Consider the following 57,548-nt stretch of genomic DNA (forward strand, 5'->3'; position numbering starts at 1 on the left):
TGGCCGGAATCGTTGGAAGCGCAACCGTCGACACCCAGGCCCACCGAGACGCCGCTGTCGAGCATCTTGCGTATCGGCGCAATGCCCGACGCCAGCCGCATATTCGAACATGGGCAGTGCGCGATGCCGGTGCCGGTGCGGCCGAACATGTAGATGCCGTCGTCGTCCAGTTGCACGCAGTGCGCGTGCCAGACGTCGTGCCCCACCCAGCCGCAATCCTCGGCGTATTCGGCGGGCGTCATATTGAATTTTTCGCGGCTGTAGGCGATGTCGTTCGCGTTTTCAGCCAGGTGCGTGTGCAGCGACACGCCGAAGCTGCGCGCCATCGTCGCGGCCTCTTTCATCAGGTCGCGCGAGACCGAGAACGGCGAGCATGGCGCCACCACGATGCGCTGCATCGCGTAGCGGCCGGCATCGTGATAGGCTTCGATCAGGCGCTGCGTATCCTTGAGGATCGCGCCCTCCTCCTCCACCACGCGGTCCGGCGGCAGGCCGCCTTTGGACTGGCCCACGCTCATCGAGCCGCGTGCGGCGTGGAAGCGCATGCCGATCTTGCCGGCCGCCTCGATGCTGTCATCGAGCTTGCAGCCGTTGGGGTAGATGTACAGGTGGTCGCTGCTGGTCGTGCAGCCGGACATGATCAGTTCCGACATCGCCGCCAGCGTCGACACGTTGACCATCTCCGGCGTCAGGTTGGCCCAGATCGGATAGAGGTTGGTCAGCCAGTTAAACAGCTCGCCGTTCTGAGCGGCGGGAATCACGCGCGTCAGGCTTTGGTACATATGGTGGTGGGTGTTGACCAGGCCGGGCATCACCACATGGTTGGCCGCGTCGATAATCTCGTCGGCCTGCTGCGGCAGGTCGGCGCTGCGGCCGACTTGTTCGATTACGTTGTCCCGGATGTAGACGGCGCCGTCGGCGATTTCACGGCGCTCGTCATCCATCGTTACCAGCACGCGCGCATTTTTGATCAGTAGGGTTTTAGTCATAATTTCTATGATGGTTAAACACTGCGGAAACAATGCGCGGGCACTGCGGAAACAGTCAGGTTGATATCGAGCGTATTTTAAGCTGCTTCACGCTCGGAGGTTAAAAAAGCTTGCGGTACTTCCTCTTCTTCATCGTCGTCGGTCAATTCTACCGGACGTTCAGGCAACACCAGGTTCAGGGCCACCGCGACCAGCGCGCCAACCGTGATTCCCGAGCCGAAGACTTCCTTGACGAAGGCCGGCAGCTTGGACAGCAGTTCCGGCCGCACCGTCACCGCCAGGCCGCAGCCGATGGCCACCGCCATGATTACGCCGTTACGCTTGGTATGCTCCACGTGGCTCAGCAACTGCACGCCGGCCGAGATGATCATTGCGAACATCATCAAGCCAGCGCCGCCCAGCACCGGTTGCGGAATCGTCACCACCACCGCGCCCAGCACCGGGAACAGGCCGGCCAGCAGCAGCATCACGCCGGTCAGCGCCACCACATGGCGGCTGGCTACGCCGGTCAGCGACACCACGCCGACGTTCTGCGCAAAGGTCGATACCGGAGGGCTGGACATCAGCGCGGCGAAGGCCGAACCGACGCCGTCGCACAGGATGCCGCGCGCCAGCGTCTTGCCGCGCATCTTGGTGTTGGTGGCGGCGCCCAGCGCCATGAAGGTGCCGGTGGTTTCCACCATCGTCACCAGATAGGCGATCGCCATGGCGACGATGCCGGCCACCGGGAAGGTCATGCCGTAGTGGAGCGGCTGCGGCAGCGCGAAGATCGGCGCATTCTGCACCTGCGTAAAGTCGATCATGCCCAGCGAAACGCACAGCAGGTAGCCGATGAACATGCCGATCACCACGGCGGCGGCGGATACAATCCCCTTGCCGAATTGGACCAGCATGATGACCGTGGCCAGCACGAATGCCGCGATGCCCAGGTTGAGCGGCGCGCCGTAGACCGCGCCCGGTGCAAAGCCGCCCGCAGCCCAGTCCACCGCCACCGGCACCAGCGACAGGCCGATCATCGTCACCACCACGCCGGTGACGGCGTGCGGGAACAGCTTGCGGATCTTCGGCATGAAGCAGCTGCCGACGATCATCACCAGCGAGGCGGCCAGCGACGAACCGAGTATCGCCGGAACGCCGTGTTCAAGACCGATGCTGATGGCCGCGCCGACGAAGGCGAAGCTGGTGCCCATCACGCAAGGAAGCCTGATGCCGACTGGGCCTACGCCTTTGCATTGAATGATGGTGACGATGCCGGAGCCGAGCAAGGCGGCGTTGATCAGGGTGATGATCTGGTCGGCCGGCAGTTTGAGCGCGGCGCCCACCACCAGCGGCACGGCGATGATGCCGCCCAAAGCGGCAAGCATGTGCTGGGCCGCCAGCAGTATGGTCGTGAATAGGGGTGGTCGATCCTCGACCTGAAATAACAAGTGATTCATAAACGCGTCTCCGTCTGTCTTTTTTATTGGGCGTTACTTTGCAACTACTACCCACACGGGCTGCCCTTAACCGTGCGTAGAAATGATGCCTAGCAACGCAACAGCTCGTGACCGACGCGTTTAATTGATAACGATATTGCGCTTCGTCGGATACATTGTCAACGAATTTTGTATACAATTTTTCTATCGAAGTGCGCCATCTTCACGTAGCGTGGCAATCGCCAGATCGAGGAAGGCGCGCAGCTTGCGGGACGAATGCCGGCCTTCGTGGTGCACCACGCTGACCGGCACCGCCGCGGCTTCGTAGGGGGACAGGATCGCGCTCAAACGGCCATCTGCCAGGTAGGGCGCGGCCATATAGGACAGCACGCGGGTGATGCCGAAGCCGTCCAGCGCCGCGCGCAAGGCGGCGTCGTTGCTGGTGCTGCTCAGGCGCGGATGTACCTTTACCGATAGCGGTTTGCCATCGTACTCAAAGCGCCAGTCATTGGTCGCCGTGACGGCGGTGGCGGCGATCAGGTCATGTCCGGCCAGCTCCTGCGGCGTAGCGGGAACGCCACGCCCGGCCAGGTAGGCCGGCGCCGCACACACCACCTGCCTTACCTGTCCCACGCGCACCGCCTGGTAGCTGGAGTCGGGCAAGGCGCCGATGCGGATCGCCGCGTCCACGCCCTCGTCCATCATGTTGACCACGCGGTCGAGGAAGCGGCATTCGACATCGGTTTCAGGGTAGCGTCGCAGGTATTCAGTGACTATGGGCGTGACGTACATCGCGCCGAACATCACCGAGGCCGTGATCACCAGCCGACCGCGCGGCGCACCGTGCGCGCCGGCGGCCGAGGTTTCGGTTTCCGCCACGTCGGCCAAAATGCGGCGGCAATCGGCGGCATAGCGCGCGCCGGTTTCGGTCAGCCGCACCACCCGCGTGGTGCGCAGCAGCAGGCGCACGCCCATGCCCTCCTCCAGCTCCGTGACGGCGCGCGTGACCACCGGCGGCGAGATCTTCAGCTTGCGGGCGGCGGCGGCAAAGCCGCCCTCATCGACGACTGCCACAAAGATCGTCATGGCGGAGAGCTTGTCCATATTATTCCTGAATTAGAAATAGTTTATTGTTAATTTAACGGATTCTCATTATCCCGCACATCGATGAAACTACAAGTGTTCGCTGAACAAACAACCTAACCCTAAGGAATTGACCATGAACCGTATCGCCACCATCGAAACCGCCACCGCCAATGCTGAGCAAAAAGCCCTGCTGGACGCCATCCAGGGCCAGCTCGGCATGGTGCCCAACTTCCTGAAAGTGTTCGCCAACTCGCCGGTCGCACTGCGCGCCTTCCTCGGCCTGCACGGCGTGGCCAATGGCGGCACGCTCGACGCGTTGACCCGCGAACGCATCGCCCTGGCGCTGGCGCAGCAGAACAACTGCGAATACTGCGTCTCCGCCCACACCGCGATCGGCCGCAAGACCGGCTTAAGCGGCGAAGAAATGAACGCCGCCCGCAGCGGCACCAGCGCGGACGCGCAAGCCGCCGTCGCCGTGCAGTTCGTGCAAAGCCTGATGGAGAACAGGGGCGCGGTCAGCGCCATCGAGCTGGCGGCGATCCGCAGCGCGGGCTATAGCGAGTCGGACATCGTCGAGATCATCACCCACGTCGGCATGAACTTCCTGACCAACATCCTGGGCAAAGCCAGTCGCGTGGAGATCGACTTTCCGAAAGTCGACCTGAAGATCGCAGCCTGATTTCACACTGATCGAGGAGCACATCGTGGGTCGCGCCTATTCCGATATCACCTTCACGCCGGCGGTGCGTGAGGTTCAAAGCAGCATGGGGAGCCGCGCCCGCTATGCGTTTCTCGACCAGATGGAAGACCGGCAGGACAGCCTGGGCGAAAGGGAAATCGCCCTCATCGAGGAGATGGATCATTTTTACCAGGCCACCGTCAGCGAGACCGGCTGGCCTTATGTGCAGCATCGCGGCGGACCGAAAGGCTTCCTGCGGGTGCTCGACGCGAAAACCCTGGCGTTCGCGGATTTCCGGGGCAATCTGCAGTACCTCAGCGTCGGCAACCTGAAAGTGGATGACCGCATCTCGATGATACTGATGGACTATGCGAGGCAGGTGCGGATGAAAATCGTCGGCCGCACACGCATCGTGGAAGCCGCAGACGATCCGGCGTTGATGGAGCTGCTTCATATGCCGGGTTACAAGGCGCGCATCGAGCGCGCCTTCATCATCACCGTGGAAGGCTACGACTGGAACTGTCCGCAGCACATCACACCGCGCTACACGGAGCAGGAAGTCACCGATATGACAGCGCCCCTGCTCGCCCAGCTCAAACAGCTGAGGGAGCAGTTGGCAAAGCTCGCGGGGCCAAACGGCGGCGCTTGACGCGCAACCCGTTACGGCGCGGCGAACAGATAAGCGCAGCCCCTGTCTGCGGGATCGTGCTGCATGATGCGGTCATACAGGCCGGTGTTGCCAGACAATGTGCGGTCCATATCCTCAGGCAGCAGCAGGCCTGCTGCGATCTGGCGTTCCGCTGCGGCGCGCACTGCGGCGACAAAATCATCACGACTTGGATAGCGCGCCTCCAGGCTCGGACGTGGATCGCCGCTGGCGGCCCGCTCGGCCTCGGTGCGGGCGAACGGAACGAAGCTGCCGTCGAAACGCGACGTCGCCCAGGCGAAGCCGGTCTCCGGTGCGCGCAAGTTCCAGCCGGTGTGCGTGCCGAGCGGCGCCTGCACCTCAACCAGTCTCACGCCGCCCTTGTCGTTGCCATCCGCGTCCGGCACTGGCACACGGGTTTCATACTCGTCGCCGAGTTTGGGCGGAACCTTGTCCGTTATGCCCTGCTTCGCGAACCTTCTGCCGAAGTCCAGGCGCGGCTCGCGCAGATTCTGTTCCGGCGGCGTGAGTCCGAAGCCAGCCGGGAAAATGGCGCGGTAATCCGCCACCGTGGTCAGCGTGCGATCCGCCAATTGCGGATAAGCGCTGGCCGGAGGTTGCTTGCCTTTGCCGGTCCAGTCATCCAGCGCCAGGATCAAGGCGCGCATCGGCAGGTAGTGGTCGCTGGTCGATACGCAGGCAGTGAACGGCGCCCGCGTGCGCGAGCGGCCCACGTAATGCTGCGCCCCCATGAAGCCGTAGATGCGCACGTTGTCCGCCGGCGCCACGTCCTGCATGCCGTCCGGCGTGGTGGCGACCAGCGAAGCGCCACGGTTCCAGAACTCCGTCGAAGTGTTCGAGACGATGAGTTTGGGCAGCCGGCCCTGTTTGTCGCGTGCGTGATCGAGATAGGATGCGGTCTGGCCGCTGACTGGGTCGCGCGACGGCGCGGTGGTGAACGGGAAAGCGTCTGCCGGATAGTCGTGCTCCTCCAGCATCGACGGATGGCGTGTGGGCTGCGCGAAGCGGCTGTTGAAGCCCGCCGAGCCGCCGGCGCCCGGCACATGGAGATAGGCGCCGCTGAACGCCAGTTGGCCGGATTCGTCCACGTTCAAGCCGTCGTGCAGCATGCGGCCGATCACGCGGCCGGACTGGCTGATGCCGAATATCAGCACGGTCTTCGGCACGGGCGCGCCTTCGAATGGCCGGTCGCGGAAGTAAGCCAGCAGATCGCGGATGCCGGCCAGGCCCGCGCCGGTCACGTATGGGTCTTTCGCCACGTAGGTCAGCTCGTAGATCGTATCCGGCTTGAAGCCGTCGTCCAGCTGCACGCGGCCAGGGCCGCCCGCTTGCTCCGGCGCGACGAAATGCCAGCTGCTGCGCGGGACGGGGCGGCGCTTGTCGCCGGGACGCGCGCGTACGGTCAACTGGGCACGCGGATCGTTGGGCGTGGCCGGTTCGTAGGTCAGGCCGCGCATGCCGGCGTAAGTGGCAACGTCCACCGGCGCGTTGACGGTGAACTCGTTCTGCACCCTGCCCTTGATCCCTTTGGCGACGGGCGGCGCAAACACCAGCGGCCGCGCGCCGGGCGCAGGCGGCGCCACGTCCCAGGTCCACGCGGAAAACAGCATCGAGAAACCGTGGCGCATCAGGAAGCCGTCGCCGGCGTCGGCGGCGGTAGACGGATCGTTGTTGGCCGGGCTGCGGCCATTGACCTGGCCCAGCATGGCAATGCCGCCCCGGTTGTTGACGTCGTAAATCAGGCTGGATGCCTGGCCACCCGCTGGCCGCAGCAAGACGAACTCGCTGGAGAAAAGCACACGTCCACGCGCATCACGCGGCGCGCGTTTCAAATCGACGATGGCGGCGTTGGCGGGCGCTTTCGGGTCCAGCGCAAAATAGGCGACGCCGCGTATCTTTTCATAGGCGCCGGCTTCGCCGTAAGTCACTCCGGGCGCAAACGCGGTGCGCTCCTTGATTTCGATCCGCTCGACGGCCGCCAGCGCCGACGCCGACATGCTCGCCATCGCCAGCAACGCCAGCTTCCGCTTGATCAGCATACGTCCACCCATTGCCCTTGTGTGATCGTCACCAGCATGTCCGGCGCCATCCGCACTACGCTGTTGACCGAACCCGCGGCAGGCAGCACTTCGTCGAAATTGCGCAGCGATTCGTCGACATACACCGGCAGCGCCTGCGCCAGGCCGAAGGGGCACACGCCGCCGACCGGATGGCCGGTGGTCTCGACCACCTCCTCGGCCGGCAGCATCTTGCCCTTGCCGAACGTTTCACGGAATTTGCGATTGTCGATGCGCGCGACGCCGCTGGCGACCAGCAGGATCACGCGGCCATCGCGGACGCGGAACGCCAGCGTCTTCGCGATGCGCCCCGGCTCGACGCCATGTGCCTCGGCCGCCAGCGCCACGGTGGCGGTGCTGACCTCCAGCTCCACGATGGGAAGATGAAGATCTCGGGCGATGAAAAACTCACGAACGGATTGAAGGCTCATAGATGTGTGCAGGTCAGGTTGGAGTATCGACTTCGTCCCAGTCGCGGTCTTCGAAATGCACCAGCCAGTTCAGGGCATGGTGGCGCTCTTGCAGAACGCCGTCGTTCAGTCCTGCGGGAGCGGCGGTCTTCTTCAATATCGCCTGGCGCGTGGCCCAGTGCAAGCGGTACTGAAGATCCAGCGCATCCAGGATCTCCGCCGCCGGACGCATGGCCAGCTGCTTGCGCAAGCCTTCGGTGCCGCGTTCGATGACGGTACGCGAGATCGCGGCCACGTCGCAGATCGCATCGGCGAACGGCAGCGCCTCCTGCATGCCAAGCACCCATTGCAGCACAAGGATGGCTTCATACCGCCACAGGAACTGGGTGGTTTCCTGCTCGGTGGGCGTCTCCTGGGCGAGGAAAGCCCGTTCCGCGTCGGTCAGGCCGGCGAAGGCAGGTGGAAAGCGTTTCTTCAGATCGTCGACAGCGATGGCGCGGCCGCCAGCCAGCGACTCCGCGCGGATCGCGACCACGAACAACGCCAGCATCCTGCGCAGCACATCCTCCGGCGTGCGCAAGCGCAGCTCAGGTTCAGACACCAGCGGCGGCAATGTCGCCGGCACAGCGATCTTGCGGACGGCGAGCAGCTCGTCCGAGCGCGCCTTGCGCTGCCAGGCCTGCGGCGGGTACGGAACCACGGCTTGCGGATCGCCGTCGTCGCCGGCCGCAGGCAGCAGGATGCGCCCTTGCGGATCGCGCACGCTGCCGTCGGCCATGAAGACGACGGCGTTGGCCGCTTCCGCCCAGGCGACGAAGCTCTCCATTACGCCGGCCTCGATGGACAGGCTGACGTGCTGGCGCACGCGCTGCACATGACGGATCACGTGGTAGCGGACCTGCGTCATCCGGCCTTCGCCGGCTTGCGCCAGGTGATTCATGAAGCCGTTGAGATGGGGCTGTAATTCGGGATCGGACAAGTCGCGCCGGGCATTGAGCACATGCGGGAAGCCAGGTTTGGGAACCTCGGCAACCGTGCAGTAGGCGTTGATCAGAATGTGCTGACTGGTGTCTTTGGGGGAGAACAGCTGTTTGATTCGGTTTAACATAATTTGCTGGACAGTTTGGGCTGTCCAGCAGTGTAGCAGAGCCGCGCGCCGTTCTAGTTACTCAACAACAGGTTGAGGATCACGCCGGTGGCGATGGCGACCAGCACGTAGTCGCCGCCGGTCTGCACCCAGTGGTAGCCGCGTGGCGGAGCACTCAGGCGATGGCCGCGCCAGTCGTCGACCACGTATTGACGGCCGCGATACTCAGGTGGCAGGCGGCCGCCCTTGCGCAGATCGTGACGCGGGCCGGCGCCGCGGTCGTGGTCCCGGTCATCGTCATGATGGTAATCGGAGCGGTCGTTGCGGCGTTCGTCGCTGCGATCGTAGCGGTGATCGTCGCGATCCTCGTATTGGCTGTGGCCAGGACCGCCACGGCGGCCGTTGTCGTGCCGGTCCTGCGCGGATGCGGGGACGATGCCGGCAACGCTGGCGGCCAGTACGGCCACCACTATCATGTTCTTGTTCATTTCAGCTCCTTGGGGTTCGCTGCGGATGAGTCAAGGTACGCCGCCCGCCCACAAGGTTCTGTACGCTGGCGTACATAGCGTATCACATGGGCGCCGCCGGGATGTCGTATTCGATCAGCGTTTCGTCGTCCCAGTTGGTGTCGGCCAAGGGCGGCGAGAACACATTTTTCTTACTACCGATGAACGGCAGCGATTGACGCCGGTCTCCAGAGATCAAGGTCACGCCGGTCGCGTTCAACGGCGCCTGGTAGTTCAGATGCAAGCTCTTGATGTGACAAGGGCCGCCGGCCAGCGCGAGTCCATTACGAATCACGAAGGATATGTCTTCCCTGTTGACGGCCCAGGCGATTTCGCACTCCATGCGCAGGTCGCCCAGGCGGCGCGCGTTGGCTGGAACGCCGGGCGTGTGGATATCTCCGCGCCAGCGCACCACGCTTTTCTTCTTGTTGGTGACGAGATCGGCCTTGTCATCAATCGCCGCCTGAATACGCGGCAGGACAAAGGTGCCATCCGCCGCGATGGGGATGTTTTCCGACGTATTGTCGCCAGCGATGCGCAGCGTGATGCCGGCCACCGATCCACCAGCGGTAGCGGACACCAGCTGGAATCTGATCGGCGCAGCCGGTGCGTATTTGCGATGTTCTTCGAAGGCATCCACGCCTTTCAGCATCACCTTGTAGGATTTCAGTTCGGGATTCTTCACGCCGCCCACTTCAACCACTTGCGGCGTCTCGGCATCGGGCGCTTCCTGCGCGCCGGCGCAGGCGCAGGCCAGCAACAGGCTTAAACAAAGTAATTCGTGTTTCATAAATCCTGATTAACGCATGTCAAGCACTCGGGCCCGACGAGGTGGAGGGAATGCCAGATCCAACGCGGCCAGATCCTGCGGGTTTAGTTTGATATCTGCTGCGGCGCGGTTGGCGCGCACGTGTGTCGGGTCGGTGGCCTTGGGAATGGCGATCACGCCGTCCTGATGCAGCACCCACGCCAGCGCGATCTGCGCCGGCGTCACGCCGTAGGCATCCGCGACGGCGCGCAGGCCGGGGTTGTCCAGCAGCGCGGCCTGTTCGCGGCCGTGCGATTCCAGCGGCGAGTAGGCCATCAGCGGCATGCCCTGCTGGCGGCACCACGGCAGCAGATCGAATTCGATGCCGCGCTTGCACAGGTTGTACAACACCTGGTCGGTGGCGACGGCGCCGCAACCGACGGCGTCCTGCATGCTTTCGAGGTCGAAGTTGCTGACGCCGTAGGACTTGATTTTGCCGGTCATCTTGAGCGCCTCGAAGCCGGCGACGGTTTCGTCCAGCGAGTAGTGGCCCTGCCAGTGCAGCAGGTAGAGATCGATGCAGTCGACCTTCAGGCGGCGCAGGCTGCGCTCGCATGCGGCCTGCGTGCCTTCAAAGCTGGCGTTGTGCGGATAGACTTTGCTGACCAGGTAGACCTCGTCGCGACGGCCGGCGATGGCGGCGCCCACCACTTCCTCGGCACCGCCCTCGCCGTACATCTCGGCGGTGTCGATCAGCGTCATGCCAAGGTCCAGGCCCAATTGGAGGGCGCGGACTTCGTCGTTCTTGCGGGCGAACTCCTCACCCATATTCCACGTGCCCTGCCCCAGCACCGGCACGATGGCTCCCGATGGAAAGCGCGCGGTTTTCATCAATGTCCACCGCCGAGGTAGGCCGCGATCACTTTCGGATCGGTTTTCAGGCTCTCCGCCGGGCCGTGGACAGAGATCGTGCCATTTTCCAGCACATAGCCGTAATCGGCCACGTTCAGCGCGGCGGCGGCGAACTGCTCGACCAGCAGCATCGTCACGCCTTCGGATTTCAGGCGCTGGATGATGCGGAACACTTCCTCGACCAGGATCGGCGCCAGGCCCATCGATGGTTCGTCGAGCAGGATCACTTCCGGATTGAGCATGACGGCGCGCGCCATCGCCAGCATCTGCTGCTCGCCACCGGACAGCGTGCCGGCCAGTTGGTGCTGACGCTCCTTCAGGCGCGGGAACAGCTCCAGCGCCTTTTCCAGGTCATGCTTGATGTCGCCCTTGGGCCGCGCGCGCGTGAAGCGCGGGAAGGCGCCCAGCAGCAGGTTGTCCGTGACCGTCATCGAGGCGAACACGCGCCGCCCTTCCGGCGAATGCGCCAGGCCGGCGCGCGCGATCATGTGCGAATCGGCGCCGGTGATGTCCTTGCCGCCCAGCGTGACCTTGCCGCCCTTGGGCTTGATCATGCCGGAGATGGCGCGCATGGTGGTGGTCTTGCCGGCGCCGTTGGAGCCGATCAGCGTGACCAGCTTGCCCTTCGGGACCTCCAGCGAGATGCCGTGCAGGACTTCGACTTTGCCGTACGACGCTTGCAGATTGGTGATCGATAGCATGTGCTGTCCTCGTTAATGCGCCGCAGGCGCTTTGGTGCCACCGTGTTCTTCGCCGCTGCCGCCCAGGTAGGCTTCGATCACCTTGGGATCGCTCTGCACTGCGGCCGGTTTGCCTTCAGCGATCTTCTGGCCGAAGTCCAGCACCGTCACCGTGTCGGACAAGGCCATCACCACGTCCATGTGGTGCTCGATCAGGATGATGGTGATGCCGTGGTCGCGGATCTTGCGGATGATCGCCATCAGCTCCTTGATGTCGGGCGCGGTCAGGCCGGCCGCCGGTTCATCGAGCAACAGCAGGCGCGGACTGAGGCCCAGCGCGCGGCCTATCTCCAGCAGGCGCTGTTTGCCGTACGGGAGATTGCGCGCTTCCTCGTCGGCCATGGCGGTCAGGCCGACGAACTCCAGGATGCTGGCGGCCCGCTCGCGCGCGGCGCGCTCTTCACGCTTGTAGCGCGGCGTTTGCAGCATCACATCCAGCACATTGGATTCGAAGGTGTTGTGCAGGCCGACCAGCACGTTCTCGGTCGCCGTCATCTCGCCGAACAGCTGCACGTTCTGGAAGGTGCGCGCCACGCCGCCCAGAGCGATTTCGGACGGCGTGCGGCCGGAGATCACCGCGCCGGCAAACGACACCTTGCCGGCGGTGGGTTTGTAGATCCCGGTCAGCACGTTCATCATGGTGCTCTTGCCGGAGCCGTTAGGGCCGATCAAACCGTGCACCGATCCCTGCACCACGTTCAGGTCAACCTGATTCAACGCCTTCAGGCCGCCGAACTGCATCAGGATCTGGTCGACGCTGAGCAGCGTTTCGCCGGCGGCGCCGCCCTTGGCGCGCGCGAACGGCTCGGCGCCGCTGGCCTGCACCGCCTTGGCATGCACGGCGCCTTTCCCCATCAGGCTTTGCAGGAAGCCGACGATACCGTCTTGCAGGTAGTAGACCACGAACAGCGTCATCAAACCGAAGATGGTCAGGCGCCAGTCGACGATGTTTTCCAGCTTGTAGGAGTAGCCCGCCATGCCGATGGTGGCGATCAGCGGCACCATCACGCCGCGCACGGTGGCGCGTTTTTTGTACAGCATCAGCGCCGAACCGGCTACGCCCAATACGGCGGCTGCTACAGCGATTTTGCGGAACAGCTCAATGTCGGCCAGCAGGCTAGGCAGCATCACCACGATCATCGCGCCGATCAGCGAACCGGAACGGGTCTTGCGGCCGCCCATGATCACCGCCAGCAGGAACAGGATGGTCAGTTCGAAGTTGTAGGTATTGGGCGAGATGTACTCTTCCGAATACGCGTACAGGCTGCCGGCCAGGCCGGCGAAGCCGGCGCTGATGATGAAGGCGTAGACCTTGTAGCGATACACCGAAACGCCCATGCAGTCGGAGGCGATCGGGCTGTCGCGCAGCGCCTCGAAGGCGCGGCCCAGGTTCGATTTCAATATGCGGTGCACGACGATCAGCGATACCACCATCAGCGCCGCCACCATGTAGTAGTAGCCTACTTCACCGAGCTTCTGGCCGATGATGGTGGGCTTGCCGATCTTGATGCCCATCGGGCCTTCGGTGAGGAAGGTCATCTCGTTGATCAGGATCTGGATGATGGTGCCGAAGGCCAGCGTCACCATCGCCAGGTAAGGGCCGGTGACGCGTAGGGCCGGCAGCGCGAGGATGGCGCCGAACACCGCGGCGCCGGCCACGCTGGCCGGGATCGCGATCCAGAACGGCGCGCCAAGCTTGAACACCATCACGCCGGTGGCGTAGGAGCCGATGCCGAACAGGCCCGCATGGCCCAGCGATACCTGCCCCGTGTAGCCGACCACGATGTCCAGGCCGAACAGCAGGATGGCGTAGATCAGGATCGTTTCAAACAAATGGATGTAGTACGGATTCGGAATCAGCACCGGATACAGCACCAGCGCCGCCAGGCCCAATACGCTCGCCGCGAGGAGTTTCTTATTCATGGGTCAGACCTTTTTGATGGCGGCTTTGCCGAACAGGCCGGACGGCTTGATCGCCAGTACCAGCAAGAGCAGCAGCAATCCCGGTACTTCCTTGTAGCCGGTCGAGATGTAGTAGCCGGTGGTGGTCTCGGCGATGCCCAGTATCAGGCCGCCGACAATGGCGCCGACGCCCGAGGTCAGGCCGCCGATGATCGCCACCGCGAACGCCTTCAGGCCCAGCGAGGCGCCCATGGTGGCGCCGGTCAGCGTCAGCGGCGCCACCAGCACGCCGGCGAATGCCGCCGTGGCCGACGACAGCGCATACGAGAAGGTGATCACCATGCGGGTGTTAATGCCCATCAGGCCCGCCGCGTCGCGGTCGTTGGCGGTGGCCACCACAGCCTTGCCGTAGATCGATTTGCGATTGAAGATCTCTACCGCCGCCATGATCGCCAGCGCGCCGACGATCACCGCCACCTGCATCGGCTGCACGTTCGCGCCCAGCACCTGGAACGGCGTGGAGCTCAGCGGCGACGGGAAGGTCAGGTCGTCCTTGCCCCAGATATTCTCGGCCACGTTCTTGAAGATGATGGCCAGCGCGATGGTCGACATGATCCAGCCGAATTCGGACTTGATCTTGATCGCCGGCCGCACGGCTATCCATTCGACGAACATGCCTTGCAGCGCGCCGAACACGATCACCAGGGGGATCATCAGCAGGTAGCTCATGTAAGGCCCGCCGTGGATGGTGCCGACCAGGCTAAGCCCGACCAGTGCGCCCAGCATCAGCGACTCCCCCTGGCCGAAGTTAAGCGTGCCGGAAGTGGCGAAGGTGAGCTGATAGCCGAACGCGATGACGGCATAGATCATGCCGAGCGCGATACCGCTGAATGCCAGTTGCAGGAAGATTTCCATGATGACCACCACTGTAGTACGACAAGAAAAAGGCCAGGCTTGAATCCTCAAGTCTGGCCAGTACTAAGACTCGCGAGCTTACTTGGCCAGCACTACTTTGCCGTCCTTGACTTCGCCGAAGACGGTGATGTCGGCGGTGATCGCCTCGTGATTGTCTTTGCTGAATGGCTTGCTGTAGTTGGTGACGACGCCGTCGATTTTCTCGTTCAGGTTTTCCAGCGCGGCCTTGACTTTAGGACCGTCGGTGGAACCGGCCTGCTTGATGGCGGCCGCCAGCAGGTAGATCGAATCGTAGCCCTGCGCCGCCGACACCGGCGACGGCATGCGGTCGCCAGGCGGATGGTAGGCCTTCACGTAAGCGTCGATGAAGGCTTTGCGCTTGGGCGTGGTCGGGTCCTGGATGAAGGTCTGCGGCATGCGGGTGCCGTTGCCGTTCTTGCCGGCGTTGTCGATGAAGTTAGCCATCGACAGGGTCCAGCTGCCGATCAGCGGCACTTTCCAGCCCAGTTTTTCCATGCCGTTGGCGATCTGCGCCAGCTCCGGGCCGATACCGTAGGTCAGCACAACATCGGCGCCGGCCTGCTTGGCCTTGAGCAGCTGGGCCGTCATGTCGACGTCCTTCAGATTGTATTTTTCGATGGCGACGGCCTTGAGGCCTTTTTTATCCAGCGCTTTTTCCAGGTCCTCGCGACCGAGCTGGCCGTAGTTGGTGGAGTCGGCCAGGATGGCGACCTTCTTGAATTTCCGGTTGTCGATCGCTTCCTGCACGATCATGTGCGACTGGATCGTATCGTTGGCCGAGTTGCGGAAGATGTAGTTCTCAGGCTGGTCGGCGAACTGCTTGGTGACGATGGAACCGGTGGCGACGTTGTTCATGACCGGGATCTTGGCTTCCTGGTAGAAGCGCTGCGAGGCCAGGGCCACGCCGGTGTTGATGTAGCCGACGGTGGCGGTGACTTTCTCTTTGTTGATCAGTTCCTGGGCGATCTGCACGCCGCGTTCGTTCTTGGCTTCGTCGTCGCGTTCGATCAGCTGGATCTGGCGGCCCAGCAGGCCGCCCTTGGCGTTGATCTCCGCCACGGCCAGCTTGACGCCGTCGCGCATCGACACGCCCATCGGCGCGGAACCGCCGGTGAAAGGACCGGCCACGCCGATCTTGATGGGTTCAGCCGCCATCGAGGAAGCCGAGAAACCGAGCGCCATGCCCGCAACGAGCATTTTCAACTTGAAATTCATCTGTGATCTCCTGTTTACAACGTTTTTATGTACTTGTACACGCTGGATAGCCGCACCATCGATGGAACATTGTAGGTTAGTAGATCGACAGCAGCAACAGATAGATGTGCGGCGTCGCAGCAAGCGGCCAAGGGGCCGCCGCGTGTAAGCTAGCTGTAAGAATTGGGCGGGAATTTCGGCGGCGCTTTGCCGGCGTTACATGCCGGAAGTGCGCTGCGCCAGGGCGCGATTGGCGAACCGCATCTGCGTCTCGGACAGCGCTTCGTTGCGGTCGAAGCCCATGGAGCCGTCGCGCAGGCCGATGGCCATCGCCATCACCGCTTCAGGATACTCCAGATCCGCCGCCTTTTCGATCAGGCGGCGCGCGGCCTGCTCATCGCGCTTGACGCCGTCGCCGCTCAGGTACAAGTTCGCCAGCGCGAACATCGCGGCCGGCATCTGGCGGCTGGCCGCGAACTGCAGCCAGTGTGCCGCGGCCTTGGTGTCACGCGCGACCGCCATGCCGTTCCGGTACATCATGCCCAGGTAGTAGGCGGCCAGCGGATCGCCGGCCTTGGCGGCGGTGCTGAAGATCGAAAATGCTTTCGGCAGGTTGGCGGCCACGCCGGAACCGCCGCGCAGGTACTGGCGCGCTTCGTCGACCGGTCCGGCCGTGACGATGCCTGCCGCACCCGCAGCCAACACCATCGCCATCAATCTCACCGCCAGCACTTGCTTCATGCGCCCTCCACTCATAACGACAAATCGATGGCGTACAGGGCCAGGCCCTTGCCGCCGCCATCGTCCGTTTTAATCTGCGAGACAGCCTTCAGGCCAGCCTCCTTCGCCAGTTCCACCATGTTGGGGGCGGAGTGAAACACCACCGCGCCCCTGGTCGCCACCGGCGCGAAACGCCAACTGCGCGTCGAGCCGTTGCCGGCGCGGGTGACGTTTTTTCGTTGCTGGATGTAGGCGATCAGCACATCGCGGCTGGCGTCCGGCGAGGCCAGGATGGTCTTGCTGCCGTCCATGCCAGGAAAGGCGCCGCCACCGCTGGCGCGGTAGTTATTGGTCGCGACCAGGAATTCCTGCGTCGGCGCCATCGCCGCGCCCTTGTATTGCAAGGCCGTGATGCGCTGCCCGAGCGGCTTGATGACGTCGATCTGGTAGCTGACGTCGGCGCTGCTCAGCATGTCGAAGTTGAATCCCGGAGTGGCCGTGTTGACCAGCTCCTGCTGCGCGCTGCTGGCCGGATCGATGCGGTTGAAGCGTTCCGCCGCCTTTTCCAGCCAGGCTTTCAGGCCGGCGCCATCCACCTTCACCACATGCAGCGCGTTCGGGTACAGGTACAGGTCGGCCACGTTGTTCAGGGCCAGGCCGCCGGCCTTGACGTCGGTGTAGTCGCCCGCGCCGGCGGCACCGGCCTTGAACGGCGACGCCATCGACAGCACCGGCAGCGCCGCGTACTGCGGCAGGTTGGCCTTGACGTAGTTCTGCACGTAGGCGGTCTGCGCCTGGTTCACCACCTCGATGGCGCTGATGTCGCCGACGTCGGCGAAATAAGTCGTCATGCGGAAATCGCTGGTGCCGACCGGGGTTTTCACGTAGCGGATGGTGGCCTCGTGCTCGGCCGCCACCAGTGGAGCGATGGCCGGATCGGCGGCGATGTAGCTGCCGTCGGCGTTACGGGTCGAGCGTACTTCGACCGTGGTGCGGCTCTTGTCCACCACCCAGGCCTTGCCGTCGTACTTGAGGCGCAGGCCGATCACGCCCAGATGCTTGCCCCACAGGTTGGCCATCACGGCGGGCACGCCGTAGACGGTGCCCTTGGCCTTGTCCACGTTCGGCAGGCTGAATTCCGGCACCTTGCTGGCCGCATCCGGGAACGGCTGGTGTGAGTGGCCAATCATCATCGCATCCACACCCGGCACCTGCGCCAGGTAGTAGTTGGCGTTTTCCATCTCCAGCGAATACGGCGCGCCATCAAGGCCGCCGTGCGAGATGGCCACCACCAGGTCCGCGCCCTGCGCGCGCATCTGCGGAATGTACTTTTGCGCCGTTTCGCGCACGCCTTCGGCGTAGACTTTACCTTCCAGCCAGTGCTGGTCCCAGGACATGACCACCGTCGGCGCGAAGCCGATGATGCCGATCTTGATCATCGCCGTCAGCGGCTTGCCATCCGGTCCGGTGGCGCTGATCTGGCGCGAGAGGATGCGGTATGGCTCGAACAAGGGCTGCTTGGTTTTGACGCTGTAGATATTCGCCAGCACGATGGGGAAATCCGGCCCGGCGCAGCGCGGCGCGTTGGCGGGCACGCCGTCCACGTCGAAATGGCTGGCTGTGACCTGGCTCAGGTACGCCAGGCCGTAATTGAACTCGTGATTGCCGATGCCGCCGCCGTCCACGCCCAACAAGTTCATGGCCTTGTAGATGGCCAGCGGCTGGCCGCAAGCCACCGGCGCGACCAGCGCCTGGTAGTCGGCCAGCGCCGTACCCTGGATGGCGTCGCCGTTATCGAGCAGCAGATTGTTGGGGTATTCGGCGCGCGCCTGCTTGATCAGCGTCGCGGTGCGCTCAAAGCCGATCGACGGATCGGCCTTCAGCTTGTAGTAGTCGTAACTGAGCACGGTCGCGTGCAGGTCGGTGGTTTCCAGCAGCGCCAGCGTGGCCTCGGCCCCCACAGGCGGCCGGACACCCTGCGGCAAACCGGCACAGCCGAGCAACATGGTGGGCAACGCAATGGTGAGACAGCAAACTGCTGGACGCATGAATAAACTATATTTGAAGTTGCGATTTTTTAGGCAACGGAGCTATGCGCGACATCATACGCAGCGAATTTCCTTGCATCAAGCAACTTAAGGGAGAGACGTCGCATTTTATGCTTTTTGTGGTAAAAATGTCAGCATTCCGCACCTGGCGGAACGTCCGGCAAGCCGCACGGGCAGCGCCCGGACGGCCACCGGCTATTTAGCTGGGAGGGAGCGGCCCGGCTAGGGTATAATCGAAGGTTTGATTTCAGCCTTAGAAAAGAAGAAAACATGGAAGCCGAACGCATCAACGCCCTCTCCGCCCTGCTCGCCGATATGACCTCGCGCGAAGCCGAACTACGGAGGTATCTTTGACTTCGATAAAAAGTCAGAGAAACTCGAACAAGTAAACGAAGAACTGGAAGACCCGACGGTCTGGAACGACCCGAAAAAGGCCCAGGATCTCGGTAAAGAAAAGAAATCGCTCGAAGCCATCGTCTTCGCGCTCACCAAGGCCGACACCGACCTCAAAGACATGGGCGACCTGTTCGCCATGGCCAAGGAAGAAGGCGACGACGACACGCTCGAAGCGCTGATCGTCGACGCCGAGGACGTGCGCCTGGTCATCGAAGGCATGGAGTTCCGCCGGATGTTCAACAATCCGATGGACCCGAACAACTGCTTCATCGACATCCAGGCCGGCGCCGGCGGCACCGAGGCCCAGGACTGGGCGTCGATGCTGCTGCGCCAGTACGTGCGCTACGCGGAACGCAAAGGCTTCAAGGTCGAAGTCATGGAACAATCCGACGGCGAGGTGGCCGGCATCAAGACCGCCACCATCAAGGTCGAAGGAGACTACGCCTACGGCTACCTGCGCACCGAGACCGGCGTGCACCGACTGGTACGCAAGTCGCCGTTCGACTCGGCCAACGGCCGCCATACCTCGTTCACGTCGCTGTTCGTGTACCCGGAAGTGGATGACTCGATCGACATCGAGATCAACCCTGCCGACCTGCGCATAGATACCTACCGCGCGTCCGGCGCCGGTGGTCAGCACATTAACAAAACCGACTCCGCAGTGCGTCTGACGCACGGCCCGTCCGGCATCGTCGTCCAGTGCCAGAACGACCGCTCGCAGCACCGCAACAAGGCCGAGGCGATGGAAATGCTGAAGGCGAAGCTGTACGAGATGGAACTGCGCAAGCGCATGAGCGAGCAGCAGAAACTGGAAGACTCCAAGACCGACGTCGGCTGGGGCCACCAGATCCGCTCCTATGTGCTGGACCAGTCCCGCATCAAGGACTTGCGCACCAACTTCGAGACCGGTAACACCAAGGGCGTGCTGGACGGCGACCTGGACGACTTCATCTCGGCATCGCTGAAGCAAGGCGTCTAATGAGCTCCTCGAATTCGCAGCGCGCGTTCATCTTCGACATGGACGGCACCATCGTCGACAACATGGCCTTCCACACCAAATCGTGGCTGGCCTTCTTTGCCCGTCGCGGCCACGACGTCGACGCCGAGGACTTCTTCCGCGCCACGGCCGGCCGCCAGAGTCATGAAATCATGAACACCTACCTTGGCCAGCAGATGACCAAGGAAGAAAGCGCCGCGCTCGATTTCGAGAAAGAGTCGCTGTACCGCGAGCTGTACGCGCCGCACCTGGCGACGGTGGACGGCTTCGAGGCCTTTATCGCCCGCGCCAAAAGTGCGGGCGTCAAGCTGGCCGTGGCCACCGCCGCGCCGACCGAAAACATCGACTTCACGCTGGACGGCCTGGACCTGCGCAAGCAGTTCGACGCCATCGCCGGCGCCGCCGACGTCGCACATGGCAAGCCGGCGCCGGACGTGTTCCTGCTGGCGGCCGAGCGCAGCGGCGCCCTGCCCGTCAACAGCATCGTGTTCGAAGACGCGCCGCTGGGCGTGGAAGCGGCACGCCGCGCCGGCATGCGCGCGGTGGTGCTGACCACCACGCTGCCGGCCGAGGCCTTCGCCGAATTCGACAACGTCATCGCGGTCGTGCGCAACTTCAGCGAGCTGGATGTCGAAGAACTCTTCGCCGCCGCAATCAACTAATCATCACCTCAACAAAAGAACAGACCATGACTACGGATCTTCAAGAACAAGCAGCAGCGCCCGACGAAAACAAGATCATCGCCGAGCGCCGCGCCAAGCTGGCCGCCATCCGCGAACAAGGCATCGCCTTCCCGAACGACTTCAAGCCTCAGCATAAAGCCGCCGACCTGCACGTGCAGTACGGCGAGAAGTCGCGCGAAGAGCTGGAAGCCGCTCCCGTGACCGTGGTGCTGGCCGGCCGCATGATGCTCAAGCGCGAAGCCGGCAAGAAGGCCGCTTTCGCCACCTTGCAGGATTCGTCGGGCCCTAAAGCCGATGGCCGCATCCAGATCTACGCCACGCTGGACCTGACCGGCGAAGCCGCCATGGCCGCGCTGCACCACTACGATCTGGGCGACATCCTGGGCGTGGTTGGCACGCTGTTCAAGACCAAGACCGACGAACTGACGATCAAGGTGTCGGAACTGCGCCTGATCACCAAGTCGCTGCGCCCGCTGCCGGACAAATTCCACGGCCTGGCCGACCAGGAAACCAAGTACCGCCAGCGCTACGTGGACCTGATCATGAACGAAGAGACGCGCCGCACCTTCAAGGCCCGTACCGCTGCGATTTCGTCGATGCGCCGTTTCATGGAGAAGAACGAGTTCATGGAAGTGGAAACGCCGATGCTGCACGCCATCCCTGGCGGCGCCGCGGCCAAGCCTTTCATCACCCACCACAACGCGCTGGACATGCAGATGTTCCTGCGTATCGCGCCCGAGCTGTACCTGAAGCGTCTGGTGGTCGGCGGTTTCGACCGCGTGTTCGAGATCAACCGCAACTTCCGCAATGAAGGCGTGTCGGTCCGTCACAATCCTGAATTCACGATGATGGAATTCTACGCGGCCTACACCGATTACCACTGGCTGATGGACTTCACCGAAGCGATCATCCGCCAGGCCGCGATCGATGCGCACGGCACTGCGACGCTGACCTACGGCGGCCGCGAGCTGGATCTGGCCAAGCCGTTCCACCGCCTGACCATCGTCGACGCGATCAACAAGTACGCGCCGGGCTACACGCCGGAGCAGCTGAACGACGCTGAGTTCATCAAGAAGGAACTGCTGAAGTTCGGCGTCAAGCCGTTCGCCACTGCCGGCCTGGGCGCGCTGCAACTGGCGCTGTTCGAAGAGACCGCCGAAGCGCAGCTGTGGGAACCGACCTACATCATCGACTATCCGGTCGAAGTGTCGCCGCTGGCCCGTGCTTCGGATACCCGCGAAGGCATCACCGAGCGCTTCGAGCTGTTCATGGTCGGCCGCGAAATCGCCAACGGCTTCTCCGAGTTGAACGATGCGGAAGACCAGTCGGCCCGCTTCCTGTCGCAGGTGGCTGCCAAGGATGCAGGCGATGAAGAGGCGATGTTCTACGACGCCGACTACATCCGCGCGCTGGAATACGGCATGCCGCCAGCCGGCGGTTGCGGCATCGGCATCGATCGCCTGATGATGATCATCACCGACTCGCCGAACATCCGCGACGTGCTGCTGTTCCCGCACTTGCGCCGCGAAGAGTAATCAAGCCAAAGCCGCTCACTGAGCGGCTTTTTTTTCGCCCGGGATTAAAGGAAGCGCCGGGACCTGAGGTCCGGGCATTCTTTTCGGCCACTTGGTCTAGTTTGGTCCAAAACGCGCCGGTTTAGTCTAAGCGCGTCCAAAAAATCCCGCATTCCAAGGTTCTTAGACTGGAATCGACAAAATCCCAATTCCGTTAGACTGGAATCGACTCTGCAAAGCAACCCTGAGACCGAATTAGACTCTCGCCCATGCTGTTTTAGACCGGTTCGGACGTGTCACCCTCCCATCGCGGCCTCCTTTGCAGTTGCGCGGTGACACGAGTTCTGCAACTGTCGGCACAGATCCAGTAGTCGTCACCAGGAAAGCGCAGCCAAACAAAGCGCCAGGCATTGAGTCCCGTTTCGCAGCTACAAACTCGATGATCGAGTCCTTTCGAATTAAGTCTAAAAATTAGGCCGCTGAAAGGAAATATGGTTCGTTTTAGACTTTCGGCTTGAAGGTATGGACCAGCTTAGACTTTGCTCCAGATTTCATGGACTGTTTTGGACTATGCAAGGGGCGTTCTAGACTAATTTCGCCTCAACCGGCCCAGATTAGACGGGTTTAGACCAAGTTGTGATTTGGAATACCCAAGCCGCCCCTCCCGCGGCCGGTAATTCTCGACCGCCCTCAGGAAAGCGAGTAATCTCCGAAGTGGTCACTACTTCAAGGAAAGGAAGCGACATGGCTGGTCGCAACACGCTGCTCTATCTGCACGCAGCGCTGCTTTTCGTCGCGTGCGCAGCTGCGCGGGCGACCGACACCATTACGCTTTACACCGAAGAATATCCGCCCTTCAATTGGGCCGACAAGACAAGCCGCGCCGCCACCGGGCTGTCCACCGACATTATCCTGGAGCTGATGCGGCGGGCCGAATTGCCCGTCACCGCACCGGCCCTGATGCCGTGGGCGCGGGCCATGGCGCTGACCACCAAGAACGCCAACAGCTGCCTGTTCTCGATGGCGCGCACGCCGGAACGCGAGACCAGCTTCGCCTGGGTAGGCCCGGTGGGCCGCAACGAATGGGTGATGTATGCACGCGCCGAGGACCATATCCATCTCAATAGCCTGGAGGACGCCAGGCCCTACACCGTCGGCACCATCATCGGCGACGCGATGGTGCCGCTGCTGCGCGCGAACCAGCTCAATCTCAGCATGGTCCCTTACAACCGCACCAACGCGCCCAAGCTGAAGATGCAGCGCATCCAATTGTGGTCGGAAGGACGTCTGCCGGGTTTATACATCATGGATGAAATGGGCATCACCGGCATGGAAGCGGTGCTGACGTTCGCCCACTATGACATGTACCTGGCCTGTAACAAAGGCATGGACTCCAATGAGGTGGTCCGCCTCAACACCCTGCTGCGCGCCATGTATCGCGACGGCACGGTCAAGCGCATCTACGGCAGCTACGGCTTCGACAACTTCGCACCTCTCGCCGAACAAGTCGCAAAGTAAGTCAGGGGGCGTAGATAACCACTGTTCCGGCCATAAAATCGTGCGGTGCGCGCCGGCGTTTATTGGTCAGCATGATAATCGACTCGCCCCAGGTCCAGATGTTCGACAAGATAATGACGAGGCCATACCAGGCCGGAGCCAGCTGATCGAGCTTTTGGGAGCGCTCCACAAATCCGAGCGCGTAGTAGTCGGCGTCCGGCATTTTCATCGTCGCGATTACCGCTGCCGCCGCAATGGCGATGCCAAGCACGAACGACACCGAGTAGCGCAACACCGCCTGCTGGTAGTCGACCGGCCGGCCATCGACGCGGACAATCTGCAATCCAAGCAGCACCTTGCCGGGCGTGCCGCCGTACTTCTTCACCATGTAGATGTTGAACCAGAGGCCGACGAGCAGCGTCAAGACAGGTTCGATCAGTGCAAACGGTTTATATTGTTGTTCGATCCAATACGCAAGGCCGAGGATGGGCAACATGCACAGAAAATCGATAAACTGCGCTGAAAATCTCTTGCGGAATCCCGCGTACTGCATTGGTTGATTCGGGTAGTTCATGCGATGGCGCCTCGCGGGATGGGAGGCGCATAGTTATTGAGGTCGCGTAGTGTAACGAATCGAAACGCATAGAAATGCGCGGATTGTCACGCCGGACCGCCAGGGTCGAGTTCGGCCACGATGTCATCAGCATTGGCTTCCATGGAGGAGAAACAGATGTCCGATTTCACCCAAGTTCGATTTACGCTGGCAGTCCTTGACCTAGCCAGTTCCACGAACTATTACACCTCGGTTCTTGGCTTGATCGTGGACTTTACGGCCCCCGGCTGGACGTTTCTATCCCGTGGCAGTTTTCGCGTCATGCTAGGCGAATGCACAGACGCCATTCCTCCTTCGAACCTGGGCGACCATTCCTGGTATGGATATGTGACGATCTCGGACGCTTCCGCCTTATTCGCAGAGTATCAAGCCTCAGGTGTGGAGTTCACCCAAGCGCTGTCGGATAAGCCTTGGGGCATGCGGGAATTTGGCATCCGCACAATCGACGGCCATCGCATCATGTTTGGGCAGGAACTGTAGCTGTCCGGCGTCCGCGCCAGCTGCGCGCGGACGCCGGTTGGTGTTACTGGATCACGCGATAGCAAGGCGTGTACTGCTTGCCCGCCAGCTTCATGCGATGCTGCGCCACGAACGACGCCAGCAGCGCATCCATCGGCCCCATGATCTCCTTGTCGCCGTGGATTTCAAAGTGGCCGAACTTCTCGATCGCGCGGATGCCCTCGTCCTTGACGTTACCCGCCACCACGCCCGAAAACGCCCGGCGCAGATTCGCCGCCAGCAGATGCACTTCCTGGTTCTTGTGCAGGCTCAGGTTGCGCATGTTCTCGTGCGTCGGCGCGAACGGATGCTGGAACTCCTGGTCGATCTTCAGGCCCCAATTGAAGTAATAGGCATCACTGCGGGATTTGCGGAACTCGCGCACCTGCTTGATCCCCGCCTGCATCTCGCGCGCCACCAGCTCAGGATCGTCGATGATGATCTTGTAGCGCTGCTGCGCCTCGGGACCCAGCGTATCGTGGATGAACTGGTTGATCTGCACGAAGTACTCGCGCGAGGTCTCCGGTCCGGTGAACACCAGCGGGAACGGAATATCGGCATTATCGGGATGCAGCAGGATGCCCAATATGTAGAGGATCTCCTCCGCCGTCCCGGCGCCGCCAGGGAATACGACGATGCCATGACCGGAGCGCACGAACGCTTCCAGGCGCTTCTCGATGTCCGGCATGATCACCAGCTCATTGACGATCGGGTTCGGCGACTCGGCCGCGATGATGCCCGGCTCCGAGATGCCCAGGTAGCGTCCCTTGTGCAAACGCTGCTTGGCATGGCCGATGGTGGCGCCCTTCATCGGCCCCTTCATCGCGCCGGGACCGCAACCGGTGCAGATATCCAGGTCGCGCAAGCCCATTTGATAACCGACTTCCTTCGAGTAGTTGTACTCGGCGCGGTTGATCGAATGCCCGCCCCAGCACACCACCAGGTTGGGATTCAACATAGGCTTGAGCACCCCGGCGTTGCGCAGGATGTGGAACACCGAATCGGTGATGCCTTCGGTGCTGCCCATGTCGAACTTCGGATTGTCCGTCACCTCGTTGCTGACGAAGACTATATCGCGCAGCACCGCGAACAGGTGTTCGTGGATGCCCTTGATCATTTTGCCGTCGACGAAGGCGATCGCCGGCGCTCCCTTGATATCGAGCTTGATGCCGCGTTCGCGCTGCACAATGCTGATCTCAAATGACTTGTATCGTTCCAGCAGTTCCTTTCCATCGTCGATAGTGCTGCCGCAATTGAGCACGGCCAGTGCGCAATTACGGAAGATGTTATAGAGACCGCCCTGGCTAGTGTCGAGCAGCTTGTTTACTTCCGCCTTCGAAAGCACTTCCAACTGGCCTTCGGGCGAAATCAGGGTATCGACAACGTCATGTTCCATGATGCGAAAATCCTTATTCAAATTCGATGCATTTCGATGCATAACAGGTAAGCCTGCAGTGCCAATATACGACAAACCGGCGAGTTTTGGGGTGGAGATTGCCATAGCAGGATTGTGCATATTTATTAGCACAAAAGACATAACTTTGCAGGCAGGCGATCAAAATGTACGGCCGGAGCGATTTGTAGATTAAAATGGCGCCCAATTTGGCTCCCCACAAGGGGGCTTGAGACACTTTTCATAGATCATAAAATTAGGAGAAGCCGCATGAGCGGTGCTACCACCACCAATACGGAAGTCGCTATTCCCGAATTCAAACAGATCATGGGCCACCCTGCTCCGCTGTGGATGTTGTTCATGACCGAGTTCTGGGAGCGTTTCGCGTTCTACGGCATACGTTGGGCCCTGGTGCTCTACGTCGTAGCGCAGTTCTACCACGGCGACCCCACCGGTGAGGCCCCTGCCAACCTGATTTACGGCTCCTATCTGGCCGTGGTCTATGCCGCAGCACTGTTCGGCGGCTACATCGCCGACCGCGTGCTGGGCTATCAGCGCTCCATCCTGGTCGGCGCATCGTTCATGGCGGCCGGCCTGTTCATGATCGCCTACCCCGACCAGACCGTGTTCCAAGTCGGTCTGGCCACCATCATCGTCGGCAACGGCATGTTCAAACCGAACATCTCGACCATGGTCGGCAAGCTGTATAGCACCGCCGATACCCGCCGCGATTCCGGCTTCACCATTTTCTACATGGGCATCAACTCCGGCGCGATGGTGGCGCCGGTGCTGACCGAGTGGCTGGCGACGGCCATCTTCGGCTCCAACGGCATGCCTGCTTATAAAGTGGTGTTCATGTCCGCCGGCGTCGGCATGCTGGTCTCGCTGGTATGGTTCTTCATCGGCCGCCGCAACCTGAAAGGCATCGGCGCGCCGGATGCATCGAACGCCGATCCGAAACGCGTGCTGTACGTGGTTCTGGGCTCGCTGTGCGTGATCCCTGTCGTGTACTTCCTGCTGGCCGCCGGTGCGAATAAGCTGCAAATGGTGCTGTCCGCGCTGTTCGTCCTGCTGTCGGTGATGCTGCTGATCGAAGGCATCAAGAACGGCAAGGTCGCCCGCGACAAGGTCATCGCCATGCTGCTGATCTTCTTCTTCAATATCATGTTCTGGATGTTCTTCGAACAGGCAGGCAGCTCGTTCACCTTCCTGGCCGATAAGATCGTCGACCGCCAGATGTTCAACTGGACCTTCCCGGTAGCCTGGTTCCAGACCGTGAATTCGCTGGCCATCATCGGCTGCGCGCCGATCATCGCCTTCATCTGGGTCGCCATGCGCAACAAGAATCCTTCGATTCCGCGCAAGTTCGGCCTGGGCCTGCTGTTCAACGGCTCCGCTTTCGGCCTGCTGATGTTCGCGCTGTCGTCGCTGGTCAGCGTCGACAACCACATCCCGTTCTGGACCCTGTTCATGGTCTACGTGCTGCAATCGATCGGTGAACTGTGCCTGTCGCCTATCGGCTTGTCGATGGTGACCAAGCTGGCTCCTACCCGCCTGGTTGGCCTGGGCATGGGCGGCTGGTTCCTGTCCACCGGTATCGGCAACAACCTGTCGGGCATCTTCGCCTCGGCGGTCAGCGGCGAGAGTGGCATGTCGGTGACGTCGGCGCTGTCCGGCTACACCTTCGGCTTCTGGTCGCTGATGGCCGGCGGCGTGCTGCTGTTCCTGATCGCACCGCTGATCCAGAAGCTGATGCACGGCGTGAAGTAAGCGCTTTCCGCACCAGCTCAAAAAAAAACCACCTGCGCAGCGCACGCTCTGGCAGGTGGTTTTTTTATGCCGCTTGCTTGAACTGAAACGGGTGCGCCGCCAGCCACGCCTGCAGCTTGTCGCCGGTGTCCGGCGGCAGGTGCAGGCCAAGCTTGGAGCGCCGCCACAGGATGTCCTGCGCGGTGCGCGCCCATTCGTAGCGGCGCAGGTATTCCACTTCCGCCGCATACAGGCCCGGCGCGATCTCCTCGCCCATCGCGGCGATATCGTCCTTTTGCCCGAGCAGCGTGTGGATGCGGGTGCCGTAGGCGCGGGCGTAGCGCACCACCAGCAGCGGCGGCAGCCAGCTGTAGCGGCCCTGCACATTGCGCACCCAGGTGTCGAATTCCAGCACCGAACGATTCTGCGGCTCGGCGCCAAACAGGTCGCCGCCCGGCAGGCAGGCGTTGTGGGTCCAGGCGCCGTGGCGGTTGCCCAGCGCTTTGGCGATCAGGTCGACCGCCTCCTCCGCCAGTTTGCGGAAGGTGGTGATCTTGCCGCCGAAGACGCTCAACATCGGCGGGCCGTCGCTGTCGACCTCCAGCCGGTAGTCGCGCGTGACGGCCTTGGCGTCGGCGCCGTCTTCCACCAGCGGCCGCACGCCCGAGTAGGTCCACACCACGTCGGCCGGTACGATGGGCTTGACGAAGTACTGGCTGGCCAGCTCGCACAGATAGCCGATTTCGTCCTCGCTGATGGCGACCTGGTTGGCGTCGCCGCGGTAATCGAGGTCGGTGGTGCCGATCAGCGTGAAGTCGCGCTCATACGGAATCGCGAACACGATGCGGCCGTCCGGGTGCTGGAAGATGTAGGCATTGTCATGCTCGAAGATGCGCTTGACGATGATATGGCTGCCCTTGATCAGCCGCAGGTTGCCGCCGCCCTCTTTCGGCAGCGTCGCGTGCAGCAGGCTGGCGGTCCAAGGCCCCGCCGCGTTGACCACGTAGCGCGCATTGACGCGGACATCGCCGCAACCGCTCTTGTGCAGATCCGCTTCCCAGCCGTCCGCCTTGCGCGTCAAGCCCTTGCACACGGTCTGGGTCAGGATGGTGGCGCCTTTTTCGCAGGCGTCGATGGCGTTCAGCACCACCAGCCGCGCATCGTCCACCCAGCCGTCGGAATAGATAAAGCCGCGCTGGAACTCTGGCTTGAGCGGCTTGCCCGCCGCATGCGTGCGCAGGTTGATGCCGGCCGACGCGGGCAGCAGCTCGCGCTTGGCCAGCAGGTCGTACAGCATCAGGCCGGCCCGTATCATCAGCGCCGGGCGCTGGCTGGGCGCATGCGGCATCACGAAGCGCAGCGGCCACATGATGTGCGGCGCGGCGCGCAGCAGCACCTCGCGCTCGATCAGCGCCTTGCGCACCAGATTGAACTCGTAATACTCCAGATAGCGCAGGCCGCCGTGGATCAGCTTGGTGGAGGCCGACGAGGTGTGCGAGGCCAGGTCGTCCTTTTCGCACAGCACCACCGACAAGCCCCGCCCCGCCGCATCGCGCGCAATGCCGGCGCCGTTGATGCCGCCTCCTACGATCAGGATGTCGCAATCGAGAGTGTGCTGCGGTTCCGCCATGTCTTCCCCGGTTGTAAAGCGAAAATTATTCAGATAACTGTTACGTTACGACAAAATCACCAATAGTCATAGGGGGAAGTGGCCATATTTGCAAAAAAAGCCACTTTTCATTTAAGGGTGTCCAAATTTTTGTTGGTCTATAATCGCGCCTACCGCTGCTACCGTGAGACTACGCCTTGACTGCTTCGCCCATCAATCTGTCCAAATGGCTGACCCGCCGCAACGCCATCCGCGGCTTTATTGTGGCCGGCGTCGCCGCGCTGATCGCCGGCGGCCTGCTGCTGGCCTACATGCTGCTGTACGTCGCGCCCAACCTGCCGTCGCTGGAAGTGATCACCGATTACCGCCCCAAGATCCCGCTGCGCATCTACACCGCCGACAACGCCCTGATCGGCGAATTCGGCGAGGAGCACCGCGACTTCGTGCCGATCAAGGACATCCCGGAGATGATGAAGAAGTCCGTGCTGGCGATCGAGGACAAGCGCTTCTACGAGCATAACGGCATCGACTGGCGCCGCGCGCTGGGCGCGGCGCGCGCCAACCTGGGCGGCGCCATGCGCCAGGGCGGCTCCACCATCACGATGCAGGTGGCGCGCAACTTCTTCCTCACCCGCGAAAAATTCTACGGCCGCAAGCTCAATGAGGTCATGCTGGCGTTTAAGATCGAGGCGGCGCTCAGCAAGGAGCAGATCCTCGAACTGTATATGAACCAGATCTACCTCGGCCAGCGCTCCTTCGGTTTCGGCGCGGCGTCGCAGGTCTACTTCGGCAAATCGCTGAAGAACCTGGACATCGCCGAGATGGCGATGCTGGCCGGCCTGCCGCAAAATCCGGCCCGCCACAACCCGGCCGTCAATCCCAAGCGCGCCAAGCAACGCCAGCGTGTGGTGCTGAAATCGATGCGGGACCTGAACTACATCACCGAAGACCAGTACCAGAAGGCGCTGCACGAAACGCTGCACGTGAGCCATCGCGGCCAGGAGTTCGACACTCACGCCGAGTACGTGGCCGAACTGGCGCGCCAGGTGGTGTACGCCCAATTCAAGGAAGACTCGTACACCAAGGGCATCAGCGTCTACACCACCATCCTCAAGGCCGACCAGAACGCGGCCTACGAATCGGTGCGCCGCAATGTGCTGAACTACGACCAGCGCCACGGCTACCGCGGCCCGGAAGCCTTCATCACGCTGCCGGCCGGCGAGGAAGAGCGCGACGACGCCATCGAGGAGGCGCTGCAGCGCCGTCCGGGCAGCGACCGCCTGATCCCGGCCGTGGTGCTGGAAGTGGGCGCCAAGTCGGTCAAGGTGCAGAATCCGTTCGGCGAAGAGATCACCATCAGCGGCGACGGCCTGCGCCTGGCCGCCAGCGCATTGACCGACAAGGCCAAGGACACGGTCCGCCTGCGTCCCGGCGCGGTGATCCGCATCATGCAGGAGAAGAGCGGCTGGAGCATCACGCAGGTGCCGCAGGTGGCGGCGGCGTTCGTGTCCATCGATTCGGTCAGCGGCGGCTATCACGCCATGGTCGGCGGCTTCGACTACAACCTGCAGAAGTTCAACCACGTCACGCAGGCCTGGCGCCAGCCGGGTTCCTCGATCAAGCCGTTCGTGTATTCGGCGGCGCTGGAAAAAGGCTTCTCGCCGGCGACCCTGATCAACGACGTGCCGCTGGACCTGACCGGCGCCGAAACCGGCAACGAAGCGTGGAGCCCGAAAAACGACGACGGCAAATTCGACGGCCCGATCACCATGCGCACCGCGCTGGCCGAATCGAAGAACGTGGCCTCGGTGCGCATCCTGCGCTCGATCACGGTGCCGTACGCGCACAACTACCTGGGCAAGTTCGGCTTCGACCTGGCCAAGCATCCGAAGAACCTGACCATGGCGCTGGGCACCGGCTCGGTCACGCCGGCGCAGCTGGTGGGCGCGTACTCGGTGTTCGCCAACGGCGGCTACACGGTCGAGCCTTACCTGATCGCCAAGATCGTCGACGGCAGCGGCAAGATCATTTCCGAGGCCAAGCCGCGCACCACGCTGCCGGACGACGCCCGCGTCATCGATCCGCGCAACGCCTTCGTCACCGACGGCATGCTGCGCCAGGTCACGCGCACCGGCACCGGCGCCGCCGTGGCCCGCCTGGGCCGCCCTGACCTGGCCGGCAAGACCGGCACCTCCAGCGACGCGGTCGATGGCTGGTTCGCCGGCTACGGCGGCGGCATCGTGGCGGTATCGTGGATGGGTTACGACGATTCGAAATCGTTGGGCGGCAAGGAGTTCGGCTCCAGCGTGGCGCTGCCGATCTGGATCGACTACATGAAGGTGGCGCTGCAAAACCGTCCGGCACTGGAACGCCAGGTTCCGGCCGGGTTGACGCAGGTGGACGGCGAGTGGCTGTACGACGAGTTCACCGGCGACGCCGCGCGCCATACGCTGGACATGGACGACGTGGCGCCGGGCGCGGAGAACGTGGCGCCGCAGCTGGCCGGCACGCCGCCGCCTGGGCAGTGACGTAGTGAGTTTGCGTCACGCGAGACTAGCTTTGCTTGCATTGTTATGTGGGCTGCTGGTCCTGCCCGCTCGTGGCGCCGAACCTGCGGATCATGAAGCAATGCCCTGCCCCGGCGCCATCGCCTGGAACGAGGCGCACCCAGAGCAATCCGACGCGGCGATGGCGCAGCGCGACGCCGCGCGGCAGTTCGGCGACCCGGCCTTGCGCACCGAACTGGCGGAGCGCTACACGCGCGACCAGGACGCGCGCATCGCCTGGCTCGCAGCCCCTTCCAACGCAGGCTTGCGGCGGCGCGTCGGCGAAATCGATGCAGACAACGTCGCCTGGCTATCCAAAATGGTACGCGGCAAAGGCTTCCCGACCGCTGCGCAAGTGGGGGAACAGGGCGTGCTCCATGTGTGGCTGCTGGTGCAGCACGCGGACCGTGAACCGAAATTTCAGGCCGCTCTCTTGCCGATGCTGGAACAACGCCATGCCGAAGGTGAGCTCAGTGGCATGAACCTGTCACGCTCCGTCGATCGCGTCCTGGTCGCGCAAGGCAAGGCCCAACGCTACGGCACGCAATTCCCAACGGAGGCATGGGCCAGCGGCCATTTCGGCCTGCCTGACGAAGCTCGCGTGCGCGAGGTGGACCAGCACAGGCAAGAGCTGGGGATCATGCCGCTGGCCGATTATGTTTGCATGATGAGCCATGCGCGCAGGCCACGGCCATGATGGGGATGCAACTAGGTCAGGAAGCCAGGTAGCCGCGCATCATGCGCACGGCGCTATCTGCAAACTGGTCCGGGCTGACGTCGGCAGCCCGGTACTTCCAACGTTTCACATACCAGTCCTGGAACATCGCCATGATGTGCGCGGCCTGCAGCTCCGGGCTGCCGGCGGGACGCTGCGGCAGCTGGGCGATCACGCCGGCGAACAAGGCCTGCACATGCAGCTCCGATTCCTTGGCGGTGGTGCGCTGCGCCGATTGCAGCACGCGCGAATCCATGAAGACGAAATAAAACCACGGCTGCAAAATCTCGGACACGTAGATCGAGGCCCGCACCAGCGCTTCCAGCTTGTCGAGCGGCTCGGTGACGTCGTCGAACAGGCGCGGCATCTCCTGGGTGGCGTGGCGCACCACGTCCTCGATCATCTCCGCCAGTTGGTCCTTGTTGCTGATGTAGCCGTACAAGCCGCCCATCGACAGTCCGGTCTCCTGGCACAGGTCGCGCAGATTCATGGCGCGGAAGCCGACGTCGTTGGCCAGCTTGAAGGTGGCCCGAAAAATCCTCTCCAGGTTTTCCAACGCCGGCTTGCGGCGCTTGACGGTGATGCGTTCAGCGTTGTGGTCGAGCAGATACGCCCAGATATTGACGCCATCCAGCGGCGTCATCGCCTGAAATTGTTGGAAGTCGAATCGCGACGGCAAGGTAGTCTCTTTATTTGAGTTTTGGTCTCGATTATAGCCCAGGAAAACAACTGGGATCAGCGGCCCTTCAGATTGGCTCCCAAGGCCTAGCGTGCGGACTGCAAGGCCAGCGGCCCAGTGCTACATTTTGATGACCGGGGAAATACCCGGACCTCAAAATATAATCGGAGACTTCAATGACAAAACGCTTCTGGAAGTACCTCGCGGTCTGCCTGATCGCCCTGACCTCCCTGCCCGCGCCGTCCTGGGCGACAGGCTACACGCAAACCAAATATCCGATCGTGCTGGTGCACGGCCTGTTCGGCTTCGACAACATCGGCCCGGTCGACTACTTCTACGGCATCGCTTCGGCGCTGCGCAGCGGCGGCGCCAATGTGTATGTGACGTCGGTGTCGGCCGCCAACAGCACCGAGGTGCGCGGCGAGCAGTTGCTGGTGCAGGTCAAGCAGATCCTGGCCGCCACCGGCGCTTCCAAGGTCAACCTGATCGGCCATAGCCACGGCGGCCCCACGGCGCGGTATGTGGCGTCGGTGCGGCCGGACCTGGTGGCTTCGGTCAGCAGCGTCGGTGGCGTCAACAAGGGTTCCAGGGTGGCCGATGTGCTGATCGGCGCGGTGCCGGACGTGACCTACAGCCTGGCCAACGCGGTGTCAGGCTTGATCAGCTTCCTGTCGGGCAGCCCGACCTTGCCGCAGAACGCGCGCGCGGCCGCCACCTCGCTGAGCACCGCCGGCACGCTGGCCTTCAACAGCAGCCATCCTGAAGGCGTGCCGACGTCGGCCTGCGGCGAGGGCGACTACCAGGTGCGCGGCGTGTACTACTTCTCGTGGAGCGGCGCGCAGCCCTACACCAACCTGCTGGACGCCAGCGATCCGGTGCTGGCCCTGACGGCGATCGCCTTCAACGGCGCCAAGAACGATGGCCTGGTCAGCAGCTGCTCCAGCCACTTGGGCCGCGTGATCCGCGACGATTACGCGATGAACCATCTGGACGAAGTCAATCAGCTGGTGGGCATCACCAACCTGTTCGAGACCAGCCCGGTGACCATCTTCCGCCAGCAGGCCAATCGCCTGCAGGGACTGGGACTGTAAGGAGCGCATGATGAGCACAAACGCAAAACTGCTGCGCTTCGGCGCGCTGGCCGTTGTTGTCGGCGCCGGCCTGTATCTGGCGCTGCCGCGCAGCGAGGCGCCGCGCGCCAGCGCCGCCGATCCAAACTATTTTGCGTTTGTGCCATCGATGATCGGCACGCGGCCCGACGGCGACGTGCGCCAGACGGCGGCGGACAAGCTGACCGTCAACGCGGAGCTGGCCTACCTGTTCGACTACTATCTGGCGGGACTGGGCGAGAAGCCGCTGGAGGCGATCCGCGTGGAGATAGGCCGTGAACTGGATCGCCGCCTGAGCGCCGCGCCGGCGGCCGAGGCCAAGCGCCTGCTGGACGCCTACCTGGCCTACAAGCGCGCGCTGGTCGATGTGGAACGCGGCTTGCCGGCCACGCCGGATCTGGCGCAGGGTGCGCGTCGGCGGCTGGAGGCCATGCAGCGCCTGCGCCGTTCGTATTTCAGCGACGCCGAAGCCGAGGGACTGTTCAGCGCCAGCGACGCTTACGATCTGGACGCGGTGGCACGGCTGGAGATCAACGCCGACAAGAGCTTGACCGATGCGCAGCGCAAGGAACGCATCGCAGCGCTGGATGCGCGCTTGCCGCAACAGCTGCGCGACGAGCGCGATGCACCGGCCAAGGTGTTGAAACTTGAGGAAGTGGTGGCGAAGGCTCGCGAGCAAGGCATGGGCGACAACGAGATCTACCGCATGCGCGCCGCTGCGCTGTCGCCCGAAGCGGCGGCCCGCCTGGCCGACGTCGACCGCGAAGAAGCGGACTGGCACAGCCGCATCGCCAGCTATCTGGCACAACGCCAGCAACTGGCCGGCGCCTCCGATCCAGCAGCGCTGCAGAAACTGCGCGACGCCATTTTTTCCGCCGACGAACAGAAGCGCCTTGCGGCCTACGAGTAATTTCAGTTCAAAGTTAAAAAAAGCGGCCCGAAGGCCGCTTGACTTTGCTGCTGCGCCAGATAGTGGCTTACTTTATTGTTAGAACTCTTCCCAGTCGTCGCCCGCCACTGTGGCCGCCTGGCGCGCCGGTGCCTTGACCGCCGCGGCCTTCAACGCCGGGCGCGCGGCCGGCGCCGCGACGGCAACCCGCGCAGGCGCGGCCGCCACGCGGATCTGCCGCCGCGCCATCGCCTGCGGACGTGGCGCCGCTACCTGGTCCAACCTGAACACGCTGACCACCTCCGCCAGCGCCGCCGCCTGCTCCTGCAGCGAGGCCGCCGCCGCTGCCGCTTCTTCCACCAGCGCCGCATTCTGCTGCGTCACCGTGTCCATCTGGCCCACCGCCATGTTGATCTGGTCGATGCCCACGCTCTGCTCCTGTGTCGCCAGCGTGATCTCACCCATGATGTCGGTCACGCGCTGCACGCTGGAGACGATTTCGCCCATCGTCGCCCCGGCCTCCGCCACCAGCTTGCTGCCGGCGCCGACCTTGTCGACCGAATCGCCGATCAATTCCTTGATCTCCTTGGCCGCCGTGGCCGAACGCTGCGCCAGGTTGCGCACTTCCGACGCCACCACCGCAAAACCGCGCCCCTGCTCGCCCGCCCGCGCCGCTTCCACCGCCGCGTTCAACGCCAGGATATTGGTCTGGAACGCGATGCCGTCGATCACGCTGATGATGTCGACGATCTTGGACGACGATGCGTTGATCGACTCCATCGTATCCACCACGCGCGACACCACGTCGCCGCCGCGCACCGCCACGCCGGACGCCGACGCCGCCAGCTGGTTGGCCTGGCGCGCGTTGTCGGCGTTCTGCCGCACCGTCGACGTCAGTTCCTCCATCGACGACGCGGTCTCCTCCAGCGAACTGGCCTGCTCCTCGGTGCGCGAGGACAGATCCAGGTTGCCGCTGGCGATCTGGGTCGATGCCGCCGCGATCGTCTCCGTCCCGCCGCGCACCTGGCCGACGATGCGTATCAGGCTGGTGTTCATGTCCTTCAGCGCCTGCAGCAGCTGGCCAGTTTCCTCGGTGGTCTCGACCTCGATCCGGCTGGTCAGGTCGCCCGACGCCACCGTCTGCGCCACGCGCACCGCCTCATTGATCGGCGTGGTGATCGCCCCGGTGATGTAGGCTGCGCAGCCGATCGCCACCAACGCCGCGATCACGCCCGACGCCACCATCGCCCATTCGGCACGCGAGATCGCCGCCGCGCCCTCTTGCACGCTGGTGGCCGCGATATCCTCGTTCAGTTTTTCGATCTTCATCAGCGTCGCCTCGGCCTTCAGGAACAAGGGCCGCGACAGCTGATACTGCGCATAGAAATCGACAAACAAATCCTTCTGCTTTTGCTCGTCCTTGTTGCCGGCCATGGCGCCGACGATGGAGCCGATCTTGTCGTCCACCGTTTTCCACGGGGCCCATTCGCCGGTGAACTGCTTCCACAGCACCTCTTCCTCGGCCGTTTGCGGCAGCGGCTCGTAGCGCTTCCAGCCGCGATCGATGTTGGCCCAGGCCTTCCTGCGCAGCTCCTGCGCTTCGCTGAATTTGTCCTGCGAGTGATAGTCGTTTTCGTAGACCGCCGTGTACAGCGTGGCCGCCGCCACCGCGGTCTGGCCTTCGCTCATCGCCAGCAAACCCTGGATCGACGGCAGCCGCACCACGCCGATTTCGTTGACGGCGCCGCCCACCTTGACGATGCCCGTGTAGCCTGCCGCGCCCACCACCAGCAGCGCAACCATCATGATCGCCACCAGCACGGCGAGCTTCCACTTGATGAGTAAATTCCTGAACATCCCGTCCCCTTGAAGTGGTTAAATCGGAGAGAGAATCTGTGACAATTCCCTTCAGGCCCAATATGCTGCCCGTGCATGGCAGCGTCAATCAGATTCTTTCAGTCTGTGGTGCGGCGCTCACAGTTGTAGGTTAAGCTTGCGGTTTTTATACCTCCCCCAGCGAACATGGAACCACTAGACATCGTCGAAACCCAGAACGACACCCCCGCCACCGGCCGCAAACTCAATGCCACCGTCGCCATCACCGTCGCGCTGCTGGCCACCTTCATGGGCATCTGCAAGGTCAAGGACGACAACATCAACCAGAGCATGCAGCAGGCGCAGGCCAACCGGGTCGACCACTGGGCCTTCTACCAGGCCCGCAACGTGCGCGAGGAAGTCGCCAAATCGACCGTGGTGCAGCTGCGCCTTGCCGCAACGGGCAAGCCGGCGGCCGAGCAGGCGGCGTATCAGGAAGCGATCAAGCAGTACGAGAAAGTGGCGCAGGACCAGGACAGCAAGAAGGCCGAAGCCAAGGCACAGGCCGAGCAGGACCAGAAAACCTACGACGCCGCCAACTTCAAGGACGACCAGTTCGACCTGTCGGACGCGCTGCTGGCGATCGCCATCTCGCTACTGGCCATCACCGCGCTGACCCAGTTGTGGGCGCTGTACTTCACGGCGCTGGTGCCGACCGCGTTCGGCGTGTTGATGGGCCTGTCGGGCCTGGCCGGCTGGGGCCTGCACCCGGATGCGCTGATCACCCTGCTGTCCTGAGGCCGGCGGCCGGCTTTCAACCGCCGATCACGCGGTTGCGGCCGGCGCGCTTGGCTTCGTACATGGCGGCGTCGCCGGCGGAGATCAGGCCGATCAAGTCATAGCCGTGCTGGTCCGACGAGACCACGCCGACACTGGCGGTATAGCGCACCGACAGCGCATCGATCTCCACCAGTTCCAGCTCGATGCGCGCGCGCAGGCGCTCGGCCACCTTGGTCGCGGACGGCAGATCCGAGCCGTCCAGCACCAGCACGAACTCTTCGCCGCCGAAGCGCGCCAGCAAGTCGTAGGGCCGCAACTCCAGTTTGAGTATCCCCGCCAGATGGCGCAGCACCTCGTCGCCGACCGGATGGCCGTAGGTATCGTTGATGGTCTTGAAGAAGTCGACGTCGATCATGATCACGGCCAAGCTGCGGCGCCCGCGCTGCGCGCGCAGGGCAACCCGCTTGCCGTGGATTTCCAGGCCGGCCCGGTTCAGCGCCCCGGTCAGCGCATCGAGCGTGGACAGGCGCCGCAGCCGTTCGGCATAGCGCCACATCACCATCAGGATCAGGCCGAACGCGATGCAGACCTGAGCCAGCGGTATCACCAGCATGCTCACCCCCATCACCAGTGAGCTCGGCACATCGGCCGGATCGCCATGGAACAGCATGTGCACGCCGCGCACGAACAAGGCCAGGCCCAGCACCGAAAAGCCGATCACGCTGATGATGATGCCGCGCCAGCCGCCGTGGCGCGCGATGGTGACCGCGCACAGCCAGTTCAACAGCGCAAAATAGAAACCGCTGAAGCACAGCCGCGCCCGCAGGCTGGGCATGATCAGGCTGAAGTAGGTGGAGACCAGCAGCGCCAGCACGGTGATGACGGCCACGCCGCGCCAGCTCAGCGTATCGGAGCAATGCACGCGCAGGCCGCGCAGCACCAGCCCCAGGCCGAAAGCCATCACGCCGTAGCCGACCACCATGTTCAGGATGACCGGCAGGCCATCGAGATTGGCCATGGCCAGGCCGACCGAGACCACCAGATTGCCCAGCGCCCACCAGCGCAATTCGGGCGGGCTGCCGGTGTAGCAGGCGGAGGCGACCAGCAGCGCCGTCGTCAGCAGTGTGACGCAGACCTGTACCAACAATAGAGTGTCGAGATTGAGCACGCCGGATTCCGCCTTGTGGATGCCTCAATGTATCCCAGCGCACGGCCAGTGGCAATCGTCCATGCAAGAAAGAAACAAAAAAAGCTGCCGAGGCAGCTTTTTTCGCGACGCCGGCCGGTATCAGGCCTGGCGACGGCGGCGCGCGACCACGCCCATCAGCGCCAGGCCGCCCAGCAGCATGGCATAGGTTTCCGGCTCCGGCACCGGGGTGGCGACGTAGCCCTTGAACGGCTCGTAGCCGATCTCGACCGCGCTGGTGATGGATTTGGCGACGATGCTGCCTTCCAGGTGGCCGGTGCCGGACAACACGGCGTCGTTGGCCAGCACCGAGCCCCAGACGAAGGTACTGACCTTGACCACGTTAGCGTCGTTCAGGTTGAACAGCACGTTGGCGCGCAGGTGCTCCAGCAGGCCATCCTGGCCGCCGCCGAAGACCACGTCGCCGGTGCCGGTCACGTTGATGACCACGGTGGCGCCGTCTTTCACGTTGCTCAGCGTCAGATTGCTCAGGTTACGGGTGTTGACGTTGAACACTTGCAGGCCGACGGTGTTGTTGCCTACCAGCTCGATGCCGCCGTTGGCGAAGTTGACCGTGCCGTTGCCGGCCTGGCTGTTCAGCGTGCTCGACAGGCCGGTCAGCTGGGTCTTGGCCGCGCCGAAATCGGTGTAGGTCGAAATATTGGCCTTGTTCAGCGTCAGGTAGGACGACGAGGTGTTCACGCCGCCGTACACGCCGTAGCCGTTGTAATTCTTGGTGTATTCGGTGATCGGGCCGATCGAGGCATTGGTGTTCACATTGGTCAGCGGCGCGGCGTAGATGTCGCCGCCGCTCAGCTTGACGTTGCCGCCAACCACCACGCTCGGCGCGGTGACGCCGAACGGGGTGCGGTAGCCGATCGATGCGCCCGAGGTGTTGACGTTGCCGCCGACGGCCAGGCGGCCTTCGATATCGGTGAAGTTGCTGGCATTGCCGTAGAAATAGGCGCTGTAGTCCGACGCCGGACCCAGGTTGAAACTAGGCGCGGCGGCCTGGGCGCTGCACAGGGCAGCCGCGCCCAGCACCAGCGGCAAAATGCGATGCATCAGAGTGGAAATAGTCATGGTATGTAATTGGTATGTTCGTTAGGAAACAGGAAAAACCCGCAAGCAAGGGCTGAATTATATCCAGTTAACAACAAGAATAACATTATTGATAAGAAAAATATTTATACTATATGACCAATTACATACCAATAATATGCCGCACGCTATGCGGGCGTATCGGGTAAAGTGATGCTTATAGCAATCCACCGACTAGACCATGGCCTACCCTATCGAGCACAAACTGGTGATCGGCATCGCCTCCAGCGCGCTGTTTGACCTGACCGAATCGCACAAGATCTACCTGGAAGGCGGCGCCGAGGAGTACCGCAAGTACCAGGAACAGCATATCGACGTCATCCTGGGCAAGGGCGTGGCCTTCCCCTTCATCCGGCGCTTCCTCAACATCAACAAGCACTACGCGCAATCGGCGCCGGTGGAAGTGGTGCTGATGTCGCGCAACTCGCCGGAAACCGGGCTGCGGGTGATGAATTCCATCGCCCACTACGGGCTGGACATCTCGCGCGCCTGCTTCGTCACCGGCAAATCGCCGTACAGTTACCTGCCGGCCTTCAATACCTCTTTGTTCCTGAGCGCCAACGAGGAGGACGTCCGCAACGCGCTGGAAGCCAATTACCCGGCCGGCCTGGTGCTGCCCTCGCGCACCGAGGACGATGACGACGAGGAATTGCGGGTCGCTTTCGACTTCGACGGCGTGATCGCCGACGATGAATCGGAGACCGTCTTCAAGCGCAACAACGATGTCGACGAGTTCCATGCGCACGAGCGCGAGCGGGTCGCCATCCCGCACCAGCCCGGCCCGCTGGCCGACCTGTTCCAGAAACTGTCGCTGATGCAGCGGCTGGAGGAGCGGGCCCAGCGCCGCGATCCGTCGTACAAGCGCATCCTTCGCATCGCCATCATCACGGCCCGCAGCGCGCCGTCGCACGAGCGCGTGGTCACCACGCTGAAGAGCTGGGGCGTGTCCGCCAACGAGACGTTTTTCCTGGGCGGCATGGAAAAATCCCGGGTGCTGGGCATCTTCAAGCCGCATATCTTCTTCGACGACCAACTCAGTCACCTGAAGTCGGCCGGCGGCAATATACCGATGGTCCATGTGCCCTTCGGCATAGCCAACCGGCCACCCAAGCCGGCGTGAGCGGAGCGCGGCGGCACGACGGTGCTTCGTCTATAATGTCGGCAGCGGCATTGCCACTCTGGCGACGCGCCTTTAACAGTGAATGTGTGTTGTGTCCCTGGTCTTAAAAAACTCCCTACCAAAACCCGGCACCCGCTTCGCCCTGCCTGCGCTGCACGGCTCGTCGGACGCCTACGCATTGGCGCTTACCGCGCTCGAACTCAAATCCCAGGGCCAGATGCTGGCCGTGATCGTCGCCAACGCCAGCGACGGCCAGCGCCTGCTGGACGAGATCCCATGGTTCGGCGGCGACCAGCTGCGCTGCCATCTGCTGCCGGACTGGGAAACCCTGCCCTACGACGCCTTCTCGCCGCACCAGGACCTGGTGTCCGAGCGCCTGGCCACGCTGCACGAAATCTCCAGCGGCCAGTGCGACGTGATGCTGGTGCCGGCCACCACGGCGCTGGTGCGCATGGCGCCGCCGTCCTTCCTGGCGGCCTACACCTTCTTCTTCAAAAAGGGCGAGTCGCTCGATGAAGCGCGCCTGAAAGCGCAGCTGACGCTGGCCGGCTACACCCACGTGGCGCAGGTGATGTCGCCCGGCGAATACTCGGTGCGCGGCGGCCTGATCGACCTGTTCCCGATGGGCTCCGCCCTGCCCTACCGGCTCGACCTGTTCGGCGACACCATCGAAACCATCCGCACCTTCGACGCCGACACCCAGCGCTCGCTGTACCCGGTCAGCGAGGTGCGGCTGCTGCCCGGCCGCGAGTTCCCGATGGACGAAGCGGCGCGCACCACCTTCCGCAACCGCTGGCGCGAGCAGTTCGAGGGCGATCCTTCGCGCTCGGTGGTGTACAAGGACATCAAGAGCGGCATCGCCTCCGCCGGTATCGAGTACTACCTGCCGCTGTTCTTCGAAGAGACGGCCACGCTGTTCGACTACCTGCCGCAAGGCGCGGCGCTGGCCCTGGTGGGCGACATCGACGCCGCCATCAAGCGCTTCTGGACCGACACCGGCTCGCGCTACCGCTTCCTGAAGTCCGACCGCGACCGCCCCATCATGGCGCCGGAAGCGCTGTTCCTGTCGGACGAGCAGTTCTTCACGCTGGCCAAGCCCTACGGCCGGCTGGTGATCTCGAAGGATGCCGACAGCGGCGCCTCCGAACTGTCGGCGCCGGTGCCCAACATCGCCGTCAACCGCCACAGCGACGACCCGCTGACCAATCTGCGCGCCTACCTGCTGCCGGCCGGCCGCCGCGTGATGATCTGCGCCGAATCGAACGGCCGCCGCGAAACGCTGCAGCAGTACTTCACCGAATACGACCTGGCGCTGACGCCGGTCGAAGGCTACGAGGGCTTCGCCACCTCCGACGCCAAGCTGATGCTGGGAGTGGCCCCGCTGCACGCCGGCTTCGAGCTGTCGACTCCTGATGAAAATCTGATTTTCATCACCGAGACCGAGCTGTATGCGGGCTCCGGCCGCCGCGTCGGCAAGAAGAAGCAGGAAGCCGTCACCCAGGTCGAATCGATGGTGCGCGACCTGTCGGAGCTGAAGATCGGCGATCCGGTGGTCCACATCAACCACGGTATCGGGCGCTACATGGGCCTGACCAGCATGGACCTGGGTGAAGGCGAAACCGAATTCCTGCACCTGGAATACGCCAAGGACACCAAGCTGTATGTGCCGGTATCGCAGCTGCACGTGATCTCGCGCTACTCCGGCGCCTCGCCGGAAGACGCGCCGCTGCATGCGTTGGGTTCCGGCGCATGGGAGAAAGCCAAGCGCCGCGCCGCCGAACAGGTGCGCGACACCGCCGCCGAGCTGCTCAACCTGTACGCGCGCCGCGCGCTGCGCCAGGGCCACGCGTTCGAATACTCGGCGCACGACTACGAGCGCTTCGCCGACAGCTTCGGCTTCGACGAAACGCCGGACCAGCAGGAAGCGATCAACAACGTCATCAAGGATATGACCTCCGGCAAGCCGATGGACCGGCTGGTGTGCGGCGACGTCGGCTTCGGCAAGACCGAGGTGGCGCTGCGCGCGGCCTTCATCGCCGTCATGGGCGGCAAGCAGGTGGCGATCCTGGCGCCGACCACGCTGCTGGCCGAGCAGCACGCGCAAACCTTCGCCGACCGCTTCGCCGACTGGCCGGTGCGCATCGCCGAAATGTCGCGCTTCCGCACCGGCAAGGAGATCACGCAGGCGATCAAGGGCATGGCCGACGGCACGCTGGACATCGTCATCGGCACTCACAAGCTGCTGTCGGACGACGTCAAGTTCTCCCGCCTCGGTCTGGTCATCATCGACGAGGAACACCGTTTCGGCGTGCGCCAGAAGGAAGCCCTGAAATCGCTGCGCGCCGAAGTCGACGTGCTGACGCTGACCGCCACGCCGATCCCGCGCACGCTGGGCATGGCGCTGGAAGGCCTGCGCGACTTCTCGGTCATCGCCACCGCGCCGCAAAAGCGCCTGGCGATCAAGACCTTCGTGCGCAGCGAAGGCGAATCCATCATCCGCGAAGCCTGCCTGCGCGAATTGAAGCGCGGCGGCCAGGTCTACTTCCTGCACAACGAGGTCGAGACCATCCAGAACCGCATGGCGATGCTGACCGAGCTGCTGCCGGAGGCGCGCATCGCCGTGGCGCACGGCCAGATGCACGAGCGCGACCTGGAAAAGGTGATGCGCGACTTCGTGGCGCAGCGCTACAACATCCTGCTGTGCACCACGATTATCGAAACCGGTATCGACGTGCCGACCGCGAACACCATCATCATGCACCGCGCCGACAAGTTCGGCCTGGCGCAGCTGCACCAGCTGCGCGGCCGGGTCGGCCGTTCGCACCACCAGGCCTACGCCTATCTGCTGGTGACCGACGTGCAGTCGCTGACCAAACAGGCGCAGCGCCGCCTGGACGCGATCCAGCAGATGGAAGAACTGGGCAGCGGTTTCTATCTGGCGATGCACGACCTGGAGATCCGCGGCGCCGGCGAAGTCCTCGGCGACAACCAGTCCGGCGAGATGACCGAGATCGGCTTCCAGCTGTATTCTGACATGCTGAACGAGGCGGTGCGCTCGCTCAAGGCCGGCAAGGAGCCCGACCTGGCTGCGCCGCTGGCCACCACCACCGAGATCAACCTGCACGTGCCGGCGCTGCTGCCGGCCGATTTCTGCGGCGATGTGCACGAGCGGCTGTCTATTTACAAGCGCATGGCCAACTGCAACGTCCAGGACAAGATCGACGACATGCAGGAAGAGATGATCGACCGTTTCGGCAAACTGCCCGACCCCGTCAAGGCCCTGATCGAGACCCACCGGCTGCGCATCGCCGCCAAAACCGTGGGCATCGTCAAGATCGACGCCCATGGCGAAGCGGCCACCTTGCAGTTCATGGCCAAGCCGCCGATCGACCCGATGCGCATCATCGAGCTGATACAGAAGAATCGCCAGATCAAGCTCAATGGCCAGGACAAATTGAAGATCACCGCCGCCATGCCCGACCTGGCGGCACGTGTCGCCCAGATCAAAGGTGCAATCAAACAGTTGACCGCGTGAGCCTTAACCAGTAACTTGGGCGCCTAGCCCAAAAAACGCTATAAGCATTTATGAAGACTGCAAAAAATACTATGAATCTCGTGCTGCAAGGCTTGGACGACTGCAAGGCCAGACTGGAACGCATCGCGGCGCTGACGGCGCCGAAAAACATCACCTGGTTGAACGAACGCGCGCTGCGCTGCGAAGGCATCACCTTCTCGCCGGCGCTGCGCCAGACCATCGAAGTGGCCGCCCAGGCGGCCCAGCTGGACGCCACCTATTCCATCGGCATGCACAAGATGAGCGAATTCAAGCTCGTCGCCATGGACATGGACTCGACGCTGATCACCATCGAATGCATCGACGAAATCGCCGACATGCAGGGCCTCAAGCCGCAGGTGTCCGAGATCACCGAGGCGGCGATGCGCGGCGAGCTCGATTTCGCCGAGAGCCTGAAGCGCCGCGTGGCGCTGCTCGAAGGCCTGGAGGCGTCGGCGCTGGAGCGCGTGTACAACGAGCGCCTGCAACTGTCGCCGGGCGCGGAAACCATGCTCAAGGCGGTGCAGCAGGCCGGCCTGAAAACGCTGCTGGTGTCGGGCGGCTTCACCTTCTTCACCTCGCGTTTGAAAGAGCGCCTGGGCCTGGACTACACCCACGCCAACGAGCTGGAAATCGTCGACGGCCGCCTGACCGGGCGCGTGGTGGGCGGCATCGTCGATGCGGAAGAAAAGCAGCGCACCGTGGAGCGCGTGTGCGCGGAGCTGGGCATCGAACCTTCGCAGGCGATCGTCATGGGCGACGGCGCCAATGATCTGAAGATGATGAGCATCTCCGGCATGTCGGTGGCGTTCCGCGCCAAGCCGGTGGTGCGCGAGCAGGCCAACGTGGCGCTCAACTTCGTCGGCCTGGACGGCATCCTTCCGCTGCTGACCTAGTACGCACGCGCCGGCTCAGTCCTGTCGGCGCGCCACCTGCTCCGGTCCCAGCAGGCGAACACCGGCGACGTTGCCGTTGTCGCGCTGATCGAACTCCACGCGCAGCCCGCCCCAGCGCGTGACGAACACGCTCTTGCCGGCCGGCTCCAACTCGACCGCCGGGCCGTTGTTCATCTGCACAAACAGTTTCTTGCGATGCTGGGTGACCGTCAAGGTCCGGCCGTCGGCCAGATCGTACTGGCCCCTGAACTCCTGCAAGTCAGTCTCCTGCAACGGCTTCTCGACCGCGCCCGCGGCGCCGGGAATGCAGCAGCCCAGCAGTAATGCCCACACAAAAGTACGCATGATATTTCCCATCCAGGTAGATATCGCCATCGCTCACAATGTGGATGGCAATGACTGCACTCTAGACAAAAAAACCACCTTTTGCACGGAACATCCGACAAACGCCGCCGGCCGGCGGATGAACGGTAGTTATGGGGGTGCGAACCAACTGTCAAGCATATCAATATCAAACACAAAAGTTAGCTAAAATGATAACATCGATGTCTGTCAACAGCTTTCTTTATTCATGAACCGCCTCCTCCTTTGCATGCCGCTGCTGCTGGCCGCCCTCTCCAGCCAGGCCGGCGCCGAATGCCGCTACACCGAATTGGCCGCGCTGGGCATCAGTGTGGACGAACGCATTTCCGACACGCCCTACCTGGACGCGCAAATCAACGGCAAGTCCGTGCACATGCTGATCGATACCGGCGCCTTCAAAACCGTGCTGACGCGCGCGGAACTCGACCGCCAGCAAGTCACGCTCACCCGCATCAGCGAGATCATGAGTGGCATTGGAGGACGCGCGCCGATGTTTTCAGCCCGGCCGAAAGAAGTGGTCATCGGTCCTACGCGCTTGCACCAGACCTCTTTCCCTGTCGTCGAAGGTTTCGACTTTCCAGGCTACGGCGGCATCATCGGCGCCGACTACCTGCTGCAGGCCGACCTGGAAATCGCGTTGGCCGACAAGCAGCTCAAGTTCTTCCGCGGCGCCGGCTGCGACGACAAGTCCCTGGCCTACTGGGATGCCAAGGCGCTGGACGTGCCGCTGGAAACGCTGTCCCGCGACGGCCGCGCCATCGTGCCGGTGACGATCAACGGCAGCAAGCTGATGGCCCTGATCGACACCGGCGCCACCATCTCGCTGGTCGACCAGCACACCGCCGAGCGGCTGGGATTCGATCCCGCGTCCGCCGGCACCCGCAAGGGCAACAAGCTGCAAGGCCTTAACGGAAAAACCAGGCAATCGTGGATCACCACGTTCGACAGCTTCGCCATCGGCGAGGAGCAGATCAGTCATCCGCGCATCACGGTCATGGAGTCGGTGGACGGCGATCTCAATGCAAGGGATCACCAGGTGATCTTGGGTCGCGACTTCCTGCTGGCGCACCACGTGCTGTTGTCGACCGGGCAGCGGCGTTTCTATTATTCGTACCTGGGCGGTCCGGTGTTCGCAGCCTCGCATGGAACGGAGCAGCCTTAGTCAGCCTTCCAGCTTCTTGGTCAGCGCATAGCGCGCCCCGCCGGGAGGAAAATCGGCGAGGCGGCTGAACACGGTGTAACCCAGCTTTTCATAGAACGGCAAGGCCTGGAAGCTGAGCGTCTCGACGAAGGCGTTCTGCACGCCGCGCCGCAAGGCTTCGCGTTCCGCGATCGCCATCAACTCGCTGCCGTAGCCCAGGCCGCGCACGCTGTCGTCCAGCCACACCACCTGGATCTGCAGCCATCCAAGATAGGTGGCGCCCAGCAGGCCGCCAACCAGCTTGCCGCCGTCGTCCTTGACGGTGGCGACCAGATAGTTCGGCGTTTCGCCATTGGCCTGCGCGGCGTTGTAGGCGGTCAGGCCCTTGACCAGTGCCTGCATGTCGCCGCCGTCGGGCGTCTCTTCCAGTTTGACGATATGTGCGTTCATCTTCGTATCATTGAGGTTTGGTCGGTCTCTTTATTGGCCGGCAGCCGGGCTGTCATCGGCGGGCGGCGCTTCGTCCACGCGCGGCATGCGCATATTGCGGCCGCCTTGCAGCAGCGTTACCGCCTCCACCTTGCCGGCCGCGTCGCGATGCAGCTCAAGCTGCGCGTCGACCTTGCGCAGGAATAGCTTGTCCGCCGACTCGGCATAAATCGGCAGCGAAGCCTGGCCTTGCAACTGGGTCGTCATGCCGCCGTTGCTGGTGCGCAGCCACAGGCGGCGGCCGTCCGGCATCGTGTAGGTGCCGGCGATGGCCGCCATCTGCTCGGCCGACAAGGCGATATCCTTGCGTTCCGCCGGCATCACATAGGTGACGCCGCGCGCGGTGGCGGTCAGCCCGGCGGTCAGTGATTCGAGCTCACTGCCTTCGACGTTACTGAGCACGATCACGCTGATCTTGTCGGCCATGCGGTAATGCACCTCGGTGGCGAAACCTTCGATGCCGCCGCCGTGGCCCACTTCCTTGCCGCCATCCTTCTGCTGTATGCCCAGGCCGAAACCGTAGCCGGACTGGTAAGGCGTGGTCATCGCCTCCAGCGACGCCGGCGACAGCAGCTTGCCCTCATACAGGCCGCGCTGCCAGCGCAGCAGGTCGCCGGTCGTGGAGTACAGCGCGCCGGCGGCGTGCGGGATGCTCATGTTGATAAAGCCGGCGTTGGTCATGCCCTTCTTGCCGCGCGCATAACCGGCGGCGCGGTTCGGCAGCACATTGGCGTTCCAGTCGTAGCCACTGTCCTTCATGCCGAGCGGCTCGAAGATATTCTGGCGCACGATGGCGTCGTAGGTCTGGCCGCTGACCTTCTCGATCAATGCACCCAGCAGCACATAGCCGGTATTGCTGTAGCTGAAGCGCGAGCCGGATTCAAACTCCAGCGGCTTGTCGCGCACCAGCGCCACCGATTCCTCCGGCTTCTTGGTGAACGGCTCGATCGCCTGGTATTCCTTGGTCGAGGTGAAATTGGCGATGCCCGAAGTGTGGTTCAGCAGTTGGAAAATCGTGACCTTGCTCCACGCGGCAGGCAGGCCGCCGAGGTATTTGCTGACAGGGTCGGAGACGGCCAGCTTGCCGCGCTCCTGCAACAGCAGCACGCTGGCGGCCGTGAACTGCTTGGTCACGGAGCCGAGACGGAATTTGGTGCTCGGCGAATTGGGGATATTCCATTCCAGGTTGGCGGAGCCGTAGCCCTTGTCCAGCAAGACCTGGTCGCCTTTGGCCACCAGCACCGCGCCGGAAAAATGATCCTTGGCGACGGCCTTGTCGACCAGCGCTTCGAGACGTTGCAGATCCTGCGCCTGCACAGCGCCGCCCAGCAGCACGGCCGTGGCCAGGCCCATGGACAGCATCCACTTGCGATGTTGCGACATATTTTTCTCCCGATGCAGATCGCTCTCGATTGGCGATCAACCGCCGTATGCTGCCATCAACTTATCTTTTTCGCAATCGCTTTATTTCACCGACAAGGCGGCGATCAGGCCATCGGACGCGTCTTCGATATAGTCCAGCACCATGTCGAAACCGCGGCCGCCGCCGTAGTAAGGATCGGGCACCACATCGGATGCGCTGTGGCGCGCATGCGCCATGAACAGCCCCAGTTTGTGCCGGTGCTGCGGCGGACAGGCCGCCTCCAGCAGGCGCAGATTATCGTGGTCCATCGCCAGCACATGATCGAAGGTTTCGAAGTCGCTGGCCGCCACCTTGCGCGAGCGCTGCGCCGACAAGTCGTAGCCACGGTTGGCGGCATGCTCCATCGAGCGCGCATCGGGCGGTTCGCCGACATGGTAGCCGTGGGTGCCGGCCGAATCGATGAGAAAGCGATCGGCCAGTCCGGCCGCCTCGACGCGATGGCGGAACACGCCCTCCGCCGTCGGCGAGCGGCAGATATTCCCCATGCAGACAAACAGCACTGAAGTTTTCGCAGTCACACCCACTCCTTATATAATCAACACTGTTGTATTTTATAGATTTTAATACAAATGAGCCTCCCCAACGACCAGTCCCCGCGCGCCGAGTATGCGCGGCGCATGAACCGCGTGCTGAACTACATCGACGCCCATCTGGACCAGCCGTTGGAACTGGCACAGCTGGCCGACGTCGCCAACTTCTCGCGCTTTCACTTTCATCGCATCTTCCAGTCGTGGATGGGTGAAACCCTGGGCGATTACGCGCGCCGCCGCCGGCTGGAAAAGGCCGCCTTCCGCCTGAGCTGCACGCCGCCCGAATCGGTGCTGGAAACGGCGCTGGCCACCGGCTTCGGTTCAGGCGAAGCGTTCGCACGCGCCTTCAAACTCAGGTTCGGCTACACGCCGACCGAGTGGCGGCGCGACACCCAGGAGCGGCTGGCCTCGCAAGCGCTGGGCGGCAGCCGCCGCGCCGAGAGCAATCTGGATCAGGTGTTGAGCAACTACGATCAGACGCCGCAAACCGGCATCGGCGACGATGACATCTCCAACCACGAATCAGGAGATTTCAACATGGACGTTAAAGTGATCGATTTGCCCGCCGCGCGGGTCGCCTATCATCGCCACATCGGCCCTTACGGCCCCGGCATCGGCGCCTTCTGGCGCGGCACGGTATCGCCGTGGATACAGTCGCACGGCCTGGACCAGCATGTGTGCTACGGCGTCAGCTACGACGACCCGAGCATCACACCGCCCGACAAGTGCCGCTACGACGCCTGCGTCACCGTGCCGGAAAGCTTCACCGCCACCGGCTCGGCCGACATCGCCACCCTGCCCGGCGGCCGTTACGCCGTAGCCCACTTCGAAGGCCAGCCCGCCGAGATCAGCGACGCCTGGACCTGGATGACGCGCAACTGGCTGCCCTCCAGCGGCTTGCAGTGCGACGACCGCCCTTGCTTCGAAATGTTCAGGCCCGACCTGGCGATGGATCCAAAGAGCTGTACGATGATCTTCGACATCTGCATTCCCGTTCGACCGCTGTAAGGAGCAAAGCATGGTTCAAGTATGTGGCTGTCGCCTGGTCGACATCGATGACACGGTACAGGGAGCGGTGGTGCCGCTGGCGCTGCTCTATCCCGCCGACGGCGTCGAAGCGGCCGAACACTTCGGTCCATACACCGTGAGCGTCGCCAGGGATGCGTCGCCGGCCGCCGGCGCGCATCCTCTGGTGCTCATCTCGCACGGTAATTCCGGCACGCCGTGGACCTATCGGCAAATGGCAAAGCACCTGGTGCAGGCAGGCTTTGTGGTGGCGCTGCCCGCGCACACAGGCAATACGCGGCATGACAACAGCCTGGCCGGCACCGCCGCCAACCTGGCCAACCGGCCGCGCCATATCACGCTCGCCATCGACGCGGCGTTGTCCGATCCTGTGCTCAAACACCATATCGCCGGCGACGGCGTGGCCGTCATCGGCCATTCGATCGGCGGCTATACGGCGCTGGCGGTGGCCGGCGGCCAGCCCTGGTCCGGGCCACGCGAAAGCAAGGATGGTCAGCCGCAACCGGTGCCGGTGCAGGCCGACGCGCGCGTGCGGGCGCTGGTGCTGCTCAATCCCGCCACGTTCTGGTTCATCGCCGGTTCGCTGCATGCGGTGCGCGTGCCGATCCTGATGCGCACCGGCGAAAAGGACGACATCACGCCAGCCGAACATGCGGAGAAAATCATCGGCGGCGTAGCCGATGCCGCGCTGGTCGAGCACCGCGAGATAGCAGGCGCCGGGCACTTCGCCTTCATGAGCAAGTTCCCGCCGGAGATGACGCGGCCAAACTTCAAACCCTCGCAGGACCCGCCAGGCTTCGACCGCGACACCGTCCAGCCGGAGCTGTTCGCCGACATCACGGCCTTCTTGCTGCGAACGCTGGCTGCAGTCGGCAAAGTGTGATATTTTTCACAATACACACTACACGAGGGGACGCCACATGCAGCAAGAACTGAATTTCCCGCAGTTTGGCCGTAACAGCAACTCTCGTCGTTCCAGTCTGCTGCTGATCGTCGCGCTGCATTTGCTGGTTGCCTGGTTCATGCTGCAAAAGACCGGCAAGATCAGCCTCTTCTTCGTTGCGGCGCCCAGCCGGATCACGCAAGTCTCGATGTTGAGTTCCGGCGCAGGCTCCAGCACCGCATCCGCTGCGGGCATCGCGATCGAGCATATGCCTACGCCAGCGTTGCCCCGATTGGACTTCGGACCAACCTTCACCATCAAGGCGGAAGCCACCACGGAAGACGCAGCGGTCGTACACGCCAGCCCCACCTCACAATCGCAATCGCTACCGCAGGATGCGGCGCACGCGCCTGGCGTGTCAGCGGCTTTGGGCGCTGGCGCTAGCACTGGTTCTGGCGCCGGCACAGCGCAGGGCAAAGGCGCGGGCAGTTCGGCAGGGCCGGATGATTTCGAATCGCTGCCGGCAGCGGTGCTGGCGGTCGAATGCGACACGCCGACCTATCCGTTCGAAGCCAAGCTCAGAGGCCAGGAAGGCACGGCCCGCATGGCCTTGCGGATCGACGCGCAGGGCCTCGTTGCCGAGTCGCGCATCATGAAATCCAGCCGTTCACTGGCGCTGGACCGTGCATCGCGCAACGCCATCGCCCTGTGCCGCTTCGTGCCGCCGATGCAAAATGGCGTGGCGGTAGGCGGCTGGGTATCGCTCAATTACATCTGGAAGCTGCGCGAGATCAGGGGCGTGTTCCGCGATTCACCTTAAGCCGCGTGACGCAACGAGCCTGCCGCCGTTCCAAACTAGCACCTAGGCATCGCTTCCTCACCCCGTTGGCAGTATCGCTTTCAGCGCATCGACCAGTTTCGCGCACTCTTCGTCCGTGCCGATGGAGATGCGCAGGAACTGGTCGATACGCGCCTGCTTGAAGTGGCGCACCAAAATCGCCCTCTCGCGCAAGCCTGCCGCCAGCTGCGCCGCGTCGTGGCCGGGGTGGCGGGTGAAGATGAAATTGGCCGCCGACGGCAGCACCTCGAAGCCCAGCGCCTGCATCTGCGCGGCCAGCCACGCGCGCGTGTCGATGATGGCTTGCGAGGTCTGCTCCATGTAGGCCAGATCGTCCAGCGCAGCCACCGCGCCGGCCTGCGCCACTTGCCCCAGCGGATAACAGTTAAAGCTGTTCTTCACTCGCTCCAGGCCCGCGATCAGGTCGGGATGACCGACGGCATAACCGACCCGCAGTCCGGCCAGCGAGCGCGATTTGGACAGCGTCTGGATCACCAGCAGATTATCGTAGCGGCCCAGCAGCGCGATGGCGCTTTGTCCGCCGAAATCGACATAGGCTTCATCGATCACCACCACCTGGTCGGGATGGGCAGCCAGCAGCGCTTCGATCCGCGCCAGCGGCAGCGCGATGCCGGTCGGCGCGTTCGGATTGGCGATGATGATGGCGCCGCACGGCTGGCGATAATCCTCGACGGCGATCTCGAAGCGCTCGTTCAACGGCACCTGCACCGCCTTGATACCGTACAAGCTGCAATAAGTCGGATAGAAACTGTAGCTGATGTCCGGGCAAAGCAGCGGCAGCTCGTGCTTGAGCAAAGCGTGGAAGGTGTGCGCCAGCACTTCGTCCGAGCTATTGCCGATGAAGACCTGCTCGCGCGCCAGGTCGAAGCGGCGCGCCACAGCGTCCTTCACGACGACGTTGCCGGGGTCGGAGTACTTGCGCAACTGGTCGCCGACGGCCGCCTGCATCGCCGCAATCGCCTTGGGGGACGGGCCGTAGGGATTCTCGTTAGTGTTAAGTTTGACCAGGCCGGGCATCTGCACCTGTTCGCCCGGCGTGTACGGCGTCAGGCCGTGGACCACATCGCTCCAGAAGCGGCTCATGCCAACTCTCCCAGCGCGCGCTCGATATCCGCGATCAAATCGTTGACGTCTTCCAGGCCCACGTTGAAGCGCACCAGTATGCCCTTGTCCGTCCAGCCCTTGCGCATGTGCTGGATCCGGTAAGGCATCACCAGGCTGTTGGCCCCGCCCCAGCTATAGCCGATCTTGAAGAACTTGAGCGCGTCGATGAAGCGGTCGGTCTGCTCCTCGGTATAGCGCTCGTCGAACAGCACGGAGAACAAGCCGCCGGCGCCGCTGAAGTCGCGCTTCCAGATTTCGTGGCCGGGACAATCGGTAAAGGCCGGGTGCAGCACCTTGGTGATTTCCGGGCGCGCCTGCAACCACGCCGCCAGCTTGCGCGCCGCCGCGTCGTGCGCGTCGAAGCGCAAGCGCATGGTCGGCAGGCCGCGCGAGACCAGGTAAGCATCGTCCGCGCCGACGCCCATGCCGAGCCGCATATGCGAAAGGCTGAGCTTTTCGTGCAGCGCGGCGTCGCGCACGATGACGGCGCCCATCAGCACGTCCGATCCGCCGGACTGGTATTTGGTCAGCGCCTGCATGATGATGTCGACGCCAAGCTCGAAGCCACGCAGCGCCAGGCCGGCCGACCAGGTGTTGTCCAGCGCAACCATCACGCCGCGCTCGTGCGCCGCCTTGCAGATGGCCGGCAGGTCCGGCACTTCCATCGACACCGAACCCGGCGCCTCGGTCCAGATCAGCTTTGTATTCGGCTGGATCAGCGCGGCGATGCCTTCGCCGATCAGCGGATCGTAGTAGCGCGCGGTGATGCCGTAGTCGGCCGACAGCCAGCGCCCCAGCTCGCGGTTGGGGTTGTAGACGTTATCGGGCAACAGCACGTCGTCGCCGGATTTGAGCAGCGCGAAGTCGACCATGGCGATCGCCGCCAGGCCGCTCGGCGCCAGCAGGCAGTACTTGCCGTCCTCGATCTCGGCCAGGCGCGCCTCCAGCGTGAAGGTGGTCGGCGTGCCGTGCAGGCCGTAGGTATAGGCGTTCTTCTCTTTCCAGTCGCCCGAACGCATGGCCGCCACGTTCTTGAACAGCACCGTCGAGGCATGGTGGATGGCGCCGGGGAAAGCGGCAAAGCCTTCCGGAGCCTGATAGTCGGTATGAACGAGTGCGGTCTGCGGGGATTTTTTGATGGTCATGATGAGAATAGACGGACGAAAAAAAGGCGGTCCATTGCTGGTCCGCCTTCATTATAGGTTCGATTCGCTTATTGCGCCTCGCCCCACAGGTCGTGGGCGTCGGAGGTGGTGATCTTGACGTCGAAGAACTGGCCGACGGCCAATTTCTTGTGCGGCTCATACGGCGGCTTGACGTACACCACGCCGTCGATTTCCGGCGCGTCGGCGCTGGAGCGGCCTACGCCGCCGCTGCGGTTGACTTCATCGATCAGCACGCGCACGGTGGTGCCAACCTTGGCCTTCAGGCGCGCTTTCGAGATCTCTTCCTGCAGCAGCATCACGCGGCCGCGGCGCTCTTCGCGCACTTCTTCCGGTACCGGATTGGCCAGTTCATTCGCGGTGGCGCCTTCGACCGGCGAGTAGGCGAAGCAACCCAGGCGGTCGATCTGCGCTTCCTTCAGGAAGTCCAGCAGGTATTCGAATTCGGCCTCGGTCTCGCCTGGGAAGCCGGCGATGAAAGTCGAACGGATGGTCAGGTTCGGATTCATCGCGCGCCAGGCCAGGATGCGGTCCAGGTTCTTCTCGCCGCTGGCCGGACGCTTCATGCGCTTCAGCACATCGGGATGCGCGTGCTGCATCGGGATGTCCAGGTACGGCAGGATATGCTCGCCCATCATCGGGATGACCTGGTCGACGTGCGGGTATGGGTACACGTAGTGCATGCGCACCCAGGCGCCGTACGACTTGGCCAGCTCGCCCAGCGCTTCCATCAGCTGCGTCATGTGGGTCTTGATCGGGCGGCCGTTCCAGAAACCGGTGCGGAACTTGACGTCGACGCCATAGGCCGACGTATCCTGCGAGATCACCAGCAGTTCCTTGACGCCGGACTTGAACAGGTTCTCAGCTTCCAGCATCAGCTCACCGATCGGGCGCGAGACCAGGTCGCCGCGCATCGAAGGGATGATGCAGAACGAGCAGCGGTGGTTGCAGCCTTCGGAAATCTTCAGGTAGGCGTAGTGCTTCGGCGTCAGCTTGATACCCTGCGCCGGGATCAGGTCGAGGAAAGGCTCGTGCGGCTTGGGCAGGTGCAGGTGGACCGAATCCATCACTTCGGCCAACGCGTGCGGGCCGGTCACGGCCAGCACCTTCGGATGCACCTTCATGATGATGTCGTCGCCGGCGGCGTCTTTTTTCGCGCCCAGGCAACCAGTCACGATCACGCGGCCGTTTTCGGCCAGCGCTTCGCCGATGGCGTCCAGCGATTCCTGCACCGCGGCGTCGATGAAGCCGCAGGTGTTGACGATGACCAGGTCGGCGCCGTCGTAGGACTTGGCAGTCTCGTAGCCTTCGGCACGCAGCTGGGTCAGGATCTGTTCGGAGTCGACCAGCGCTTTAGGGCAGCCGAGCGAGACGAAGCCGACTTTAGGCGCAGGTGCGCCGGTTGCGGGCTTGGGGAGACGATTGAGTGGTTGCGATTGCATGATAGGTTGCTTTATACGCCATGAAAATTACGAGCAATCGAACATTATACCCCATTCGCCATAGGGAGATCATGATAGGATAGAGGCTAACCCAGTGGCCCGCATCGGCGCGGCTTCCATCACCCAGTTCAGGAGAATTCGTGGCAACGCTGAAAGACGTCGCAGTGCTCGCAGGTGTAGGCATGTCGACAGCATCGCGCGCCATTTCCGGCGCCGGTCCGGTATCGGCCGAGGCGATGAAGAAAGTCCAGGCCGCGATCGAACAACTCAATTTCCGTCCCTCGTCCATCGGCCGCTCGCTGTCGGCGCAGTCGCTGGGCATGATCGGGATATTCACGCCCTCCTTCTTCGGCGCCTACTATGGCACCATCCTCAAACAGACCGACGTCGAGCTGCGCGCCATGCGCAGGCATGTGGTCGTGGCCACCGGCTGCGGCGACGGCTCGCCGCGCGACGAGGCGGTGGAGGCGGTCAAGTTCCTGATCGGCCGCGATTGCGACGGCATCGTGGTGCTGGGCCATGACCTGTACGACGAGGACCTGATCTCGCTGCAGAAAATGCACCCCAAGATGGCCTTCCTCAACCGCCGCAGCCCGCAGCTGCCGGATGCCTCGTTCTGCCCCGATCATTATCACGGCGGCGAACTGGCGGCGCAGACCTTGCTGCAAGCGGGCCACCGCGAGCTGGCGGTGATTTCCGGCCCGGCCACCACGTCGGATAACAAGGAGCGCCTGGATGGCTTCTTCGCCGAACTGCAACGCAATGACATCGAGCGTTCGGCGGTGCGGCTGATCGAATCGGACTTCTCGCGCGAGGGCGGCTTCAGCGCCACGCAGCAGTTGATCAACGAGGGCCGCAAGTTCACGGGCCTGTTCTGCGCCAACGATGAAATGGCGGTCGGCGCCCTGTCCTGCTTCCACCGTGCCGGCATCAGCGTGCCGAACGAGGTGTCCGTGATCGGCTATGACGATGACTACTCGGCCGAGTATTCGTCGCCGGGCCTGACGTCGGTGCATATCCCGATGCAGCAGTTGACGCAGAACGCCGTGCGCTGGCTGCTCAACCTGTGCTACGGCACCCAGCACGAAATCGTCCGCGAGTTCCCCGTCACGGTGACGATGCGCGGCTCTGTCGCTCCGCGCAAACCGTAAAAAAGGCCGGCATCCCTGCCGGCCTTTCTCTTAGAACTTCATCGACACACGGCCGCCGAAAGTGCGCGGATTGTTGTAGTACGCCGCCCAGATCTGCTGCGTCGGCTGGCATGGTGCGCCAACCTGCGTGCAGACTTCGATGGCGTCATACTTCACCGCCTTGTCGGTCGCGTTGTTGACGAACAGCTCCGCCGTGTAAGCCTTGTTCAACGGCTCGTAGCGCACGCTCAGGTCCAGCGTGGTGTAGGCCTTCTGCTGCTTCACGCCCGGATGGCCCGGCACATCGGTATTGAACGCACCCGAACCGACAAACGATTCCGACTCGTAGTGCGCCGAAGCGCGCGGCGTGATGCGGCCCTTGCCGGTGTCGAAGTCATGCTCGTACATGAGAGTCGTGGCGAACGTCGGCGCGTGCTTCAACACGGCGCCACCGACATTGACGGTAGGCGCGGTGGTGCCGCAGGACTGGTTGTTGGCGCGCGCCGCATCCACGTCACAGGACAGGAAGTCGTCATAGCGCGCCTTCAGCCAGGTGGCGTT

The 57,548-nt window shown here is 63.1% G+C and carries 51 protein-coding genes (2 of these 51 cut by a window edge); 21 read left to right on the forward strand and 30 right to left on the reverse strand.

Annotation, left to right across the window (positions count from 1 at the left end):
* The 3 genes from D0T21_RS08530 to D0T21_RS08540 all read right to left on the reverse strand — a co-directional run.
* A protein-coding gene (locus tag D0T21_RS08530) for an 8-oxoguanine deaminase (RefSeq protein ID WP_116990900.1) crosses the window boundary here: on the reverse strand, positions 1-989 show its 5' portion. It extends 373 nt beyond the left edge of the window; the window shows 989 of its 1,362 coding nt (coding positions 1-989); its start codon is at positions 987-989; the stop codon falls past the left edge of the window.
* A 77-nt stretch (positions 990-1,066) separates the two neighbouring features.
* Entirely contained in the window at positions 1,067-2,425 is a 1,359-nt protein-coding gene (locus tag D0T21_RS08535) for a nucleobase:cation symporter-2 family protein (RefSeq protein WP_116990901.1), read from the reverse strand.
* Positions 2,426-2,608: 183 nt separating this feature from the next.
* Positions 2,609-3,508 carry a LysR family transcriptional regulator gene (locus D0T21_RS08540; protein WP_116990902.1) on the reverse strand — a complete coding sequence of 300 codons (900 nt, stop codon included), beginning with the start codon at positions 3,506-3,508 and terminating at the stop codon, positions 2,609-2,611.
* A 115-nt stretch (positions 3,509-3,623) separates the two neighbouring features.
* Between D0T21_RS08540 and D0T21_RS08545 the strand changes: the two genes are divergently transcribed.
* Positions 3,624-4,169, forward strand: a complete 546-nt coding sequence (locus D0T21_RS08545) for a carboxymuconolactone decarboxylase family protein (RefSeq protein WP_116990903.1) — start codon at positions 3,624-3,626, stop codon at positions 4,167-4,169.
* 25 nt (positions 4,170-4,194) lie between these two features.
* Positions 4,195-4,818, forward strand: a complete 624-nt coding sequence (locus D0T21_RS08550; protein WP_116990904.1) for a pyridoxamine 5'-phosphate oxidase family protein — start codon at positions 4,195-4,197, stop codon at positions 4,816-4,818.
* Positions 4,819-4,829: 11 nt separating this feature from the next.
* Here the strand turns inward: D0T21_RS08550 and D0T21_RS08555 are convergent, their stop codons facing one another.
* The 12 genes from D0T21_RS08555 to D0T21_RS08610 form a co-directional block, all read right to left on the reverse strand.
* Positions 4,830-6,875 (reverse strand): alpha/beta hydrolase domain-containing protein, encoded by a 2,046-nt coding sequence (locus D0T21_RS08555; RefSeq protein WP_116990905.1) that lies wholly within the window; start codon positions 6,873-6,875, stop codon positions 4,830-4,832.
* Positions 6,869-7,324 (reverse strand): YbaK/EbsC family protein, encoded by a 456-nt coding sequence (locus tag D0T21_RS08560; RefSeq protein WP_116990906.1) that lies wholly within the window; start codon positions 7,322-7,324, stop codon positions 6,869-6,871. Before D0T21_RS08560 ends, D0T21_RS08555 begins: the two co-directional genes overlap by 7 nt.
* Positions 7,325-7,337: 13 nt before the next feature.
* On the reverse strand, positions 7,338-8,411 hold the full coding sequence (locus tag D0T21_RS08565) for a DUF4272 domain-containing protein (RefSeq protein WP_116990907.1): 1,074 nt from the start codon (positions 8,409-8,411) through the stop codon (positions 7,338-7,340).
* 53 nt (positions 8,412-8,464) lie between these two features.
* Complete coding sequence (locus D0T21_RS08570; RefSeq protein WP_116990908.1) at positions 8,465-8,878, reverse strand: RcnB family protein; 414 nt, start codon at positions 8,876-8,878, stop codon at positions 8,465-8,467.
* 82 nt (positions 8,879-8,960) lie between these two features.
* Complete coding sequence (locus D0T21_RS08575) at positions 8,961-9,686, reverse strand: hypothetical protein (protein WP_147328057.1); 726 nt, start codon at positions 9,684-9,686, stop codon at positions 8,961-8,963.
* A 9-nt stretch (positions 9,687-9,695) separates the two neighbouring features.
* Positions 9,696-10,535: an aldo/keto reductase gene (locus D0T21_RS08580; protein ID WP_116990910.1), complete on the reverse strand. Its 840-nt coding sequence runs from the start codon at positions 10,533-10,535 to the stop codon at positions 9,696-9,698.
* Positions 10,535-11,257, reverse strand: a complete 723-nt coding sequence (locus D0T21_RS08585) for an ABC transporter ATP-binding protein (protein ID WP_116990911.1) — start codon at positions 11,255-11,257, stop codon at positions 10,535-10,537. The genes D0T21_RS08580 and D0T21_RS08585 overlap by 1 nt, the downstream gene beginning before the upstream one ends.
* A 12-nt stretch (positions 11,258-11,269) precedes the next feature.
* Entirely contained in the window at positions 11,270-13,219 is a 1,950-nt protein-coding gene (locus D0T21_RS08590) for an ATP-binding cassette domain-containing protein (protein ID WP_116990912.1), read from the reverse strand.
* A 3-nt stretch (positions 13,220-13,222) separates the two neighbouring features.
* Entirely contained in the window at positions 13,223-14,113 is an 891-nt protein-coding gene (locus D0T21_RS08595) for a branched-chain amino acid ABC transporter permease (protein ID WP_116991063.1), read from the reverse strand.
* A gap of 78 nt (positions 14,114-14,191) precedes the next feature.
* Positions 14,192-15,349 (reverse strand): ABC transporter substrate-binding protein, encoded by a 1,158-nt coding sequence (locus D0T21_RS08600; RefSeq protein WP_116990913.1) that lies wholly within the window; start codon positions 15,347-15,349, stop codon positions 14,192-14,194.
* Between the two features lie 195 nt (positions 15,350-15,544).
* Positions 15,545-16,069, reverse strand: a complete 525-nt coding sequence (locus D0T21_RS08605; RefSeq protein ID WP_116990914.1) for a tetratricopeptide repeat protein — start codon at positions 16,067-16,069, stop codon at positions 15,545-15,547.
* An 11-nt stretch (positions 16,070-16,080) separates the two neighbouring features.
* Positions 16,081-18,054, reverse strand: coding sequence for a bifunctional 2',3'-cyclic-nucleotide 2'-phosphodiesterase/3'-nucleotidase (locus D0T21_RS08610; RefSeq protein ID WP_229211384.1), 1,974 nt, complete (start codon positions 18,052-18,054; stop codon positions 16,081-16,083).
* Positions 18,055-18,366: 312 nt separating this feature from the next.
* On the opposite strand from D0T21_RS08610, the gene prfB reads away from it, so the two are divergent.
* The 4 genes from prfB to D0T21_RS08630 all read left to right on the forward strand — a co-directional run bounded on the left by prfB (position 18,367) and on the right by D0T21_RS08630 (position 23,204).
* Positions 18,367-19,471 (forward strand): peptide chain release factor 2 gene (gene prfB / locus D0T21_RS08615; RefSeq protein ID WP_116990916.1). Its coding sequence is split into 2 segments (ribosomal slippage): positions 18,367-18,447 and positions 18,449-19,471, totalling 1,104 coding nucleotides; the frame shifts between segments, so codons are not numbered across the junction.
* Complete coding sequence (locus D0T21_RS08620) at positions 19,471-20,151, forward strand: HAD family phosphatase (protein WP_116990917.1); 681 nt, start codon at positions 19,471-19,473, stop codon at positions 20,149-20,151. Before prfB ends, D0T21_RS08620 begins: the two co-directional genes overlap by 1 nt.
* Before the next feature lie 26 nt (positions 20,152-20,177).
* Positions 20,178-21,707 (forward strand): lysine--tRNA ligase, encoded by a 1,530-nt coding sequence (lysS, locus tag D0T21_RS08625; protein WP_116990918.1) that lies wholly within the window; start codon positions 20,178-20,180, stop codon positions 21,705-21,707.
* Positions 21,708-22,430: 723 nt separating this feature from the next.
* Complete coding sequence (locus tag D0T21_RS08630) at positions 22,431-23,204, forward strand: ABC transporter substrate-binding protein (protein ID WP_116990919.1); 774 nt, start codon at positions 22,431-22,433, stop codon at positions 23,202-23,204.
* A 1-nt stretch (position 23,205) separates the two neighbouring features.
* On the opposite strand, the gene D0T21_RS08635 is transcribed toward D0T21_RS08630, so the two are convergent.
* Positions 23,206-23,757, reverse strand: coding sequence for an RDD family protein (locus D0T21_RS08635; protein ID WP_116990920.1), 552 nt, complete (start codon positions 23,755-23,757; stop codon positions 23,206-23,208).
* Between the two features lie 156 nt (positions 23,758-23,913).
* Between D0T21_RS08635 and D0T21_RS08640 the strand changes: the two genes are divergently transcribed.
* Positions 23,914-24,276, forward strand: coding sequence for a VOC family protein (locus tag D0T21_RS08640; protein ID WP_158567984.1), 363 nt, complete (start codon positions 23,914-23,916; stop codon positions 24,274-24,276).
* 43 nt (positions 24,277-24,319) lie between these two features.
* On the opposite strand, the gene ppnN is transcribed toward D0T21_RS08640, so the two are convergent.
* Positions 24,320-25,690, reverse strand: coding sequence for a nucleotide 5'-monophosphate nucleosidase PpnN (ppnN, locus tag D0T21_RS08645; RefSeq protein ID WP_116991064.1), 1,371 nt, complete (start codon positions 25,688-25,690; stop codon positions 24,320-24,322).
* A 267-nt stretch (positions 25,691-25,957) separates the two neighbouring features.
* Here ppnN and D0T21_RS08650 point away from each other — a divergent pair, with 267 nt between their 5' ends.
* Positions 25,958-27,457 carry a peptide MFS transporter gene (locus D0T21_RS08650; protein ID WP_116990922.1) on the forward strand — a complete coding sequence of 500 codons (1,500 nt, stop codon included), beginning with the start codon at positions 25,958-25,960 and terminating at the stop codon, positions 27,455-27,457.
* Between the two features lie 64 nt (positions 27,458-27,521).
* On the opposite strand, the gene glpD is transcribed toward D0T21_RS08650, so the two are convergent.
* Positions 27,522-29,066: a glycerol-3-phosphate dehydrogenase gene (glpD, locus tag D0T21_RS08655; protein WP_116990923.1), complete on the reverse strand. Its 1,545-nt coding sequence runs from the start codon at positions 29,064-29,066 to the stop codon at positions 27,522-27,524.
* 176 nt (positions 29,067-29,242) lie between these two features.
* Here glpD and D0T21_RS08660 point away from each other — a divergent pair, with 176 nt between their 5' ends.
* Positions 29,243-31,573, forward strand: a complete 2,331-nt coding sequence (locus D0T21_RS08660) for a penicillin-binding protein 1A (RefSeq protein ID WP_116990924.1) — start codon at positions 29,243-29,245, stop codon at positions 31,571-31,573.
* Positions 31,574-31,673: 100 nt separating this feature from the next.
* Entirely contained in the window at positions 31,674-32,288 is a 615-nt protein-coding gene (locus tag D0T21_RS08665) for a DUF6624 domain-containing protein (protein ID WP_116990925.1), read from the forward strand.
* A gap of 16 nt (positions 32,289-32,304) precedes the next feature.
* On the opposite strand, the gene D0T21_RS08670 is transcribed toward D0T21_RS08665, so the two are convergent.
* On the reverse strand, positions 32,305-32,985 hold the full coding sequence (locus D0T21_RS08670; protein ID WP_229211385.1) for a TetR/AcrR family transcriptional regulator: 681 nt from the start codon (positions 32,983-32,985) through the stop codon (positions 32,305-32,307).
* Between the two features lie 176 nt (positions 32,986-33,161).
* Here D0T21_RS08670 and D0T21_RS08675 point away from each other — a divergent pair, with 176 nt between their 5' ends.
* Together D0T21_RS08675 and D0T21_RS08680 are read left to right on the forward strand one after the other, a co-directional pair.
* Entirely contained in the window at positions 33,162-34,076 is a 915-nt protein-coding gene (locus D0T21_RS08675) for a triacylglycerol lipase (protein ID WP_116990927.1), read from the forward strand.
* A gap of 10 nt (positions 34,077-34,086) precedes the next feature.
* Positions 34,087-35,004: a lipase secretion chaperone gene (locus D0T21_RS08680; protein WP_116991065.1), complete on the forward strand. Its 918-nt coding sequence runs from the start codon at positions 34,087-34,089 to the stop codon at positions 35,002-35,004.
* Positions 35,005-35,082: 78 nt separating this feature from the next.
* On the opposite strand, the gene D0T21_RS08685 is transcribed toward D0T21_RS08680, so the two are convergent.
* The gene (locus tag D0T21_RS08685) at positions 35,083-36,840 is read right to left on the reverse strand and encodes a methyl-accepting chemotaxis protein (RefSeq protein WP_116990928.1); all 1,758 of its coding nucleotides are present in this window, start codon (positions 36,838-36,840) and stop codon (positions 35,083-35,085) included.
* 165 nt (positions 36,841-37,005) lie between these two features.
* Between D0T21_RS08685 and D0T21_RS08690 the strand changes: the two genes are divergently transcribed.
* Complete coding sequence (locus D0T21_RS08690) at positions 37,006-37,596, forward strand: DUF4337 domain-containing protein (protein ID WP_116990929.1); 591 nt, start codon at positions 37,006-37,008, stop codon at positions 37,594-37,596.
* 16 nt (positions 37,597-37,612) lie between these two features.
* Here D0T21_RS08690 and D0T21_RS08695 read toward each other — a convergent pair whose 3' ends face one another.
* A complete protein-coding gene (locus tag D0T21_RS08695) occupies positions 37,613-38,746 on the reverse strand; it encodes a GGDEF domain-containing protein (protein WP_229211386.1) in 1,134 nt (377 codons plus the stop codon).
* A gap of 120 nt (positions 38,747-38,866) precedes the next feature.
* Entirely contained in the window at positions 38,867-39,847 is a 981-nt protein-coding gene (locus D0T21_RS08700; protein WP_116990931.1) for a choice-of-anchor A family protein, read from the reverse strand.
* Between the two features lie 199 nt (positions 39,848-40,046).
* Between D0T21_RS08700 and D0T21_RS08705 the strand changes: the two genes are divergently transcribed.
* The 3 genes from D0T21_RS08705 to serB all read left to right on the forward strand — a co-directional run bounded on the left by D0T21_RS08705 (position 40,047) and on the right by serB (position 45,434).
* On the forward strand, positions 40,047-40,985 hold the full coding sequence (locus D0T21_RS08705) for a 5'-nucleotidase (RefSeq protein WP_116990932.1): 939 nt from the start codon (positions 40,047-40,049) through the stop codon (positions 40,983-40,985).
* 82 nt (positions 40,986-41,067) lie between these two features.
* Entirely contained in the window at positions 41,068-44,520 is a 3,453-nt protein-coding gene (mfd, locus tag D0T21_RS08710) for a transcription-repair coupling factor (RefSeq protein WP_373886678.1), read from the forward strand.
* Positions 44,521-44,591: 71 nt separating this feature from the next.
* A complete protein-coding gene (serB, locus tag D0T21_RS08715) occupies positions 44,592-45,434 on the forward strand; it encodes a phosphoserine phosphatase SerB (RefSeq protein ID WP_116990934.1) in 843 nt (280 codons plus the stop codon).
* A gap of 15 nt (positions 45,435-45,449) precedes the next feature.
* Here the strand turns inward: serB and D0T21_RS08720 are convergent, their stop codons facing one another.
* The gene (locus D0T21_RS08720) at positions 45,450-45,779 is read right to left on the reverse strand and encodes a DUF3471 domain-containing protein (protein WP_116990935.1); all 330 of its coding nucleotides are present in this window, start codon (positions 45,777-45,779) and stop codon (positions 45,450-45,452) included.
* Positions 45,780-46,005: 226 nt separating this feature from the next.
* On the opposite strand from D0T21_RS08720, the gene D0T21_RS08725 reads away from it, so the two are divergent.
* Positions 46,006-46,959 carry a retroviral-like aspartic protease family protein gene (locus tag D0T21_RS08725; RefSeq protein WP_116990936.1) on the forward strand — a complete coding sequence of 318 codons (954 nt, stop codon included), beginning with the start codon at positions 46,006-46,008 and terminating at the stop codon, positions 46,957-46,959.
* On the opposite strand, the gene D0T21_RS08730 is transcribed toward D0T21_RS08725, so the two are convergent.
* The 3 genes from D0T21_RS08730 to D0T21_RS08740 all read right to left on the reverse strand — a co-directional run bounded on the left by D0T21_RS08730 (position 46,960) and on the right by D0T21_RS08740 (position 49,374).
* A complete protein-coding gene (locus D0T21_RS08730) occupies positions 46,960-47,388 on the reverse strand; it encodes an N-acetyltransferase (protein ID WP_116990937.1) in 429 nt (142 codons plus the stop codon).
* Between the two features lie 30 nt (positions 47,389-47,418).
* Positions 47,419-48,810, reverse strand: coding sequence for a serine hydrolase (locus tag D0T21_RS08735; RefSeq protein ID WP_116994324.1), 1,392 nt, complete (start codon positions 48,808-48,810; stop codon positions 47,419-47,421).
* An 81-nt stretch (positions 48,811-48,891) separates the two neighbouring features.
* The gene (locus tag D0T21_RS08740; protein ID WP_116990939.1) at positions 48,892-49,374 is read right to left on the reverse strand and encodes a low molecular weight protein-tyrosine-phosphatase; all 483 of its coding nucleotides are present in this window, start codon (positions 49,372-49,374) and stop codon (positions 48,892-48,894) included.
* A 45-nt stretch (positions 49,375-49,419) separates the two neighbouring features.
* Between D0T21_RS08740 and D0T21_RS08745 the strand changes: the two genes are divergently transcribed.
* From D0T21_RS08745 to D0T21_RS08755, 3 genes are read left to right on the forward strand one after another with little or no spacing between them, the layout of a single operon-like run.
* Positions 49,420-50,388, forward strand: a complete 969-nt coding sequence (locus tag D0T21_RS08745; protein ID WP_116990940.1) for a GyrI-like domain-containing protein — start codon at positions 49,420-49,422, stop codon at positions 50,386-50,388.
* Positions 50,389-50,398: 10 nt separating this feature from the next.
* The gene (locus D0T21_RS08750; RefSeq protein WP_116990941.1) at positions 50,399-51,289 is read left to right on the forward strand and encodes an alpha/beta hydrolase; all 891 of its coding nucleotides are present in this window, start codon (positions 50,399-50,401) and stop codon (positions 51,287-51,289) included.
* Between the two features lie 37 nt (positions 51,290-51,326).
* Positions 51,327-52,109 (forward strand): energy transducer TonB, encoded by a 783-nt coding sequence (locus D0T21_RS08755; protein ID WP_116990942.1) that lies wholly within the window; start codon positions 51,327-51,329, stop codon positions 52,107-52,109.
* 57 nt (positions 52,110-52,166) lie between these two features.
* On the opposite strand, the gene hisC is transcribed toward D0T21_RS08755, so the two are convergent.
* From hisC to rimO, 3 genes are all read right to left on the reverse strand, one after another.
* Complete coding sequence (hisC, locus tag D0T21_RS08760) at positions 52,167-53,231, reverse strand: histidinol-phosphate transaminase (protein ID WP_116990943.1); 1,065 nt, start codon at positions 53,229-53,231, stop codon at positions 52,167-52,169.
* Positions 53,228-54,397 carry a cystathionine beta-lyase gene (locus D0T21_RS08765; RefSeq protein WP_116990944.1) on the reverse strand — a complete coding sequence of 390 codons (1,170 nt, stop codon included), beginning with the start codon at positions 54,395-54,397 and terminating at the stop codon, positions 53,228-53,230. The genes hisC and D0T21_RS08765 overlap by 4 nt, the downstream gene beginning before the upstream one ends.
* A gap of 68 nt (positions 54,398-54,465) precedes the next feature.
* Positions 54,466-55,857, reverse strand: a complete 1,392-nt coding sequence (gene rimO, locus D0T21_RS08770) for a 30S ribosomal protein S12 methylthiotransferase RimO (protein WP_116990945.1) — start codon at positions 55,855-55,857, stop codon at positions 54,466-54,468.
* Between the two features lie 140 nt (positions 55,858-55,997).
* Here rimO and D0T21_RS08775 point away from each other — a divergent pair, with 140 nt between their 5' ends.
* On the forward strand, positions 55,998-57,008 hold the full coding sequence (locus D0T21_RS08775; RefSeq protein ID WP_116990946.1) for a LacI family DNA-binding transcriptional regulator: 1,011 nt from the start codon (positions 55,998-56,000) through the stop codon (positions 57,006-57,008).
* A gap of 30 nt (positions 57,009-57,038) precedes the next feature.
* On the opposite strand, the gene D0T21_RS08780 is transcribed toward D0T21_RS08775, so the two are convergent.
* Positions 57,039-57,548, reverse strand: partial view of a TonB-dependent receptor gene (locus D0T21_RS08780; RefSeq protein WP_158567985.1) — the 3' portion only. Its footprint extends 1,911 nt past the window's final position; 510 of the gene's 2,421 nt are visible here — the last part of the coding sequence; its start codon lies beyond the right edge, outside the window; it ends in the stop codon at positions 57,039-57,041.

The sequence above is a fragment of the Duganella sp. BJB476 genome, from assembly GCF_003416895.1.
GTDB lineage: Bacteria > Pseudomonadota > Gammaproteobacteria > Burkholderiales > Burkholderiaceae_D > Rugamonas.

Coding starts and splice junctions, on each gene's coding strand:
- D0T21_RS08535 (WP_116990901.1), bottom strand. CDS start 2,425: ATGAATCACTTGTTATTTCAGGTCGAGGATCGACCACCCCTATTCACG.
- D0T21_RS08540 (WP_116990902.1), bottom strand. CDS start 3,508: ATGGACAAGCTCTCCGCCATGACGATCTTTGTGGCAGTCGTCGATGAG.
- D0T21_RS08545 (WP_116990903.1), top strand. CDS start 3,624: ATGAACCGTATCGCCACCATCGAAACCGCCACCGCCAATGCTGAGCAA.
- D0T21_RS08555 (WP_116990905.1), bottom strand. CDS start 6,875: ATGCTGATCAAGCGGAAGCTGGCGTTGCTGGCGATGGCGAGCATGTCG.
- D0T21_RS08560 (WP_116990906.1), bottom strand. CDS start 7,324: ATGAGCCTTCAATCCGTTCGTGAGTTTTTCATCGCCCGAGATCTTCAT.
- D0T21_RS08565 (WP_116990907.1), bottom strand. CDS start 8,411: ATGTTAAACCGAATCAAACAGCTGTTCTCCCCCAAAGACACCAGTCAG.
- D0T21_RS08570 (WP_116990908.1), bottom strand. CDS start 8,878: ATGAACAAGAACATGATAGTGGTGGCCGTACTGGCCGCCAGCGTTGCC.
- D0T21_RS08575 (WP_147328057.1), bottom strand. CDS start 9,686: ATGAAACACGAATTACTTTGTTTAAGCCTGTTGCTGGCCTGCGCCTGC.
- D0T21_RS08580 (WP_116990910.1), bottom strand. CDS start 10,535: ATGAAAACCGCGCGCTTTCCATCGGGAGCCATCGTGCCGGTGCTGGGG.
- D0T21_RS08585 (WP_116990911.1), bottom strand. CDS start 11,257: ATGCTATCGATCACCAATCTGCAAGCGTCGTACGGCAAAGTCGAAGTC.
- D0T21_RS08590 (WP_116990912.1), bottom strand. CDS start 13,219: ATGAATAAGAAACTCCTCGCGGCGAGCGTATTGGGCCTGGCGGCGCTG.
- D0T21_RS08595 (WP_116991063.1), bottom strand. CDS start 14,113: ATGGAAATCTTCCTGCAACTGGCATTCAGCGGTATCGCGCTCGGCATG.
- D0T21_RS08600 (WP_116990913.1), bottom strand. CDS start 15,349: ATGAATTTCAAGTTGAAAATGCTCGTTGCGGGCATGGCGCTCGGTTTC.
- D0T21_RS08605 (WP_116990914.1), bottom strand. CDS start 16,069: ATGAAGCAAGTGCTGGCGGTGAGATTGATGGCGATGGTGTTGGCTGCG.
- D0T21_RS08610 (WP_229211384.1), bottom strand. CDS start 18,054: ATGTTGCTCGGCTGTGCCGGTTTGCCGCAGGGTGTCCGGCCGCCTGTG.
- D0T21_RS08620 (WP_116990917.1), top strand. CDS start 19,471: ATGAGCTCCTCGAATTCGCAGCGCGCGTTCATCTTCGACATGGACGGC.
- lysS (WP_116990918.1), top strand. CDS start 20,178: ATGACTACGGATCTTCAAGAACAAGCAGCAGCGCCCGACGAAAACAAG.
- D0T21_RS08630 (WP_116990919.1), top strand. CDS start 22,431: ATGGCTGGTCGCAACACGCTGCTCTATCTGCACGCAGCGCTGCTTTTC.
- D0T21_RS08635 (WP_116990920.1), bottom strand. CDS start 23,757: ATGAACTACCCGAATCAACCAATGCAGTACGCGGGATTCCGCAAGAGA.
- D0T21_RS08640 (WP_158567984.1), top strand. CDS start 23,914: ATGTCCGATTTCACCCAAGTTCGATTTACGCTGGCAGTCCTTGACCTA.
- ppnN (WP_116991064.1), bottom strand. CDS start 25,690: ATGGAACATGACGTTGTCGATACCCTGATTTCGCCCGAAGGCCAGTTG.
- D0T21_RS08650 (WP_116990922.1), top strand. CDS start 25,958: ATGAGCGGTGCTACCACCACCAATACGGAAGTCGCTATTCCCGAATTC.
- glpD (WP_116990923.1), bottom strand. CDS start 29,066: ATGGCGGAACCGCAGCACACTCTCGATTGCGACATCCTGATCGTAGGA.
- D0T21_RS08665 (WP_116990925.1), top strand. CDS start 31,674: ATGCCCTGCCCCGGCGCCATCGCCTGGAACGAGGCGCACCCAGAGCAA.
- D0T21_RS08675 (WP_116990927.1), top strand. CDS start 33,162: ATGACAAAACGCTTCTGGAAGTACCTCGCGGTCTGCCTGATCGCCCTG.
- D0T21_RS08680 (WP_116991065.1), top strand. CDS start 34,087: ATGAGCACAAACGCAAAACTGCTGCGCTTCGGCGCGCTGGCCGTTGTT.
- D0T21_RS08685 (WP_116990928.1), bottom strand. CDS start 36,840: ATGTTCAGGAATTTACTCATCAAGTGGAAGCTCGCCGTGCTGGTGGCG.
- D0T21_RS08690 (WP_116990929.1), top strand. CDS start 37,006: ATGGAACCACTAGACATCGTCGAAACCCAGAACGACACCCCCGCCACC.
- D0T21_RS08700 (WP_116990931.1), bottom strand. CDS start 39,847: ATGACTATTTCCACTCTGATGCATCGCATTTTGCCGCTGGTGCTGGGC.
- D0T21_RS08705 (WP_116990932.1), top strand. CDS start 40,047: ATGGCCTACCCTATCGAGCACAAACTGGTGATCGGCATCGCCTCCAGC.
- mfd (WP_373886678.1), top strand. CDS start 41,068: ATGTGTGTTGTGTCCCTGGTCTTAAAAAACTCCCTACCAAAACCCGGC.
- serB (WP_116990934.1), top strand. CDS start 44,592: ATGAATCTCGTGCTGCAAGGCTTGGACGACTGCAAGGCCAGACTGGAA.
- D0T21_RS08720 (WP_116990935.1), bottom strand. CDS start 45,779: ATGCGTACTTTTGTGTGGGCATTACTGCTGGGCTGCTGCATTCCCGGC.
- D0T21_RS08725 (WP_116990936.1), top strand. CDS start 46,006: ATGAACCGCCTCCTCCTTTGCATGCCGCTGCTGCTGGCCGCCCTCTCC.
- D0T21_RS08730 (WP_116990937.1), bottom strand. CDS start 47,388: ATGAACGCACATATCGTCAAACTGGAAGAGACGCCCGACGGCGGCGAC.
- D0T21_RS08735 (WP_116994324.1), bottom strand. CDS start 48,810: ATGTCGCAACATCGCAAGTGGATGCTGTCCATGGGCCTGGCCACGGCC.
- D0T21_RS08745 (WP_116990940.1), top strand. CDS start 49,420: ATGAGCCTCCCCAACGACCAGTCCCCGCGCGCCGAGTATGCGCGGCGC.
- D0T21_RS08750 (WP_116990941.1), top strand. CDS start 50,399: ATGGTTCAAGTATGTGGCTGTCGCCTGGTCGACATCGATGACACGGTA.
- D0T21_RS08755 (WP_116990942.1), top strand. CDS start 51,327: ATGCAGCAAGAACTGAATTTCCCGCAGTTTGGCCGTAACAGCAACTCT.
- hisC (WP_116990943.1), bottom strand. CDS start 53,231: ATGAGCCGCTTCTGGAGCGATGTGGTCCACGGCCTGACGCCGTACACG.
- D0T21_RS08765 (WP_116990944.1), bottom strand. CDS start 54,397: ATGACCATCAAAAAATCCCCGCAGACCGCACTCGTTCATACCGACTAT.
- rimO (WP_116990945.1), bottom strand. CDS start 55,857: ATGCAATCGCAACCACTCAATCGTCTCCCCAAGCCCGCAACCGGCGCA.